The organism is Streptomyces sp. NPDC005533 (genome assembly GCF_042871845.1).
Classification (GTDB): Bacteria; Actinomycetota; Actinomycetes; order Streptomycetales; family Streptomycetaceae; genus Streptomyces.
This window is the reverse complement of the sequence record NZ_JBIAJH010000021.1, coordinates 56,031-111,429: the sequence shown is the minus strand read 5'-3', so window position 1 is coordinate 111,429 and position 55,399 is coordinate 56,031. Positions and strand designations below refer to the sequence as shown.

At 71.9% G+C, this 55,399-nt stretch carries 55 protein-coding genes and 2 riboswitches (2 of these 57 only partly in view); of the genes, 18 read left to right on the top strand and 37 right to left on the bottom strand.

Features of this window, described 5'->3' with window-relative positions:
- Positions 1–731: the 5' portion of an ATP-binding cassette domain-containing protein gene (locus ACFYP3_RS22080; protein ID WP_388835059.1), read on the bottom strand. It extends 232 nt beyond the left edge of the window; only the first 731 of its 963 coding nucleotides appear in the window; it begins with the start codon at positions 729–731; its stop codon lies off the left edge, out of view.
- A gap of 172 nt (positions 732–903) precedes the next feature.
- On the opposite strand from ACFYP3_RS22080, the gene ACFYP3_RS22075 reads away from it, so the two are divergent.
- The 5 genes from ACFYP3_RS22075 (at position 904) to ACFYP3_RS22055 (ending at position 5,162) form a co-directional block, all read left to right on the top strand.
- Positions 904–1,398, top strand: a complete 495-nt coding sequence (locus ACFYP3_RS22075; protein WP_388835056.1) for an SAV_6107 family HEPN domain-containing protein — start codon at positions 904–906, stop codon at positions 1,396–1,398.
- 88 nt (positions 1,399–1,486) lie between these two features.
- Positions 1,487–2,245, top strand: a complete 759-nt coding sequence (locus tag ACFYP3_RS22070) for a methyltransferase (protein WP_388835053.1) — start codon at positions 1,487–1,489, stop codon at positions 2,243–2,245.
- A gap of 297 nt (positions 2,246–2,542) precedes the next feature.
- Positions 2,543–2,944, top strand: a complete 402-nt coding sequence (locus ACFYP3_RS22065) for a DUF3040 domain-containing protein (RefSeq protein WP_365478665.1) — start codon at positions 2,543–2,545, stop codon at positions 2,942–2,944.
- 127 nt (positions 2,945–3,071) lie between these two features.
- Positions 3,072–3,698: a DUF4126 domain-containing protein gene (locus ACFYP3_RS22060; RefSeq protein ID WP_388835050.1), complete on the top strand. Its 627-nt coding sequence runs from the start codon at positions 3,072–3,074 to the stop codon at positions 3,696–3,698.
- A 48-nt stretch (positions 3,699–3,746) separates the two neighbouring features.
- Complete coding sequence (locus ACFYP3_RS22055) at positions 3,747–5,162, top strand: phytoene desaturase family protein (protein ID WP_388835047.1); 1,416 nt, start codon at positions 3,747–3,749, stop codon at positions 5,160–5,162.
- A gap of 52 nt (positions 5,163–5,214) precedes the next feature.
- Here the strand turns inward: ACFYP3_RS22055 and ACFYP3_RS22050 are convergent, their stop codons facing one another.
- From ACFYP3_RS22050 to ACFYP3_RS22030, 5 genes are all read right to left on the bottom strand, one after another.
- Complete coding sequence (locus tag ACFYP3_RS22050) at positions 5,215–6,084, bottom strand: hypothetical protein (protein WP_388835044.1); 870 nt, start codon at positions 6,082–6,084, stop codon at positions 5,215–5,217.
- A 50-nt stretch (positions 6,085–6,134) separates the two neighbouring features.
- Positions 6,135–7,049, bottom strand: a complete 915-nt coding sequence (gene metF, locus ACFYP3_RS22045) for a methylenetetrahydrofolate reductase [NAD(P)H] (RefSeq protein ID WP_365478653.1) — start codon at positions 7,047–7,049, stop codon at positions 6,135–6,137.
- Positions 7,050–7,197: 148 nt separating this feature from the next.
- On the bottom strand, positions 7,198–7,833 hold the full coding sequence (gene thiE / locus ACFYP3_RS22040) for a thiamine phosphate synthase (protein ID WP_388835039.1): 636 nt from the start codon (positions 7,831–7,833) through the stop codon (positions 7,198–7,200).
- Positions 7,834–7,909: 76 nt separating this feature from the next.
- A complete protein-coding gene (locus ACFYP3_RS22035; RefSeq protein WP_030707382.1) occupies positions 7,910–8,275 on the bottom strand; it encodes an Rv2175c family DNA-binding protein in 366 nt (121 codons plus the stop codon).
- A 77-nt stretch (positions 8,276–8,352) separates the two neighbouring features.
- Positions 8,353–9,609: an NAD(P)/FAD-dependent oxidoreductase gene (locus ACFYP3_RS22030; protein WP_388835035.1), complete on the bottom strand. Its 1,257-nt coding sequence runs from the start codon at positions 9,607–9,609 to the stop codon at positions 8,353–8,355.
- 81 nt (positions 9,610–9,690) lie between these two features.
- A riboswitch (TPP riboswitch) is annotated at positions 9,691–9,802 on the top strand.
- On the opposite strand from ACFYP3_RS22030, the gene thiO reads away from it, so the two are divergent.
- The 5 genes from thiO (at position 9,800) to ACFYP3_RS22005 (ending at position 14,926) form a co-directional block, all read left to right on the top strand.
- Positions 9,800–10,969, top strand: a complete 1,170-nt coding sequence (thiO, locus tag ACFYP3_RS22025) for a glycine oxidase ThiO (protein WP_388472627.1) — start codon at positions 9,800–9,802, stop codon at positions 10,967–10,969. It overlaps the preceding riboswitch by 3 nt.
- A complete protein-coding gene (thiS, locus tag ACFYP3_RS22020) occupies positions 10,966–11,178 on the top strand; it encodes a sulfur carrier protein ThiS (protein ID WP_351303621.1) in 213 nt (70 codons plus the stop codon). The genes thiO and thiS overlap by 4 nt, the downstream gene beginning before the upstream one ends.
- Positions 11,179–11,183: 5 nt before the next feature.
- A complete protein-coding gene (locus ACFYP3_RS22015; RefSeq protein WP_388835032.1) occupies positions 11,184–11,978 on the top strand; it encodes a thiazole synthase in 795 nt (264 codons plus the stop codon).
- 167 nt (positions 11,979–12,145) lie between these two features.
- Positions 12,146–14,059 (top strand): Stk1 family PASTA domain-containing Ser/Thr kinase, encoded by a 1,914-nt coding sequence (pknB, locus tag ACFYP3_RS22010; protein WP_388835029.1) that lies wholly within the window; start codon positions 12,146–12,148, stop codon positions 14,057–14,059.
- Between the two features lie 9 nt (positions 14,060–14,068).
- A complete protein-coding gene (locus ACFYP3_RS22005; protein ID WP_388835140.1) occupies positions 14,069–14,926 on the top strand; it encodes a deoxyribonuclease IV in 858 nt (285 codons plus the stop codon).
- Positions 14,927–14,994: 68 nt separating this feature from the next.
- Here ACFYP3_RS22005 and ACFYP3_RS22000 read toward each other — a convergent pair whose 3' ends face one another.
- Entirely contained in the window at positions 14,995–15,627 is a 633-nt protein-coding gene (locus ACFYP3_RS22000; RefSeq protein ID WP_388835027.1) for a sulfite oxidase-like oxidoreductase, read from the bottom strand.
- 202 nt (positions 15,628–15,829) lie between these two features.
- Here ACFYP3_RS22000 and bfr point away from each other — a divergent pair, with 202 nt between their 5' ends.
- Positions 15,830–16,306: a bacterioferritin gene (gene bfr / locus ACFYP3_RS21995; protein WP_030707395.1), complete on the top strand. Its 477-nt coding sequence runs from the start codon at positions 15,830–15,832 to the stop codon at positions 16,304–16,306.
- A 40-nt stretch (positions 16,307–16,346) separates the two neighbouring features.
- Here bfr and ACFYP3_RS21990 read toward each other — a convergent pair whose 3' ends face one another.
- A complete protein-coding gene (locus ACFYP3_RS21990; RefSeq protein WP_388835024.1) occupies positions 16,347–16,598 on the bottom strand; it encodes a bacterioferritin-associated ferredoxin in 252 nt (83 codons plus the stop codon).
- 166 nt (positions 16,599–16,764) lie between these two features.
- A complete protein-coding gene (locus ACFYP3_RS21985) occupies positions 16,765–18,120 on the bottom strand; it encodes a class II 3-deoxy-7-phosphoheptulonate synthase (RefSeq protein ID WP_388835021.1) in 1,356 nt (451 codons plus the stop codon).
- A 330-nt stretch (positions 18,121–18,450) separates the two neighbouring features.
- Here ACFYP3_RS21985 and ACFYP3_RS21980 point away from each other — a divergent pair, with 330 nt between their 5' ends.
- A complete protein-coding gene (locus ACFYP3_RS21980; protein WP_388835018.1) occupies positions 18,451–20,430 on the top strand; it encodes an anthranilate synthase family protein in 1,980 nt (659 codons plus the stop codon).
- Here ACFYP3_RS21980 and ACFYP3_RS21975 read toward each other — a convergent pair.
- The 5 genes from ACFYP3_RS21975 to ACFYP3_RS21955 all read right to left on the bottom strand — a co-directional run bounded on the left by ACFYP3_RS21975 (position 20,385) and on the right by ACFYP3_RS21955 (position 25,301).
- The gene (locus ACFYP3_RS21975; RefSeq protein ID WP_388835015.1) at positions 20,385–21,377 is read right to left on the bottom strand and encodes a 2-hydroxyacid dehydrogenase; all 993 of its coding nucleotides are present in this window, start codon (positions 21,375–21,377) and stop codon (positions 20,385–20,387) included. The two genes, ACFYP3_RS21980 and ACFYP3_RS21975, sit on opposite strands and share 46 nt — an antisense overlap.
- A 71-nt stretch (positions 21,378–21,448) precedes the next feature.
- Positions 21,449–22,477 (bottom strand): 6-phosphofructokinase, encoded by a 1,029-nt coding sequence (locus tag ACFYP3_RS21970; RefSeq protein WP_388835012.1) that lies wholly within the window; start codon positions 22,475–22,477, stop codon positions 21,449–21,451.
- 155 nt (positions 22,478–22,632) lie between these two features.
- Complete coding sequence (locus tag ACFYP3_RS21965; RefSeq protein WP_388835010.1) at positions 22,633–23,310, bottom strand: response regulator; 678 nt, start codon at positions 23,308–23,310, stop codon at positions 22,633–22,635.
- A complete protein-coding gene (macS, locus tag ACFYP3_RS21960; protein WP_388835007.1) occupies positions 23,307–24,518 on the bottom strand; it encodes a MacS family sensor histidine kinase in 1,212 nt (403 codons plus the stop codon). The genes ACFYP3_RS21965 and macS overlap by 4 nt, the downstream gene beginning before the upstream one ends.
- Positions 24,519–24,551: 33 nt before the next feature.
- A complete protein-coding gene (locus tag ACFYP3_RS21955; RefSeq protein ID WP_388835138.1) occupies positions 24,552–25,301 on the bottom strand; it encodes a lysophospholipid acyltransferase family protein in 750 nt (249 codons plus the stop codon).
- Positions 25,302–25,471: 170 nt separating this feature from the next.
- Here ACFYP3_RS21955 and ACFYP3_RS21950 point away from each other — a divergent pair, with 170 nt between their 5' ends.
- A complete protein-coding gene (locus ACFYP3_RS21950; RefSeq protein ID WP_388835136.1) occupies positions 25,472–26,251 on the top strand; it encodes an alpha/beta hydrolase in 780 nt (259 codons plus the stop codon).
- Positions 26,244–26,828: a hypothetical protein gene (locus ACFYP3_RS21945; protein ID WP_388835004.1), complete on the top strand. Its 585-nt coding sequence runs from the start codon at positions 26,244–26,246 to the stop codon at positions 26,826–26,828. The genes ACFYP3_RS21950 and ACFYP3_RS21945 overlap by 8 nt, the downstream gene beginning before the upstream one ends.
- A 52-nt stretch (positions 26,829–26,880) precedes the next feature.
- Here ACFYP3_RS21945 and ACFYP3_RS21940 read toward each other — a convergent pair whose 3' ends face one another.
- The 6 genes from ACFYP3_RS21940 to ACFYP3_RS21915 form a co-directional block, all read right to left on the bottom strand.
- A complete protein-coding gene (locus ACFYP3_RS21940; RefSeq protein ID WP_388835001.1) occupies positions 26,881–27,642 on the bottom strand; it encodes an endonuclease/exonuclease/phosphatase family protein in 762 nt (253 codons plus the stop codon).
- A 97-nt stretch (positions 27,643–27,739) separates the two neighbouring features.
- Positions 27,740–28,681 carry an ROK family glucokinase gene (locus tag ACFYP3_RS21935; RefSeq protein WP_388834998.1) on the bottom strand — a complete coding sequence of 314 codons (942 nt, stop codon included), beginning with the start codon at positions 28,679–28,681 and terminating at the stop codon, positions 27,740–27,742.
- A 61-nt stretch (positions 28,682–28,742) separates the two neighbouring features.
- Positions 28,743–29,198 carry a DUF5304 domain-containing protein gene (locus ACFYP3_RS21930; protein ID WP_388834995.1) on the bottom strand — a complete coding sequence of 152 codons (456 nt, stop codon included), beginning with the start codon at positions 29,196–29,198 and terminating at the stop codon, positions 28,743–28,745.
- 76 nt (positions 29,199–29,274) lie between these two features.
- The gene (locus ACFYP3_RS21925) at positions 29,275–30,432 is read right to left on the bottom strand and encodes an ArsA family ATPase (RefSeq protein WP_388834993.1); all 1,158 of its coding nucleotides are present in this window, start codon (positions 30,430–30,432) and stop codon (positions 29,275–29,277) included.
- 34 nt (positions 30,433–30,466) lie between these two features.
- Positions 30,467–30,907, bottom strand: a complete 441-nt coding sequence (locus ACFYP3_RS21920) for an SRPBCC family protein (protein ID WP_388834990.1) — start codon at positions 30,905–30,907, stop codon at positions 30,467–30,469.
- A gap of 136 nt (positions 30,908–31,043) precedes the next feature.
- Complete coding sequence (locus ACFYP3_RS21915; RefSeq protein ID WP_388835134.1) at positions 31,044–31,865, bottom strand: metallophosphoesterase; 822 nt, start codon at positions 31,863–31,865, stop codon at positions 31,044–31,046.
- 255 nt (positions 31,866–32,120) lie between these two features.
- Here ACFYP3_RS21915 and ACFYP3_RS21910 point away from each other — a divergent pair, with 255 nt between their 5' ends.
- Positions 32,121–33,920, top strand: coding sequence for an AMP-dependent synthetase/ligase (locus ACFYP3_RS21910; RefSeq protein ID WP_388834987.1), 1,800 nt, complete (start codon positions 32,121–32,123; stop codon positions 33,918–33,920).
- 16 nt (positions 33,921–33,936) lie between these two features.
- On the opposite strand, the gene ACFYP3_RS21905 is transcribed toward ACFYP3_RS21910, so the two are convergent.
- From ACFYP3_RS21905 to ACFYP3_RS21875, 7 genes are all read right to left on the bottom strand, one after another.
- Positions 33,937–35,553: a GMC oxidoreductase gene (locus ACFYP3_RS21905; RefSeq protein WP_388834984.1), complete on the bottom strand. Its 1,617-nt coding sequence runs from the start codon at positions 35,551–35,553 to the stop codon at positions 33,937–33,939.
- 155 nt (positions 35,554–35,708) lie between these two features.
- Entirely contained in the window at positions 35,709–36,851 is a 1,143-nt protein-coding gene (locus ACFYP3_RS21900) for a glycosyltransferase family 4 protein (protein ID WP_388834982.1), read from the bottom strand.
- Between the two features lie 23 nt (positions 36,852–36,874).
- Positions 36,875–38,005, bottom strand: a complete 1,131-nt coding sequence (locus tag ACFYP3_RS21895) for a hypothetical protein (RefSeq protein WP_388834979.1) — start codon at positions 38,003–38,005, stop codon at positions 36,875–36,877.
- An 85-nt stretch (positions 38,006–38,090) separates the two neighbouring features.
- Positions 38,091–39,146: an NlpC/P60 family protein gene (locus ACFYP3_RS21890; protein WP_388834976.1), complete on the bottom strand. Its 1,056-nt coding sequence runs from the start codon at positions 39,144–39,146 to the stop codon at positions 38,091–38,093.
- A 220-nt stretch (positions 39,147–39,366) separates the two neighbouring features.
- Complete coding sequence (locus ACFYP3_RS21885; RefSeq protein WP_388834973.1) at positions 39,367–40,395, bottom strand: NlpC/P60 family protein; 1,029 nt, start codon at positions 40,393–40,395, stop codon at positions 39,367–39,369.
- 252 nt (positions 40,396–40,647) lie between these two features.
- Complete coding sequence (locus ACFYP3_RS21880) at positions 40,648–42,012, bottom strand: NYN domain-containing protein (RefSeq protein ID WP_388835132.1); 1,365 nt, start codon at positions 42,010–42,012, stop codon at positions 40,648–40,650.
- Positions 42,013–42,052: 40 nt separating this feature from the next.
- The gene (locus ACFYP3_RS21875) at positions 42,053–42,292 is read right to left on the bottom strand and encodes a hypothetical protein (protein WP_008738811.1); all 240 of its coding nucleotides are present in this window, start codon (positions 42,290–42,292) and stop codon (positions 42,053–42,055) included.
- A 146-nt stretch (positions 42,293–42,438) separates the two neighbouring features.
- On the opposite strand from ACFYP3_RS21875, the gene ACFYP3_RS21870 reads away from it, so the two are divergent.
- Together ACFYP3_RS21870 and ACFYP3_RS21865 are read left to right on the top strand one after the other, a co-directional pair.
- Positions 42,439–43,161, top strand: a complete 723-nt coding sequence (locus ACFYP3_RS21870; protein ID WP_388834969.1) for a rhomboid family intramembrane serine protease — start codon at positions 42,439–42,441, stop codon at positions 43,159–43,161.
- A complete protein-coding gene (locus ACFYP3_RS21865) occupies positions 43,158–43,439 on the top strand; it encodes an Lrp/AsnC family transcriptional regulator (protein WP_008738815.1) in 282 nt (93 codons plus the stop codon). The genes ACFYP3_RS21870 and ACFYP3_RS21865 overlap by 4 nt, the downstream gene beginning before the upstream one ends.
- Before the next feature lie 373 nt (positions 43,440–43,812).
- Here the strand turns inward: ACFYP3_RS21865 and ACFYP3_RS21860 are convergent, their stop codons facing one another.
- The 6 genes from ACFYP3_RS21860 to ACFYP3_RS21835 form a co-directional block, all read right to left on the bottom strand.
- On the bottom strand, positions 43,813–45,207 hold the full coding sequence (locus ACFYP3_RS21860) for an aminotransferase class V-fold PLP-dependent enzyme (RefSeq protein ID WP_388834966.1): 1,395 nt from the start codon (positions 45,205–45,207) through the stop codon (positions 43,813–43,815).
- Between the two features lie 232 nt (positions 45,208–45,439).
- A riboswitch (SAM riboswitch) is annotated at positions 45,440–45,556 on the bottom strand.
- 90 nt (positions 45,557–45,646) lie between these two features.
- Positions 45,647–46,711, bottom strand: a complete 1,065-nt coding sequence (trpD, locus tag ACFYP3_RS21855) for an anthranilate phosphoribosyltransferase (protein ID WP_388834963.1) — start codon at positions 46,709–46,711, stop codon at positions 45,647–45,649.
- A 165-nt stretch (positions 46,712–46,876) separates the two neighbouring features.
- The gene (locus ACFYP3_RS21850) at positions 46,877–48,502 is read right to left on the bottom strand and encodes a cytochrome bc complex cytochrome b subunit (RefSeq protein WP_388834960.1); all 1,626 of its coding nucleotides are present in this window, start codon (positions 48,500–48,502) and stop codon (positions 46,877–46,879) included.
- On the bottom strand, positions 48,499–49,557 hold the full coding sequence (locus ACFYP3_RS21845; RefSeq protein WP_388834957.1) for a Rieske 2Fe-2S domain-containing protein: 1,059 nt from the start codon (positions 49,555–49,557) through the stop codon (positions 48,499–48,501). Before ACFYP3_RS21845 ends, ACFYP3_RS21850 begins: the two co-directional genes overlap by 4 nt.
- Entirely contained in the window at positions 49,554–50,363 is an 810-nt protein-coding gene (locus tag ACFYP3_RS21840) for a c-type cytochrome (RefSeq protein WP_388834954.1), read from the bottom strand. Before ACFYP3_RS21840 ends, ACFYP3_RS21845 begins: the two co-directional genes overlap by 4 nt.
- A 76-nt stretch (positions 50,364–50,439) precedes the next feature.
- Complete coding sequence (locus tag ACFYP3_RS21835; RefSeq protein ID WP_179172919.1) at positions 50,440–51,060, bottom strand: heme-copper oxidase subunit III; 621 nt, start codon at positions 51,058–51,060, stop codon at positions 50,440–50,442.
- Between the two features lie 199 nt (positions 51,061–51,259).
- Between ACFYP3_RS21835 and ACFYP3_RS21830 the strand changes: the two genes are divergently transcribed.
- Positions 51,260–51,664 (top strand): hypothetical protein, encoded by a 405-nt coding sequence (locus tag ACFYP3_RS21830; RefSeq protein WP_365478563.1) that lies wholly within the window; start codon positions 51,260–51,262, stop codon positions 51,662–51,664.
- A 51-nt stretch (positions 51,665–51,715) separates the two neighbouring features.
- Here ACFYP3_RS21830 and ACFYP3_RS21825 read toward each other — a convergent pair whose 3' ends face one another.
- From ACFYP3_RS21825 to coxB, 4 genes are all read right to left on the bottom strand, one after another.
- On the bottom strand, positions 51,716–52,963 hold the full coding sequence (locus tag ACFYP3_RS21825) for an Ig-like domain-containing protein (protein ID WP_388834949.1): 1,248 nt from the start codon (positions 52,961–52,963) through the stop codon (positions 51,716–51,718).
- A 127-nt stretch (positions 52,964–53,090) separates the two neighbouring features.
- On the bottom strand, positions 53,091–53,489 hold the full coding sequence (locus ACFYP3_RS21820) for a cytochrome c oxidase subunit 4 (RefSeq protein WP_388834946.1): 399 nt from the start codon (positions 53,487–53,489) through the stop codon (positions 53,091–53,093).
- Positions 53,486–55,222 carry a cytochrome c oxidase subunit I gene (gene ctaD, locus ACFYP3_RS21815; protein ID WP_388834943.1) on the bottom strand — a complete coding sequence of 579 codons (1,737 nt, stop codon included), beginning with the start codon at positions 55,220–55,222 and terminating at the stop codon, positions 53,486–53,488. Before ctaD ends, ACFYP3_RS21820 begins: the two co-directional genes overlap by 4 nt.
- Positions 55,219–55,399, bottom strand: the 3' portion of a protein-coding gene (gene coxB, locus ACFYP3_RS21810) for a cytochrome c oxidase subunit II (RefSeq protein WP_388834940.1). The gene runs 791 nt beyond the window's last position; the window shows 181 of its 972 coding nt (coding positions 792–972); the start codon falls outside the window, past its right edge — the gene reads right to left on this strand; the stop codon is at positions 55,219–55,221. The genes ctaD and coxB overlap by 4 nt, the downstream gene beginning before the upstream one ends.

The window sequence follows — 55,399 nt, the reverse complement described above, 5'->3', positions numbered from 1 at the left end:
TCCGGAGCCCCGGGTGCCTGCGCCGCGTCCGGCTCCTTCGGGGAGGTCCGCAGGACCACCGCGTCGGCCGGGGCCTCGCTGCACACCGCGAGGACCGTGGTCCCGGCGGCCGCGATCGAGCGGAGCAGGGCCCAGGCCTCGGTGCGTTCGGTGTCCGAGAGTTTCAGGTCGAGGTCGTCGAGGGCCAGCAGCCGCGGGGACCCCAGCAGGGCGATGGCGACGGACAGCCGTACGGCCTCCAGGCGTTCCAGGTCCCGTACGGAGGTGCGCTCGCCCTTGGGCAGGGTGGCGAGGTCCAGTCCGGCGGCGGCGAGGGCCTCGTCGATCCGGGCCGCGGCGCGGGCGCGGCGCTCGGCGCGGGGCCGCAGCAGGGCGCGCACCGGGGCGTCGTAGCGGCGCTGGAGCAGGGCTCCCTCGCGCAGTTGTTCCGCGACGGTGAGGGCCTGGTCGAGGTCGTTGACCCCGGGGACGTGGGCGAGGGCCGCGATCCGGCGGACGGCGGCCATCTTCTTCGGCAGCCGGTGCGCGTCGATCTCGGCGTGGCCCCGAGTGGGCTTCATCCGTCCGGTGAGGGCCAGGAGCAGGCAGGTCCGGCCGCTGCCGGAGGGGCCTTCGACCGCGATGAGCGAGCCGGGCGCCGCATCGATGCCGATGCCCCGGAACGCCCAGCCGCGCGGGCCCTTGAGTCCGAAGTCCTCGGCTTTGACGGCCGCGCCGTGCGGGCTGTCCACGCCGTCCCCCTTCTTTTTGAACTGACCGGTCAGTTCAAAAACTAGCACCCTCTTCCGCATCAGGTGTGCAGGAGGGGGCAGTTGCAGCGGATACGGCCACAAAAGTGCAGGTCAGGGCGATTGTCAGTGGGGCAGGTCACGATGGGGGCAACGCATCGACAGGAGGTTCGTCATGGCCACACCGTCCCCGTCCCCTGTCCACCCCGTCCTGCGCAAGTCGACGGCCGATCCGGCGGCGCTCGACCTGCTCGCCAAGGCCCGCAGCGGCCTGACCGAGGCCGCCCTGCTGACCCGGCCCAACGAGCGGTACGCCACCGCGCACCTGGCCGCCCTGCGCACCGCCGCGGCCGTGCTCGCCGCGCGCGGCCGGCCCGAGCCGGTGAACCCGCGGCGGCGGCCCCGGATCCGCAGCGCGTGGGAGCTGCTGCCCGAACTGGCGCCGGAGCTCGCCGAGTGGAGCGCGCTCTTCGCCTCGGGTGCGGCCCGCCGGGCCCGGGCCGAGGCGGGCATAGCGGACGCGGCGAGCGGCCGGGACGCGGACGATCTGGTGCGCGCCGCCTCGATGTTCCTGCGCCTGGTGGAGCGGATGCTCGCCGCCGGGGCACCCGCTCCGACCCTGCAGCAGGCCCTGCCGCAACCGCGCCCGGAGCGTCCGGACGCGCGATGAGCTGCCCGGCTGCGGAAGGCCATAAGGTAGACGGGGGTGGGGCACGGACCGCTCACCCCTTCCCTACCGCGCCGAGGAGCCATCAGCCGTGTCGGACACTTCCCGCCCCCGTGCCTCCCTTCGCACCGCCGTGGTGTGGGAGGTCCTCAAGGAGGCGCTCGACCGCCGGGTGAAGGCGACCGGGCAGGACGTGCTGGACGTGCTCGACACCGGTGGCGGCACCGGCAAGTTCGCCGTGCCGGTGGCCCGTCTGGGCCACCGGGTCACCGTGGTCGACCCCAGCCCGAACGCGCTCTTCGGACTGGAGCGCCGGGTGTCCGAGGCCGGCGTCGCCGACCTGGTCCGCGGCGTCCAGGGCGACGCCCAGGGCCTGTTGGACGTGGTCGAGCGGGACGCGTACGACGTGGTGCTCTGCCACGGCGTGCTGGAGTACGTGGACGACCCGGCCGAGGGCGTGGCCAACGCCGTCGCGGCCCTGCGGCCCGGCGGCACGCTCAGCCTGCTGGCCGCCGGCCTCGGCGGAGCGGTGCTCGCCCGCGCGCTGGCCGGGCACTTCACGGAGGCCCGCACCGCCCTGACCGACCCGGCCGGCCGCTGGGGCTCCGGCGACCCGGTGCCGCGGCGCTTCACCGCCGAACAGCTCTCCGAGCTCGTCGGCGGCGCCGGCCTGGCGGTCGGCGCCGTCCACGGCGTGCGGATCTTCGCCGACCTCGTCCCCGGGGTCCTGGTGGACACCGAGCCGGGCGCGGTGGAGGCGCTGCTGCGTCTGGAGGAGGCCGCGGCGGAGCTGCCCGCCTTCCACGCGGTCGCCACCCAGCTCCACGTGCTCGGACAGAAGCGGGCCTGAACTGCGATCTTCCGCGCACGGAGTCGGCCGCAGACCCTACGTTCCGGCGGCCGGCCCCGTATGATCGAGTGCAGTGACCGGCATGGTGGACGGACCATTGGGGAATAAGGGCCTCAGTGACCGCCCCCGCGGCGGTACGGTTTTCGAGCAGTGGTTTTACCGGCTGTGTCATTTCTGGGCTGTGTGTCTTTTTGGAACGTGGCGTAGAGGGCGGGTGTCACGGGGGCGATTCCCCGCCTATCCTGAAGGGGACCCCTGGTCGCTACCCCCCGCGACCGACGGATGAGGAGGACTCCCGTGCCGCTCTCGGAGCACGAGCAGCGAATGCTCGAGCAGATGGAGCGAGCGCTGTACGCCGAAGATCCCAAGTTCGCGACAGCGCTTGAGGGAAGCGGACTGCGTACGTACACCCGGCGACGGGTCTACCAGGCAGTCGCAGGCATTGTGGTGGGTATCGCGCTCCTCATGACCGGTGTGATCATTCCGAACGTGCTCTGGATCAGCGTGGTGGGATTCCTCGTCATGCTGGGATGTACGGTCCTGGTGGTCACCGGTTGGCGCAAGGCACCCAAGCCTGGCGAGCAGCCCGTCTCCGGAAGTGCAGACGGTTCGGCCCACGGCCGCAGCCGGCAGCGTCGGTCGATGATGACCCGCATCGAGGAACGGTGGCAGCGCCGCCGTGACGAGCAGGGGCAGTAGTCCCCGAACAGCGTGAGCGAGGGGACGGCCGCCGCCGGGCGACCGTCCCCTCGCCGTTCTGTCCCCGTTCTGTCACCATGCCCGCGTACGCGCCGCCGGAGCGGTGTCCGTACGACATGATGATCCAATGAGTGTGCTCCCCCTGGTCTTCACCAGCGGCTGGGCCAGTGGGATCAACGCCTATGCCGTGGTCCTCCTGCTCGGCGTCTTCGGCCGGACCGGTCTGACCGACGAGGTCCCGGCGTCCTTGCAGCGCACGGACGTGCTGATCGTCGCCGCCGTGCTGTTCCTCTGCGAGGCGGTCGCCGACAAGTTCCCGTACGTCGACTCGATATGGGACGCCGTCCACACCGTGGTCCGCCCGCTCTCCGGAGCCGTGATCGGCGCGTTGCTCGCCGGGCAGAGCGGCTCGCTGTCCGACATCGCCGCCGGTGCGATCGGCGGCTCCACCGCGCTGGCCAGCCATTTCGTCAAGGCCGGCACCCGGATGGCGATCAACACCTCACCCGAGCCGTTCACCAACGTGGCCGTGAGCATCGCCGAGGACCTCGGCGTGGCCGGCCTCGTCACCTTCGCGATGTTCAACCCGCAGGCCGCCGCCATCATCGCGGCCGTCCTGCTGGCCGCCGGACTGGCCATACTCGTCTTCCTCTGGAGCCGGATCCGCCGCTTCCTGCGCCGCCGTGCCCAGCGCCGCGAGGAGAAGCGGCTGGCCGCCGAGGCCCGCGAGGTCACCGGGGCCCCGCCGCTGTGACGACGGCCGGTCCCGGGGGTGTTCCGGGGGGTCGATAGGCTCGGCCGCATGGCACGAATTGCGGTGATCGGCGCCGGGATGGGCGCGATGGCGACGGCGGCCCGGCTGGCCGTGGCGGGGCATCAGGTGGCGGTGTACGAGCGCGCGGCGACCTACGGCGGAGCCGTCGGCCGGTACGAGCGCGAGGGTTTCGCCTTCGACACCGGCCCCGGGCTGCTGCACCTGCCCGCCGTCTACCGCGACCTGTTCGTGAAGACCGGCAAGCGGTCCCTGGAGGACTGCGTCGACCTGGTGCAACCGGACCCGGCCGTCCGGCACGTCCTCCCCCACCACGGCATCGACGTCGCCCTGCCGGCCGCCTCGCACGGCGGGGTCGCCGCCGCCCTCGACACCGCCTTCGGCGGGGGTGCGGGCGAGCGCTGGAACGCCCTGCTGGGCCGCGCCCGGGACGCCTGGGACGCCACCCGCCGCCCGCTGCTGGAGGAACCGCTGCGGGAGGGGGCCCGGCAGGCGCTGCGCGAGGACCCGTACCCGGCCCTGCGGCGCGCCGGGCTGTTCCGGCGCCGGCCGCCGACCCTCGCCGAGGTGGCCGACCGCGAGCTGGGCGGCGCGCTCGGCGAGCTGCTGACCGGCGTCGTGCGCACGTACGGGATCGACCCCGCCACCGCGCCCGGTTCGGCCACGGTGCTCCCGTACATGGAGCAGACCTTCGGCAGCTGGTACGTGCGCGGCGGCATGCGCGCCCTGGCCACCGCCGTGTACGAGCGCTGCCTGGAGCGGAAGGTCGCCTTCACGTTCGGCGCGGAGGTGCGCGAGGTCCTGGTCCGCGACGGCCGCGCGGCCGGACTGCTGCTGGCCGACGGCGGCGAGGTGGCCGCCGATCACGTGGTCTGCGCGGTCGACCCCCGGCAGCTGTCCGCCGGCCCGTGGCGGCCGTCGGACACGGCCCCGGCCCGCGGTTCGGAGGCACCCGGCCGGATCACCCTGCTGCTCGCGCTGCGCGGCGCCCGCCCCGCCACGGCCGTCCACCGCACCCTGGTGCACGCGCCGGGAACGCAGGTCACCGTGGTGCGCCCGGACGATCCCGCCACCCGGCCCGACGCGGGACACGAGGCGGTCACCGTGAGCGCCGTGTACGGGCCCGGGACCTCGGAGCCCGAGGAGCTGCTGAACCTCGCGGAGAAGGCCGTCCAGGGGCTGCGGGAGCGGCTGTTGTGGCACGAGGTGCGCACGCCGGCCGATGTCGAGGCGGCGACCGGTGCGCCGGGCGGCGCGGTGCCGCCGCCCGCGCTCGCGGGGGCCGGCGGCCGGCTGCTGCGCCCGGCCAACACCACGGACGTGCCCGGGCTGTACCTGGCGGGCGGCTGGGCGCATCCCGGCGGCGGGCTGCCGCACGCCGGGATGACCGGGGCGCTGGTGGCCGGGCTGATCGTGGAGGGCGCCGGGTTCCGCGGCTCGCAGTGACCGCGCGCGGGGGCGGGCGGACCGGTCCGCGGACCGGTCCGTGCCGCGGGGGTCAGTAGCGGTACTGCTCGTACTCGCCGGGCTGGGAGTAGGGGTACTGCTGCGGCGGCTCGGCCTGCTCCTCCGCCGGGTAGGGCTGGCCGGACCCGTCGGTGGACCGCTGCTGGGGGACCCAGACCCCGCCGGGCGGGGTGTCCGTGGAGTACTGCTGCTGCCCGTAGTCGGCGTACGCGGTGTAGTCGTACGGCTGCGGCGGGGCGACACCGCCGCCGGTGCCGATGTACGGGTCCGAGTAGGCGGCGTAGACCTGCTGCTGCCCACCCGTCGGGTAGCCGCCGGAGTAGTCGTACCCGCCGCCCTGGTTCTGCGGGTCGTAGTACGCCGCGTACTGGTGGGCGTCCTGCTCCGCCGTGGTGAACGGCGAGGCGAAGGCCGCCGTCTGGGCGGCCTCGGGGGCCTGCGCGAAGCTCTGTATCCCGTAGGACCCGGTCTCCTCGGGCACCGGCTCCGGGCTGTAGACCTCTTCTTCGGCCGCGGCCCGGTAGGGGCGCTCGTCCGCCGCCCCGTCCGTGTCCTCGTACGCGAGCGCGCTGACCTGGAGCGCCGGCTCGTGCCGCGTCGGGGCGCTTCCGGACCGGCGGCGTCTGGACTGCCGGACGGGTTCCCCGCCACGGCGCAGGGCCCAGCCGGCGACGAAGCCCTTGCGGAAGGAGAGCGTCACCAGGGTCTGGCCCACGGCGAACGCCGCCGCGCCGACCCCGATGACCAGCACCGACGGCAACACCACCCCGGCGACCACGCCGAGGAAGCCCGCGAAGGCGAGCAGGCGCCAGCGGAGCCGGGCCTTGTACTGCATCAGGACCTCGGCAAGCAGCCACAGCGCGACGAAACCGAACGCGATGTAGAGGACCGTCATTCCCATGCATGGCCCCTCTCGGTACGGCCGCCGGCGCGGGAACGGGGGGCGGCCGCTCAGGCCCGCTGGTGCAGGCCCAGGTTCTCGTAGATTTCGAGAGTCGCCGTGGAATTGTTCAGCGTGATGAAGTGCAGCCCCGGGACACCCTCGGACAGCAGCCGCGCGCAGAACTCCGTGGCGAACTCGATGCCAATGGAGCGTACAGCGGCCGGATCGTCCTTGACGGCGAGCATGCGCTCTTTCACGTGCGCGGGGAAGACCGCGTTGCTGAGTTGGGGCAGCCGGTCGAGCTGCTTGATCGCCACAACAGGCATGACCTCGGGGATGATCGGGGTCTCGCAGCCCGCCTTCTCGACGCTGTCGCGCAGCCGCAGATAATTCTCCGGATCGAAGAACATCTGGGTGATGGCGTAGTCGGCGCCCGCGCGGCACTTGTCCACGAAGTGCCGGATGTCCGTGTCCCAGTCCGTCGAACGCGGGTGCATCTCGGGGAAGGCCGCGACGCCGACGCAGAAGTCGCCGGACTCCTTGACGAGGCGCACCAGGTCGGCGGCGTAGTGCACGCCCTCGGGGTGCGCCACCCACTCGCCCATCGGGTCGCCCGGCGGGTCTCCGCGCACGACGAGCATGTTGCGGATCCCGGCGTCGGCGAACTGCCCGATGACGTTGCGCAGCTCGGCGACCGAGTGGTCCACGGCGGTGAGGTGCGCGACGGGGGTCAGCGTGGTGTCCGCGGCGATCTCCTGGGTGGCCTTCACGGTGCCGCCGCGGGTGGAGCCGCCGGCTCCGTAGGTCACGGAGACGAAGCTGGGGGATACCGCCTCGACCCGGCGCAGGGCGTTCCAGAGGTTGCGTTCGCCCTTCTCGGTCTTCGGGGCCCAGAACTCGAAGGAGTACGAGCGCCCGGACGCGAGGAGGTCGCGGACCGTGTGTGCACGATCCGACCAGGTGGAAGCGGTACCAGAGGCCATGTGGGCAGGTTAGACGCGGCCGGCCGGTCACCGAAGCGCTGTCCGCCTTTTGGACACGTTTTTGGACACCCGGAGGGCGGCTCTGGTCAGGCGGGGGGCCGAGGCGCTAGGGGGGTTCTCCCCCGCTCCCTGTCCGGGCGGACAGGACTCAGCCGAGCCGGGCCCGGACGCGCTTGGCGAGCTCGGCGGCGGCCGCACCGGGGTCGGTGGCCTCGGTGAGGGCGCGGACGACCACGACGCGGGTGGCTCCGGCGTCCAGCACCTCGTCCAGGTTGCTGCCGTCGATGCCGCCGATGGCGAACCAGGGGCGGTCCTGCTCCAGCGAGGCCGCGTACCGGACCAGCCCCAGGCCGGGGGCGTGGCGTCCGGGCTTGGTGGGCGTGGGCCAGCAGGGGCCGGTGCAGAAGTAGTCCACGCCGGGCTCGGCGACGGCCGCGTCGACCTCGTCCTCGGCATGGCAGGAACGGCCGATCAGCACGCCCTCGCCGAGGATGGCGCGGGCCGCGGGGACGGGGAGGTCGCCCTGGCCGAGGTGCAGGACGTCGGAGCCGATGGCGTGGGCGACGTCGGCGCGGTCGTTCACGGCGAGGAGCTTGCCGTGGCGGCGCGCGGCCTCGGCGAACACCCGGAGGTGTTCGAGTTCCTCGCCCGCCTCCATGCCCTTGTCCCGGAGCTGGACGACGTCCACGCCTCCGGCCAGGACGGCGTCGAGGAACTCGGGGAGGTCACCCTGCCGCTTGCGGGCGTCCGTGCAGAGGTAGAGCCGGGCGTCGGACAGCTGCATGGGTGGACCCCCCGTGGTGGAGGCGGTGTACGGGCGCGGGGCCCGTACACCGCGGTGGAGCGAACTGCGGATCAGGTCAGAGGGCGAGCGCCTGAGCGCGGCGCTTCACCTCCGTGCCGCGATTCTCGCTCAGTGCCTGCACGGGCGTGCCGGGCAGGGTCGGATCCTCGGTGAAGAGCCACTCCAGGATCTCCTCGTCGGTGAAGCGGTCGTCGCGCAGCACGGTCAGCAGTCCGACCAGGCCCTTGACGACCTTGTCACCGTCGATGAAGGGGGCCGGCACCTGCAGGGCGCGGTTCTCGCCCCGGCGTACGGCGATGAGCTGCCCTTCCTTGACCATCTGGCGGACCCGGGTCACCTCGATGTCCAGCTTCTCCGCGATGTCGGGGAGGTACAGCCACGAGGGGACAAGGGCATCGATCTTTGCGTCAATCTCGGTCACGGACACAAGCCTGCCATCTCGGCTCCGCCGTCGGTACCTGGGCGGCCCGTACGGGTCGCCGCCCGGGCCCGGAGCCGTCAGGCGGCGGCCGACTTCAGCGGGGTGGCCGGGTCCGCCACCTTGGACGGGTCCAGGGGCACCGCCGTCTCGATGAGCTTGCGGCCCTGCGCCACATCGCGGGGGCGGCCCACCGCCAGGACCGCGACCAGCGCGCCGGCCCGCAGCCAGCACACCGACCAGGCCGGCCCGGCGGGGTCGCCGCGCCAGAGCAGGGTGTCGGCAGCGCCGTGGTGTCCGGCGTACTGCACGAACCGTCCGAACTGCTCCGACCAGAAGTACGGCACCGGGTCGTAGACCTCGCCCGCCTCCCCGGCCCCGCCCCGGGCCCCGGCTCCGGCCCCGATCTCGGCCAGGACGTTCGCCGCGACCGTCCGCGGCCCCTGGAGCGCGTTGTCCCAGTGGTGGACGAGCAACCGCTTCCCGTAGCGCCCGGAGGGGAAGGAGGCGCAGTCGCCGACGGCGTACACCCCGGGCAGGGAGGTGCGCAGGTACGCGTCGGCGGTGACCGAGCCGTCGGGGCCCCGTTCCACCCCGCTCCCGGCCAGCCATCCGGTGGCGGGCCGGGCGCCGATGCCCACGACGACCGCGCCGGCCGGCAGGGCCCGGCCGTCCGCGAGCAGGACGCGGCCCTCCTCGATCCCGGCCACCTTCGCTCCGGTGATCAGCTCGGCGCCGGCCTCCTCGTACCAGCGCGCCATCGGCTCGGCAACCTCGGCGGGCAGCGCCCCCGCCAGCACCCGGTCCGCCGCCTCGACCACGGTCACCGCGCAGCCGGCCTCGCGGGCCGCGGTGGCGAACTCGGCGCCGATCCAGCCCGCCCCGACGACCACCGTCCGGGGCGCGGTCGCGAGGACCGGCCGCAGCCGCGCCGCGTCGTCCAGGGTGCGCAGCAGGTGGACGCCCGGGACGCCTCCGGTGCCGGGCAGGGTCAGCGGCTCGGCGCCGGTCGCCAGCACGAGGACCCCGTACGGGACCGGGCCGGCCTCGGTGTCCAGCTCGCGGTCGGCGGCCCGCAGTCCGGTGACCTCGATGCCGAGCCGCAGCTCGATGCCGAGCCCCTCGAAGTCCACGTCGAAGGCGGAGTCCTCGGCCTTGCCGAGCAGGACCGCCTTGGACAGCGGGGGGCGGTCGTAGGGCTGGTGGGGTTCGGCTCCCAGCAGGGTCAGGGGGCCTTCGAAGCCCTGCTCGCGCAGGGCGACCGCGGTCTGCACCCCGGCCATTCCGGCGCCGACGATCACGACGCCGCGCTGATGGTGTTCCGTCTGCTCGCTCACCCGGCCACCCTAATCATCTGACGCTCCGTCAGGAACAGGTGCCGCCTTACCGGCCGTCCGCGGCCGGGTTAGTCTGGCCACCGTACCTATCGCGGGAGTCCGGCGCACCGGGCTGAGAGGGAGGCTGGCCGGCCTCCGACCGTACGAACCTGATCCGGGTCATGCCGGCGAAGGGAGGGGCTGGACGCCCATGCACTCATCTCTGAAGGGATCCGACGTCCTCGTCATCGGGGGCGGGATCATCGGCCTGGTCACCGCCTGGCGCGCCGCGGCGCGCGGGCTGCGCACCGTGCTCGCCGACCCGGCGCCAGGCGGCGGCGCCGCCCAGGTCGCGGCCGGCATGCTCGCCCCCGTCACCGAGCTGCACTACGGCGAGGAAGCCCTGCTGGGCCTCGGCCTCGCCTCCGCCGCGCGCTATCCCGAGTTCGCCGCCGAGCTCGCCGACGCGAGCGGCGGCATCGACATCGGCTTCCGCACCTGCGGCACCCTCGCCGTCGCCCTCGACGCCGACGACCGCCTCCACCTGCGGGAACTGCACGCGCTGCAGCGGCGCTGCGGCCTGGAGTCCGAGTGGCTCACCGGCCGCGAGTGCCGCCGTCTGGAGCCCATGCTCGCCCCGGGCGTACGCGGCGGCCTGCGCGTGGACGGCGACCACCAGGTCGACCCGCGCCGGCTCGCGGCCGCCCTGCTGGCCGCCTGCGAGCGGGCCGGCGTGATCATCCACCGGGCGGCGGTGGAACGGCTGCTGGTCACCGCGGACCGGGCGGCCGGGGCCGCGCTCGACGACGGTACGGAGCTGCGCGCCGGCCAGGTGGTGCTGGCGGCGGGCTCGCTCAGCGGCCGGCTGGCGGGCGTACCGCCGGAGGTGGTGCCTCCCGTACGGCCGGTCAAGGGACAGGTCCTGCGGCTGGCGGTGCCACCGGCCTACGCGCCCTTCCTCTCCCGGACCGTCCGGGCGGTCGTCCGCGGCAGCCACGTCTACCTGGTGCCGCGCGAGAACGGCGAACTCGTCGTCGGCGCCACCAGCGAGGAACTCGGCTGGGACACCACGGTCACCGCGGGCGGAGTCTACGAACTCCTGCGCGACGCCCACGAACTGGTCCCCGGCATCACCGAACTCCCCCTCACCGAGACCCGGGCGGGGCTGCGCCCCGGCTCGCCCGACAACGCCCCGCTGCTCGGCCCGACCGACCTGCCGGGCCTGCACCTGGCCACCGGGCACTACCGCAACGGGGTGCTGCTGACCCCGCTCACCGGTGAGGTGCTCGTCGAGCTGCTGGCCACCGGCGAACTGCCCGAGATCGCGCGCCCCTTCAGCCCCCGCCGGTTCTCCGCCGCACGTCAGGAGTCGTACGCATGAGCCTGCCCGTATCCGTCTCCGTCAACGGCGAGCCGCGCGAGCTCGCGGCCGGCACCACGCTCGACACGGTGGTCGCCACGCTGACCGCGGCCCCCTCCGGGGTCGCCGCGGCCCTCAACGAGACCGTGGTCCCGCGCGGGCAGTGGCCGGCCACCCCGGTGGGCGACGGCGACCGCGTCGAGATCCTCACCGCGGTCCAGGGGGGCTGAACGGCATGGCTGACGACCTCTTCACCCTGGGCGGCCGGACCTTCTCCTCCCGCCTGATCATGGGCACGGGCGGGGCCCCGAGCCTGGACGTGCTGGAACGCTCCCTGGTCGCGTCCGGTACCGAACTCACCACGGTCGCGATGCGGCGCCTCGACCCCACGGTCCAGGGCTCCGTCCTCTCCGTCCTGACCAGGCTGGGCATCGCCGTGCTGCCCAACACGGCGGGCTGCTTCACGGCGGGCGAGGCCGTGCTCACGGCCCGGCTGGCCCGGGAGGCCCTGGGCACGGACTGGATCAAGCTGGAGGTGGTCGCGGACGAGCGGACCCTCCTGCCGGACGGGATCGAGCTGCTGGACGCCGCCGAGATCCTGGTGGACGAGGGCTTCACGGTCCTCCCGTACACGAACGACGACCCGGTGCTCGCGCGGAAGCTGGAGGACGTGGGCTGCGCGGCGATCATGCCCCTCGGGTCCCCCATCGGCTCGGGGATGGGCATCCGCAACCCGCACAACTTCGAGCTGATCACGGAGCGGGCGTCGGTCCCGGTCATCCTGGACGCGGGCGCGGGCACGGCGTCGGACGCCGCCCTCGCGATGGAGCTGGGCTGCGCGGCGGTGATGCTGGCCTCCGCGGTGACGCGGGCGCAGGAGCCGGTCCTGATGGCGTCCGCCATGCGGGACGCCGTCTCGGCGGGGCGGCTCGCGTTTCGCGCGGGGCGCATTCCGCAGCGCCGCTTCGCCGAAGCCTCCTCTCCCGCGCAGGGCCGCGCCGTCCTGGACCCCGAACGCCCGGCGTTCTGACCCGCGGGCCCGCTCCGGGGGGCTCCGCCCCGGACCCCGGACGGCGCTCCGCGCCCGCGCCTCGAACGCGCCCCGCGACGGCGTCGCGCCCGGCGGTCACGTCACAGCTGCGCTGCAAGGCGGACCACCCGGGCGGGGCGGGCGCGACGCCCCAATAGAATCGCGGCGTGGATACGACCCTGGATGACCCCCTCGTCGGGCGCGTGCTCGACGGCCGCTACCGCATCGACGCCCGCATCGCGGCCGGCGGCATGGCCACGGTCTACCGGGCCGTCGACACGCGCCTCGACCGCGTGCTCGCCCTGAAGGTGATGCACCCGGCCCTCGCCGCCGACGCCGCCTTCGTCGACCGGTTCATCCGCGAGGCGAAGTCCGTGGCCCGGCTCGCGCACCCCAACGTGGTCGCCGTCTTCGACCAGGGCACGGACGGGCCGTACGTCTACCTCGCCATGGAGTACGTCTCCGGCTGCACCCTGCGCGACGTGCTCCGCGAGCGCGGCGCGCTCCAGCCGCGGGCCGCGCTCGACATCCTCGAACCGGTGCTCGCCGCCCTCGGGACCGCCCACCGGGCCGGCTTCGTCCACCGCGACATGAAGCCCGAGAACGTCCTGATCGGCGACGACGGCCGGGTCAAGGTCGCCGACTTCGGGCTGGTCCGGTCCGTGGACTCGGTCACGAACACCACCGGGTCCGTCCTCGGCACCGTCTCCTACCTGGCCCCCGAACAGATCGAGAGCGGCGTCGCCGACACCCGCGTGGACGTCTACGCCTGCGGTGTCGTCCTCTACGAGATGCTCACCGGCGCCAAGCCCCACCTCGGCGACAGCCCCGCTCAGGTCCTCTACCAGCACCTCAACGAGGACGTCCCGCCGCCCTCCGCCGCGGTCCCGGGGCTCCCCGTCGGGCTCGACGAGCTCGTCGCGGAGGCCACGGCCCGCAATCCCGAGCTGCGCCCCTACGACGCCGCCGCGCTGCTCGGCCTCACCCGCGAGGCCCGCGGCCGGCTCGGCGACGCCGAGCTGGACGCCGTACCGCCGCAGGCGCGGGCCGAGGTGCGGTCCTCCGCCGAGGACCGCACGGGTGTGATCCCGCGCCCGGTGGCCGCGCAGCCCGTGAACCTCACCTCCCGGCTGGAGACCCTGCCCCCGCCGCCCTCCTCGCCCGCTGCGCACCGGCAGGCGCCCGCCGGGCGGCCCCGCCGGGGCGTGTTCCTGGTCATCGCCGGGGTGCTGCTGGCCCTGGGGGTGGGCACCGGCGTCTGGTACATCAACTCCGGCCAGTTCACGAAGGTCCCGAACCTGCTCGGCAAGACCGAGGCGCAGGCCCGCTCCCAGCTGTCCGCGGCGGGGCTCGGCGTGAAGCGGGTCGACCGGAAGTTCAGCGACGCCTTCGACCGCGGGACGGTGATGAACACCGATCCCCCGGGCGGCCGCCGGATCCGCGGCAACGGCGCGGTGACCCTCACCATCTCCCGCGGCCCCGAGGTCGTGGCCGTGCCCAACCTCAAGGGCAGGCCGCTGGAGGAGGCCAAGGCCGAGCTGACGAAGTCCGGGCTGGCGCCCGGCATCGTCACGCAGGCCTTCAGCCAGGACGTCGCGCAGGGCACGGTGATCAGCTCCGACCCGGCGGTCGGCGACAAGCGGGCGCCGGACACGGCGGTCTCGCTCGTCGTCAGCAAGGGCCGCCCGGTGCAGGTCCCGACCGTGACGGGGCTGCCCGTCGACCAGGCGACGGCCGGCCTGGAGGCGCTGGGGCTCAAGGTGGCGACCGCCCCCGAGCAGGTCAACTCCCCCGCGGCGGCCGGTACGGTCGCGAACCAGTCGATCGGCGCCGGGAGCCAGGCCGCGGCCGGTGACACGATCACCCTGACCGTGTCCAAGGGCCCGCGCCCGACGCCGGTCCCGAACGTGACCGGCCAGGACGTGGACGCGGCCCGCAAGGCGCTGGAGGCCGCGGGCTTCAAGGTGAAGGTGGAGCGGCCGTTCCTCTCCTTCAGCAACACCGTGGACTCCCAGTCGGTGCTGGGCGGACTGAACGCCCCCGAGGGCTCCACGATCACCATCCGGACCAAGGGGCTGTAGAGCGCAGTGATACGCAATCCGGTCGGCGGGCACGTCCCCGTGGCGGGCGGCCTCGCCAAGGTCGGGCTGGCCTACGCCCGCGAGATGGGCGCCGAGGCCGTCCAGGTCTTCGTCGCCAATCCCCGTGGCTGGGCCACCCCGGTCGGCAACCCGGCCCAGGACGAGCAGTTCCGCGCGGAGTGCGCGGCCGAGTCGATCCCGGCGTACGTGCACGCGCCGTACCTGATCAACTTCGGCTCGCACACCGGGGCCACCGTGGAGAGGTCGGTGGAGTCGCTGCGCCACTCACTGCGCCGGGGCCGGGAGATCGGCGCGCTCGGCGTGGTCGTGCACACCGGGTCGGCGACCGGGGGCCGCCCGCGCGAGGCGGCGTACGCGCAGGTCAGGGAGCACATGCTGCCGCTGCTGGACGAGCTGACGCACGAGGACGACCCGTTCCTGCTGCTGGAGTCCACGGCGGGGCAGGGTTCCTCGCTGTGCTCGCGGACCTGGGACTTCGGACCGTACTTCGAGGCGCTCGATCACCACCCCAAGCTGGGAATCTGCCTGGACACCTGCCACGTCTTCGCGGCCGGTCACGACCTGGCGGAGCCGGGCGGGACGAAGGCGACGCTCGACCTGCTGGTGGAGACGGTGGGCGAGGGCCGGCTGAAGCTGGTCCACGCGAACGACTCCAAGGAGGGCGTGGGCGCCCACAAGGACCGGCACGCCAACATCGGGCAGGGCCACATCGGCCGGGAGGCCTTCGCCGAGCTGTTCACGCACCCCGCGATGGAGGGCGTCCCGCTGATCACCGAGACCCCGGGCGGCAAGGAGGGGCATGCGGCGGACGTGGCGCTGCTGAAGGAGCTGCGCGGCCCGCAGTGACCCGGTGATCGCTCGCCGGCGCCGACTTCCTACGGCCGTCCGGGTGACCCCGGCCGCCGGCCCCGGGCCTACAGCTCGGGACCGTCCCCCGGCTCCTCCTGGTACGAGTAGCGCTGCTCGCGCCAGGGGTCGCCCGTGTTGTGGTAGCCGCGCTCCTCCCAGAAGCCGCGGCGGTCGGCCGTCATGTACTCGACGCCGCGGACCCACTTGGGGCCCTTCCAGGCGTACAGGTGCGGAACCACGAGCCGCACGGGGAAACCGTGCTCGGCGGTGAGCAGTTCACCGCCTTGGTGGGTGGCGAAGACGGTCCGCTCGGAAGCGAAGTCGGCGAGCCGCATGTTGGAGCTGAAGCCGTACTCGGCCCACACCATCACGTGCGTGACCTGCGGCGCGGGCGGCGCCAGGGCCAGGATCTCGCGGGCGAGCACACCGCCCCATTCGGCGCCCTGCATGCTGAACTTGGTGACGCAGTGCAGGTCCGCCACGACGGAGTCGAACGGCAGGGCCGTGAACTCCTCGTGGTTCCAGCAGTGCTTGTCCCCGTCGGCCGTCGCGCCGAAGACCCGGAACTCCCAGCGGTCCGGCTTGAACTTGGGCACGGGCCCGTAATGGGTGACCGGCCAGCCGCGCTGCAACCGCTGCCCCGGTGGAAGCTCCGGCGACTCTGCTCCCGGAGATTCCCGGCTTTCCGGCTGACCCATGACTCCATGGTGACAGACCCGGCAGGGTGGTCACGACCAGGTCTGGACCGATCCGGGCAAGTCACGGCAACTCCCACTAAGGAGGCACTTACTGGACGGCCCCGGACGGCAGTGCAAGGATGCGCGCAGATCCCCCAGTGAGCACTGGGAGGTACCACCGGCCCCGTCACGTGACTGACATTGCCTGGAAGGAGCCTCTGCGATGCAGGGCGACCCCGAGGTCCTCGAGTTTCTGAACGAGCAGCTGACCGGCGAGCTGACGGCCATCAATCAGTACTGGCTGCACTACCGCATCCAGGACAACAAGGGCTGGACCAAGCTCGCCAAGTACACGCGTGAAGAATCCATCGACGAGATGAAGCACGCGGACAAGATCACCGAGCGCATCCTGATGCTCGACGGTCTGCCGAACTACCAGCGGCTCTTCCACGTGCGCGTCGGGCAGACGATCACGGAGATGTTCCAGGCCGACCGCCAGGTCGAGGTCGAGGCCATCGACCGGCTCAAGCGCGGCATCGAGGTCATGCGCGGCAAGGGCGACATCACCTCGGCCCGCCTCTTCGAGGAGATCCTGGAGGACGAGGAGCACCACATCGACTACCTCGACACCCAGCTGGAGCTCATCGAGTCCCTGGGCGAGCCGCTCTACATCGCCCAGCTGATCGAGCAGCCGAGCTGACAGCCGGCCGTCGGTCGTTCGGGGGGCCGGGCCCGGCCGGTCAGGCCGCTTCCGCCAGTACGGGCGGACGCTCCGTCTCGGCGGCGAGCACGGCCGCCGCGTCACCCTTCTCCAGCAGCTCCCGGCGCGGGCAGGCGCCGCGGCCGAGGATGCCCTGGATGGTGCGGACGCAGGAGCCGCAGTCGGTTCCGGCCTTGGTGGCCGAGGCGATCTGGCGCGGGGTGCAGGCCCCGGCTGCCGCGTGGTCCTTGACCTGCTTGTCGGTGATCCCGAAGCAAGAGCAGACGTACACGCGGTTCACCTCCCTGGGCGGAATGGTTCGACGAGCCATCCCCTATTCGGTGAGGCTTACCTAACCGTACCTAAAGTCAGGGTGGCCTAAAACCCCTGGAGACGACGGTGGGGCGCGGATCACATCGATCCGCGCCCCACCGTCGTACGAAGCTACTGGCTGATCCCTACTGGTCCCGGTACATCTCGGCGACGAGGAACGCCAGGTCCAGGGACTGGCTGCGGTTGAGCCGCGGGTCGCAGGCCGTCTCGTAGCGCTGGTGCAGGTCGTCGACGAAGATCTCGTCGCCGCCGCCCACGCACTCGGTGACGTCGTCACCGGTGAGCTCGACGTGGATGCCGCCCGGGTGGGTGCCCAGGGCCTTGTGCACCTCGAAGAAGCCCTTGACCTCGTCGAGCACGTCGTCGAAACGGCGCGTCTTGTGCCCGGAGGCCGCCTCGAAGGTGTTGCCGTGCATGGGGTCGGTGACCCAGCCGACGACCGCGCCGGAGGCGGTGACCTTCTCGACCAGCTCGGGCAGCTTGTCGCGGACCTTGTCGGCGCCCATGCGGACCACGAAGGTCAGCCGGCCCGGCTCGCGCTCGGGGTCCAGACGGTCGACGTACGTCAGGGCCTCGTCCACCGTGGTGGTGGGGCCGAGCTTGATGCCGATCGGGTTGGCGATCTGCGAGCAGAACTCGATGTGCGCGTGGTCCAGCTGGCGGGTGCGCTCACCGATCCAGACCATGTGGCCGGAGGTGTCGTACAGCTTGCCGGTGCGCGAGTCGGTACGGGTCAGCGCGCCCTCGTAGTCGAGCAGCAGCGCCTCGTGGGAGGCGTAGAACTCGACGGCCTTGAACTCGGCCGGGTCGGTGCCGCACGCCTTCATGAAGTTCAGCGCGTTGTCGATCTCCCGCGCCAGCTGCTCGTACCGCTGACCGGACGGGGAGGACTTCACGAAGTCCTGGTTCCAGGCGTGCACCTGGCGCAGGTCGGCGTAACCACCGGTGGTGAAGGCACGCACCAGGTTGAGCGTGGAGGCGGAGGCGTTGTACATGCGCTTCAGCCGCTCGGGGTCCGGGATCCGGGCCTCTTCGGTGAAGGCGAAGCCGTTGACGGAGTCGCCGCGGTAGGTCGGCAGGGTGACGCCGTCACGGGTCTCGGTGTCCTTGGAGCGCGGCTTGGAGTACTGCCCCGCGATGCGGCCGACCTTGACGACCGGCACGGAGGCCGCGTACGTCAGGACGGCGCTCATCTGGAGCAGCGTCTTCAGCTTGGCGCGGATGTGTTCGGCGGACACGCCGTCGAAGGCCTCGGCGCAGTCGCCGCCCTGGAGGAGGAACGCCTCGCCCTTGGCGACGGCTCCCAGACGGGCACGCAGCTGGTCGCACTCACCCGCGAAAACGAGCGGAGGATACGACTCGAGGTCCGCGACGACAGCGCGCAGAGCCTCGGCATCGGGGTACGAAGGCTGCTGCGCCGCGGGAAGGTCTCGCCAGGTCGCCTTGGCGGCGGGGGCTTGGGTTTCAGCGTTCACGGTCACCTCGTACACATTACGGCGTCATACGTCTCATCCCGCCCTCCGACCACAACGTGAGACGGTGCGGCTCGAAGGCAGGGGGACCCCAACGGAACGGAATCCATGGTTCAGCCCACGCCGTGAGACGGATCCGGCGCCGGGCGGCCGCTCTGGGCTAGGGTGCCTCCCGTGTACGCGCACTCGAACCAGAACTGGTGGTGGCCCGCTCCCGGCGGCCCACTCCTCGCGCGTACCTGAAAACGACACGCGACGACACGAAGGCCGCCCCGAGGGGCGGCCTTCCGTGTTCTGCGACGCGGGCGCCGCTCCTCCCACCGGAAGGACGCCCCGCCCATGGACCCCAGGCCCCTGAACCGACCCCGCCAACCCGGCCGACCGAGCCGCCCCGGCCTGCTGAGCCGCCTGCTCGACGACTCCTGCCCGCCGTTCGCCCTGCTGCGCCGGCGGACCCCCGGCCGCGACCACGACACCGTCGAGGTGCTGATCGGCGCGGTCCACGAGGCCGAACACCTCGCCGACCTGCCCGTCAGGGAGCTGCCCACCCTCGCCCTCGTCCCCTTCCGGCAGATCCGGGAGCGCGGATTCGACGTACGCGACGACGGCACGCCGCTGAGCGTGCTGGTCGCCGAGGAGGCCTGGGAGATCCCGCTCGCGGAGGCGCTGGCCGCGCTGCCCGCGCACGACGTACGGGTCGAGGACGGCGGCTTCGACGTCCCCGACGCGCAGTACGCGGCCACGGTCGAGCGGGTCATCGAGGACGAGATCGGCCGCGGGGAGGGCGCGAACTTCGTCATCCGGCGCACCTACCAGGGCCGCATCGACGGATTCGGGCGGGCCGACGCCCTCGCCCTCTTCCGGCGACTGCTGCTGGGCGAGCGCGGCGCGTACTGGACCTACGTCGTCCACACCGGCGAGCGGACGCTGGTCGGCGCGAGCCCCGAGGTGCACGTGCGGATGTCCGGCGGCACGGTCGTGATGAACCCGATCAGCGGGACCTACCGGTATCCGGCCGGGGGACCCACCGTGGACTCCCTCCTCGCCTTCCTCGGCGACCGCAAGGAGACCGAGGAACTGTCGATGGTCGTCGACGAGGAACTCAAGATGATGTGCACCGTCGGCGACCGCGGCGGGGTCGTCGTCGGACCGCGGCTGAAGGAGATGTCCCACCTCGCGCACACCGAGTACGAGCTGCGCGGGCGCTCCTCGCTGGACGTGCGGGAGGTGCTGCGCGAGACGATGTTCGCGGCGACGGTCACCGGCTCGCCGGTGCAGAACGCCTGCCGTGTGATCGAGCGCTACGAGAGCGGGGGCCGCGGCTACTACGCGGGAGCCCTGGCCCTGCTCGGGCAGGACGCGGCCGGGGCGCAGACCCTGGACTCCCCCATCCTGATCCGCACCGCCGACATCGCCCCGGACGGCGTGCTGCGGGTGCCGGTGGGCGCCACGCTCGTACGGCACTCCGACCCGGCGGGCGAGGTCGCGGAGACGCACGCGAAGGCGGCGGGGGTGCTCGCGGCGCTCGGGGTGCGGCCGGCCGCGCCCCGGCCGTCGTTCGAGGGCGCGCGGCTGGCGGACGAGCCGCGGGTGCGGGCGGCCCTGGCGGCCCGCAGGTCGGACCTGGCCCCCTTCTGGCTGCGCATGCAGGAGCGGCCGGCCCCGCTGACCGGCCACGCGCTGGTGGTGGACGGCGAGGACACCTTCACGGCGATGCTGGCGCACGTCCTGCGGGTGGCCGGGCTGGAGGTGACCGTACGCCGCTACGACGATCCGGGGCTGCGGGCGGCGGCCCGGTCCTGGGAGGGCCCGATCGTCCTGGGCCCCGGTCCGGGCAACCCGGGGGACGCCTCTGACCCCAAGATGCGGATGCTGCGCGCGCTGGCCGCTGAACTGCTGGCCGGGCACCGGCACGGGCTGGTCGGGGTCTGTCTGGGGCACGAGCTGCTGGCGGCCGAGCTGGGGCTGCCGCTGATCCGCAAGGCGGAGCCGGCGCAGGGGGCGCAGACCCGGATCGACCTGTTCGGGGCGCGGGAGGTGGTCGGCTTCTACAACACGTACACCGCGCACTGTGACGAGCCGCTGGCCGCGCGGCTGGCCGTGGACGGGGTGGAGGTGGCCCGCGATCCCCTGACGGGTGAAGTCCACGCGCTGCGTTCCGCGGCGGGCTTCGCCGGGGTGCAGTTCCACCCGGAGTCCGTCCTCACCCTGCGCGGCGCGGACCTGCTGCGCGAGCTCCTGGCCGGCGTGATGACCCCGGCTCCGGCCGCGCGTCAGTCGGGAACCAGGGTGTTCTCGGAGCGGCGGCCCGCCCGGTAGTCCGTGACGTTGGCGACGGTGGCGGCGATGATCTGGCCCACCGCGTCGCTCGTGTAGTACGCCTGGTGCGAGGTGACCACCACGTTCGGGAAGGTGACCAGCCGCGCCAGGGTGTCGTCCTCGACGGCCTCCAGGGACTTGTCCAGGAAGAAGACGCCGGCCTCGGCCTCGTACACGTCGAGGCCGACGCCCGTGAAGCGGCCGGCGCGGAGCTCCGCGACCAGCGCGTCGGTGTCGATCAGCCCGCCGCGGCTGGAGTTGATCAGGATCGCGTCGTCCCGCATCAGCTCCAGCGCCGCCGCGTCGACGAGGTGGCGGGTGGCCGCCAGCAGCGGCACGTGCAGGCTGATCAGGTCCGAGGACGCGAACAGCTCCTCCTTGTCCACGTACTTCATGCCGAGCTCCACGCACGCCGGGTTCCGCGCCACGTCCCAGCCCAGCAGGTTCATGCCGAAGCCGTGCGCGATCCGGGTGAACGCCTCCCCGATCTTGCCGGTGCCGAGCACGCCCACCGTGCGGCCGCGCATGTCGCGGCCGATCAGCCCGTCCAGGCGGAAGTCGAAGTCCCTGGTCCGGGTCGCGGCCCGGACGATCCGCCGGTTCACCGCCATCGCCAGGGTCCAGGCGAACTCGGCCACTGAGTAGGGGGAGCAGTACGACACCCTGCTCACCGTCAGGCCGAGCTGCCGTGCGGCGTCCAGATCGATGTTGTTGAAGCCGGTGGAGCGCTGGGCGATCATCCGGGTGCCGCCGGCGGCCAGGACCCGCAGCACGCGCCCGCTCAGGTCGGCGTTGACGCTCGACGAGACGATCTCGTACCCGGCCGCGATGGGGGCGGTGTCCTCGTTGAGGAAGACGCCCAGGCAGCGCACCTCGTGCGGGCCGCCGAACGCCGCCTCCAGCAGGGGCGTTTCATCCGCCTGCACGCCGAATGCGAGGATCTCCACGTCGACTCCCGTACGCCGGACCATGGGCCGTTCGTCACGATACGACCCATGGTGCGCGGACGCCCGGCGGCTCAGCCGAAGAAGACGCCGACCTCCTTGTACAGCGCGGGGTCCACCGTCTTCAGGCGTGCCGTCGCCTCCGCGATCGGCACCCGGACGATGTCCGTCCCCTTGAGCGCGACCATCTTGCCGAAGTCCCCGTCGTGCACCGCGTCGATCGCGTGCAGCCCGAACCGGGTCGCCAGCCACCGGTCGAAGGCGCTGGGCGTACCGCCCCGCTGGATGTGCCCGAGCACGGTCGTCCGGGCCTCCTTGCCGGTCCGCGCCTCGATCTCCTTGGCCAGCCACTCGCCCACGCCCGACAGCCGGACGTGTCCGAAGGAGTCCTTGGTGGCGTCCTTCAGCACCAGGTCGCCGTCCTTGGGCATCGCTCCCTCGGCGACCACGACGATCGGGGCGTAGCTCGCCTTGAAGCGGGAGGTCACCCAGGCGCACACCTCGTCCATGTCGAAGCGCTGCTCCGGGATGAGGATGACGTTGGCGCCGCCCGCGAGCCCCGAGTGCAGGGCGATCCAGCCGGCGTGCCGGCCCATGACCTCGACGACCAGCACCCGCATGTGCGACTCGGCCGTGGTGTGCAGCCGGTCGATCGCCTCGGTCGCGATGCCGACGGCGGTGTCGAAGCCGAAAGTGTAGTCCGTGGCGGACAGGTCGTTGTCGATGGTCTTGGGCACGCCGACGCAGGGGATGCCGTAGTCCTCGTACAGCTTGGCGGCGACGCCGAGGGTGTCCTCGCCGCCGATCGCGACGAGCGCGTCGACCTCGTACTTGGCGAGGTTGTCCTTGATGTCGCGCACCCCGTTCTCCGTCTTGAACGGGTTGGTGCGCGAGGAGCCGAGGATGGTGCCGCCGCGGGGCAGGATGCCGCGGACGGCGGGGATGTCGAGCGGGACGGTCCTCCCCTCGACCGCGCCCCGCCAGCCGTCCTTGAACCCCACGAACCCGCAGCCGTACTCCTGGGTGCCCTTGCGGACGACGGCCCTGATCACCGCGTTGAGCCCGGGGCAGTCTCCGCCACCGGTCAGCACTCCGACCTTCATTGCATCTCCCTTCGCCATGACGGTCACGCTAGTGGTGACGCAGGTCACAGCAAGGGTCCTGAAGGGGTCGATTCCGGTGGAATCGCGGGGCGTTGCGTACGCCCGTTCACTCGTACGAGGGCGAAAGTACGATCGACGCCGGGTGACCCGGGTGCCTACGCGTCGTCGAGGCCCCGCTCTATGGCGTACCGGACCAGCTCCACGCGGTTGTGCAACTGCAGCTTGCCCAGGGTGTTCTGGACGTGGTTCTGCACGGTGCGGTGGGAGATGACCAGCCGCTCCGCGATCTGCTTGTACGAGAGCCCCTTGGCGACCAGGCGCAGCACCTCGGTCTCGCGGTCGGTGAGTTGCGGCGCCTTCGGCTCGTCGGCGGCGGTCGGCACCGGGTCGGTGGCGAGGCGCCGGTACTCGCCGAGCACGAGACCGGCCAGGCCCGGGGTGAAGACCGGGTCGCCGACCGCGGTGCGGCGGACCGCGTCGATCAGCTCCTGGGCGCCGGCGGACTTCAGCAGGTAGCCGGTCGCGCCGGACTTCACCGCCTCCAGGACGTCCGCGTGCTCACCGCTGGCGGACAGCACCAGGACGCGCAGCGCCGGGTGGGCGCCGACCAGTTCCTTGCAGACCTGCACGCCCGGCATGCCGGGCAGGTTGAGGTCGAGGACCAGGACGTCGGGGGTGACGGCGCGGGCCCGGCGTACCGCCTCGGGGCCGTCGCCGGCGGTCGCCACGACGTCGAAGCCGGCGGCGGCCAGGTCGCGGGCGACCGCGTCCCGCCACATCGGGTGGTCGTCGACGACCATCACCCTGATCTCGTGCGTTTCCTTCGTGCTCATTGGGTCCTCCCCCTCGGTACCTTCAGTTCCACTTCGGTGCCCTGTCCGGGGACGGACACCAGATCGGCGCTGCCGCCGAGGTCGCGCAGGCGCCCGCGGATGGACAGCGCCACTCCCATCCGGCCCTCGCCCTCCGCCTGGTCGAGCCGGCCCGCGGGGATGCCGGGGCCGTCGTCGCGGACGGTCACGATCACCTCGTCGCCCCAGTCCTCGACCAGGATCCAGGCCCTGGCCCCCTCGCCCGCGTGCCTGCGCACGTTGTCGAGGGCGGCGCCGACCGCCGCGGCCAGCTCCTTCGCGGCGGGCACGGGCAACGGCACCGGGGTGCCCGGCTCGGCGAAGCTCACCCGGGACCCGGCGTGCGGGGCGAGGAGCGTGCGCAGGTCCAGCTCGCCGTCGTCGGCCCCCGGCTCGTCCACCTCGTACGTGTCGACCAGCGCGCCGCGCGACTCGTCGGAGGAGACCCGGGAGGGGTGCGCCAGGCCGGTGGTGACCAGCGTGCGCAGCGCCACCTCCTGCTCCCCCGCCATCCGGCCCAGCTCGGCGGCCTCCCCGCCCACCTCGGCGCCGCGCCGCTGGACCATGGCGAGGACCTGGAGGACCCCGTCGTGGATGTCGCGGGCGAGGCGTTCGCGCTCGCGGGTGGCGGCCTCGATCTCCAGGGCGCGGGCGAGGGTGTTCTCACTGGCCCGGGCGACCTCGACGACGTAGCCGATGGCCACGGAGGAGACCCAGACGAGCAGCACGTTGTGCAGGGCGTCCCGGGTGGGCTGGCCGCCGTGGATGAGGATGGTGGCCGCGGCCACGAAGGTGGAGGCGAAGCAGGCCCAGCGCCAGCCGCCCTTGATGGCGAATCCGAGGACCGCGCCCCCGGTCCAGATCGTGGGGAGGGTGGGACCGCCCCCGGTGATCCGCTCGTGGGTGTCCGCGAGCGGGGTCAGTCCGATCCCGACGAGGGCGACGGTGAGGTCGGCGACGAGGAAGCCCTTGGTGCAGCTGGCGGCGTTGGCCACCTTCGAGGTGGTGGCCAGGGTCCAGACGGCGAGGAAGGCGAGGTAGCCGGCCGCGATCCAGGGGTGCGGGTACCGCTTGTAGGCGGAGGCGAACAGCAGCACCGCGTAGACCATCGTGAGCAGCCGGTACGCCGTCAGGGCACGCCAAAGCGGCTGCTCGACCGACATGCGTACGACGCGTTCGCGTTTCGCCATCTCCCCCACCCCCTGCGGGCGGTACCGCCCGACCTACTCCGGCTTGCCGTCGGCCTTCTCGGCCTTGCCGGCCTTCTCCGCCCGCTCGGCCTTCTCGGCCTTCTCCGCCTTCTCCGCATCGGCGATCTGCCGCTTCGCCGCCGTCGCGTAGATGTCGACGTACTCCTGGCCGGAGAGCTTCATGATCTCGTACATGACCTCGTCGGTCACCGAGCGCAGGATGAAGCGGTCGCCGTCCATGCCCTGGTAGCGGCTGAAGTCCAGCGGCTTGCCGATCCGGATGCCCGGGCGCATCAGCTTGGGCACCACCTTGCCGGGCGGCTGGATCTTCTCGGTGTCGATCATCGCCACGGGGATCACGGGTGCGCCGGTGGCCAGCGCCACCCGCGCGAGCCCGCCGGGCTTGCCGCGGTACAGGCGTCCGTCGGGTGAACGCGTGCCCTCGGGGTAGATACCGAACAGCTCCCCCCGCTCGATGACCTCGATGCCGCTCTTGATCGCGGCCTCGCCGGCCCCGCGCGCTCCGGAGCGGTCCACCGGGAGCTGGCCGACGCCCTTGAAGAAGGCGGCCGTCAGCTTGCCCTTGAGGCCCGGGGAGGTGAAGTACTCCGCCTTCGCGATGAAGGTGACCTTCCGGTCCAGCACGGCCGGAAGGAAGAAGGAGTCCGAGAAGGACAGGTGGTTGCTCGCGAGGATCGCCGGCCCCTCCGCGGGAATGTTCTCGAGGCCCTCCACCCACGGCCTGAAAGCGAGCTTCAGTGAACCGCCGATGGAGAACTTCATTGCGCCGTAGATCAACTCGAAAGCCTTCCTGTGTCTGTCGAACAGACCATATCCCCTGGCTCCCGCGGCAGCGGCCCGACGACCCTGGCCGGTGCCACCCCGGTCGCGTACGGTGAAGTCACACAGAGCAACGCACCCACCCGACGTACATCATGACCAAGGAGACCCTGGTGCCCGTCCTCCCTGGAGCCGAGCCGTTCCGCCACGAGGGCGGAGAGGTCGGCGTCCTCCTCTGCCACGGCTTCACCGGTTCCCCGCAGTCGCTGCGCCCCTGGGCCGAGTACCTCGCCGGGCAGGGACTCACGGTGTCGCTGCCGCTGCTGCCCGGGCACGGGACGCGCTGGCAGGACATGCAGCTCACGGGCTGGCAGGACTGGTACGCCGAGGTCGACCGCGCCCTGCGGGAACTGCTGGACCGGTGCGAGCAGGTCTTCGTCTTCGGCCTGTCGATGGGCGGCGCGCTGACCCTGCGGCTGGCCGCCAAGCACGGGGACGCCATCAGCGGCATCGTGCTCGTCAACCCGGCCAACAAGGTGCACGACCCGCTGGCCGTGACCCTTCCGGTGACCAAGCACTTCATCCGGTCCACGCCGGGCATCGCCAGCGACATCGCGAAGCCGGGCTCGGAGGAGGTCGGCTACGACCGGGTCCCGACCCGGGCCGCGCACTCGCTGCGGAAGTTCCTGCAGCTCGTGGACGCCGATCTGCCGCAGGTCACGCAGCCGCTGCTGCTGCTGCACAGCCCGCAGGACCACGTCGTACCGCCCGTCGACTCCGCGCGGATCCTGGCCCGGGTCTCCTCCACGGACGTCACCGAGACCCTCCTGGAACAGAGCTACCACGTCGCGACGTTGGACCATGACGCGGAGCGGATCTTCGCGGACAGCTATGCGTTCGTCGGCCGACTGGCGGAGAGCGTGGGCAGGGAGGGGGCGGAGGCCGGTGGCTGAGCACGAGGAGCAGTCGGGCGGAGTCCCGCCGCTGGACGAGGAAGCGGCATGGGCGGCGATCGTCGCCGGGTACGGGCAGGAGCCGCCGGACCCGCCGGGGGCCCGGCCGTTCAAGCCGATCGAGAACCTCCTCCTGCCGGAGGAGGACGTCAAGCCGCTGCCGGCCGACCCGGAGGCGGGACCGGAGGCGAAGCCCGGGCCGAAGCCCGAGCCCGAGCCGCCGGCCTCGGGGCTGGGCAGCTCGGTGGTCTTCGCCCCGGGCGTGGGCATGGCGGGCCCCCGGGACCACTCGCCGGCGGAACCGCACGAGGACGACCTGACCCCGGCGGACGAGGGCCACTTCGTCCAGCCGGAGCCGGAGCTGCCGCCGGCGGACACGACGTCGAAGTTCGCGTGGCTCGCGGTGGTCGGCGGCCCGGTGCTGCTGCTGCTCGCGGTGCTGCTGCAGTGGGAGATGACGTGGTGGCTGACGACGCTGGGCATCGGCGGCTTCCTGGGCGGGTTCGCGACGCTGGTGGCCCGCATGCAGCACGGCGACGACGAGGATGACGACCCCGGCCGCGGGGCCGTGGTCTAGGAGTCGAAACCCACGCCGGAGGGGCTGGATCTGCCGGCCCCTCCGGCGTTCGCTACGGCGCGGCCGGCAGGCGCAGGGCCGCCAGCACCGGGAGGTGGTCCGTGGCCGCCGTCAGGTCCCCGGGGGTCACCCCGGGCAGTCCCGCCGGCACGCCACAGCCCAGCACCTCCACCCCCTTCGTCACGAACACCGCGTCGATGCGCCGGTCCGGCGCGGACGCCGGGAAGGTCGCTTCCGCGCCCCAGGGGGCCGCCGACCAGCAGTCCCGCAGGGTGCCCGCGAGGTGGCCGAAGGCCGGACCGCGCGGGTCCTCGTTCACGTCGCCCGCGGCGATCACGTGGGGGACGTCCATCGCCGCGGCCCGCTCCAGCAGCATCGCCGCCTGCGCGACCCGCTCCGCCCGGTCCAGGGACAGGTGCGCGCTGACCAGCCCCACGCGGGCGGCGCCGACGCGGACCACCGCCGTGGCGAAGCCCCTGCGGTGCAGGCCGGGCGTGCGCGGCAGCAGGACGTCCTCCGTGCGCTCCACGAAGACCCGTAGCGAGCACAGCAGCAGCGGGCCGGCCGCCGTCCCGCCCCCGCTCAGCACCACGAGGTCGCATTTCGCGGCGAGTCGCGCCGCGTGTTTGCGCCACCGGAAGAACCGCGGCGCCTCCTGGACGAAGACGAGGTCGGGCTCGCACGCCCGGATGACCCGGGCCAGCGCCTCCTCGTCGTCGCGCAGCGAGCGGATGTTGTAGCTGAGTACCCGGATCACGGCGGAACCGTCGGGCTCCGTAAGGGACTTCGGCAGCGAGGGCAGCAACTGGTCCATGCACCGCAAGATACGCAGCCGCCCGCCGCTCCCCCAAGGGGCGCGGCGGGCGGGACGGGTGGAAGCCGGGTCGGCCCCGGCGGGTCGGCCCGGCGGGTCAGCCCTGGCGGGCCAGGTCCGCCGCGCCGACGAGGCCGGCCTTGCCGCCGAGCTGTGCGGCGAGCACCTGCGCGTGCGGTCGCCAGGCGCCGCCGACCAGCCAGCGCTTGAAGGACTTGCGGATCGGGTCGAGGACGAGGTCGCCCTCGTCGGAGACCCCGCCGCCGACGATGAACGCCGACGGGTCGAAGAGCGAGGCCAGGTCGGCGAGGCCGGCGCCGGCCCAGCGGGCCAGCTCGCGGAAGGCGTCGACGGCCACCAGGTCGCCCTGCCGGGCGGCCTCGCTGATGTGCTTGCCCTCGATGCCCTCGGGGGTGCCGTCGCCGAGCGCGAGGAGGACCTTCGCGTTCTCGGGGGTGGCGTTGGCGCGCTGCTTCGCGTACCGGACGAGGGCGCGCCCGGAGGCGTACTGCTCCCAGCAGCCCTGGCTGCCGCAGCCGCACAGCAGGCCGTCGGGGACGACCCGGATGTGCCCGAACTCGGCGGCGACGCCGAAGCGTCCGCGGCGCAGCTTGTTGCCGATGATGATGCCTCCGCCCAGGCCGGTGCCGAGCGTGATGCAGATGACGTCGTCGTGACCCTGGCCGGCGCCGAAGCGGTACTCGCCCCAGGCCGCGCAGTTCGCGTCGTTCTCGACGACGACGGGCAGGCCGATGCGCTGCTCGACCTTGTCCTTCAGCGGCTCGTGGCGCCAGTTGATGTTCGGCGCGAACAGTACGGTCGCGCGCTTGTCGTCCACGTATCCGGCGGCGCCGATGCCGACGGCGTCGATGGTGTGGCTGCTGCTGACCTCGGAGACGGCGGCGCAGATCGCCTCCGTCACTCCGTCCGCGGTCGGCGGGGTGGGCACCTTGTACGTCTCAAGGATCGTGCCCTCTTCGTCGACCACGCCGGCCGCGATCTTCGTGCCGCCGATGTCGACGCCGATGGTGAGTCCCATTAGTCCCTCGGTTTCCGGTCAAACCCCGCCACGGCCAACGGTACCCGAGGGCGGCGGGCCCTCAGTCGAGATCGATCCGCTCGGCCGGGCCCGCGTCGGGGCCGTCGTCGCGCGGGTCGCGCTCCCGGCGGGGCGCGGGAGGGGTGTCCTGGGTCCAGCGGCGCTCGTGGCCCTCGACGGCGGAGCGGTAGGCGGCGAGGAGCTCGGAGCCGGCGGCCGCGAGGTGGTCGAAGACCTCGGGGTTGCGTTCGATGACGGGTTTGGCCGCGGTTTTCGCCTGGTCGACGATCTGGCGCACCGCGCCCTGGGCGGCGGCGCCGAACAGCGGGTTGTTCAGCCCGGAGACCTTGTCGGCGACGGCTCCGAAGAGCTTGAACAGTTCCTCGGCGGCGGTTCCGGTGCCGGCCGAGCCGGCCCGGTCCTCTCCGCGCATGCGCTCCCTCTCGGCGGCGAGGTCCTCGGCACAGGCCTTGGCCCACGCGTCGTCGTCGGTGGGGCGGTCGGTGGCCTCGCTCATGGCGGACTCTCCTGCGGCGGCTGCTGGGCGTGCGGTACGGGCTACCTTCGACGGTACCCGAACGGGGGTACGCCGTTCACTGCGCGCGGGGCCACAGCCCCGGGTCGGGGGTGAAGCGGATGCGGAGCTCGCCGGCGGCCAGGGCGGCGCCTGAGACGGTGCAGCGGCGCAGCGCCGCGGGCAGCGGAACGGTCCTGCGGTACGGGCCGGCCGTGAGCAGCAGCTCGTCGCCGCGGCGTACGAGGTCGAGGTCGCTCTTGTGCGCGCCGGGCAGCGGTACCACCCATACGAGCACCCCGTCGGCGGCGAGCCGGTCCTCCACGGCCCAGGCCCCGCGGGGTGCGGGCGGCGCCGGGAGGAGCCCGTCCGCGGCGGCGAGCCGGTCGAGGTCCTGCGGGCCGCGCGGGTCCCGGCCCAGGTGGGCGAGGGTGACGACGGGGATCTCCCCGGCCCACTCGACGGCGCACTTCTCCTGCTGGGCGGCGAGCCCGGCGAGCCAGGGGTCGGCGGAGCCCGGCGGCAGCGTCCGGTTGGCGACGAGGTCGCGGACGGGCAGCTGGTGGAGGGCGAGGCCGAGCCGGCCGAGGCGCAGCGCGTCGGCGGCGGCCGGTCCCGGTTCGGCGACCAGGCGCAGTTCGGTGGTGTCGGCCTCGACGACGGCCTGGACGGCGGCGAGCTCCTCGTCCCAGCGGGCGGCGGCCTCGTAGAGCCACTGCGCGGGCATGGGCACGCCGGCGAGCTGGGCCAGTACGGGCCGCAGGGCGCGGGCGGCCTGCTTCTCGGCGGGGAGCAGGCGGGCGAGGTAGCGGCGCAGCTGGGCGGGCAGGGCCAGGGTGGTGAGGGCCTGGTGGAGCGGGGGCATGTCGACGACGACGAGGTCGGTGCCGGGTGCGGCGGCGGCCCGCCGCAGGGCGCGCAGCAGGGCGAACTGCTCGGCGCCGGGCAGCTCGGTGAGCTCCTCGGCCCCGAGCGGGCGGGCCCCGACCATGGCGAGGAGCGCGGATCCGCGCTCCTGCAGGGCGACGAGCTCCTCGCGGAACTCCTCGCCGGAGTCGACCCGGGCCACGCGCAGACCGGGGACGGGCTCCTGCCCGGTCAGGGCGGCGAGCGGGTCGCCGACGTCGCCGGACAGCAGCAGCACCCGCCGCCCGTGGCGGGCCGCGGCGAGGGCGGTGGCCGCGGCCACGGTGGTGCGGCCGGCCCCGCCGGGGCCGGTGATCAGCAAGGTGTGCATGTGCGGGTGCCTACTGCCGGGTCGCGCGAGTGGTTCAGACGGATTCGACGCGCTTCTTCAGGCCCGCCAGCGCCCGGTCGATGATGACCTTCTCCGCCTTGCGCTTGATCATGCCGAGCATGGGGATCTTGACGTCCACGGTCAGCTGGTAGGTGACCTCGGTGCGCTTGCCCCCGTCCACCGGGGCCAGCCGGTACGAGCCGTCCAGCTGGCGCAGCATCTGGGACTTGTCCAGGGTCCAGCTGACCTCGTCCGTGCCCTTCCAGGTGTAGGCGAGGGTGTGGTCGTCCTTGATCGCGCCGGCGTCGAGCAGCAGGCGGACCTTCTGGGCGCGCCCCGCGGCGTCGGTGGCCAGCACCTCGGCCTCCTTCACCTCGCCGGTCCATTCGGGGTAGCGGGCGAAGTCGGCGATCACGGCCATCACGTCGCTGGGCGCAGCCTCGATCGTGATGCTTGAGCTGGTGTGTTCCGCCATCGCGGTGGCTCCTCCGTGGAGTGTTTCGAGGATGTGTGCGGCCGCCGGCCGCCGCGTGAAGGCTACCGCGCGTGCGGACTCCGCCACTCCAGGGCCTCCCCGGGCCCACTGGGGGCCGTCGTGAACCGGCCGCCGGTCACCATTCCAGCACCCACGGCCGGCCTGTCGCGGCGAAGTGGCCGACGTTCACGCACTCCGTGGCCCCGATCCGCATCCGTCGCGCCAGCGGCTGGTGCACGTGCCCGAAGAGGGCGTACCGGGGGCGGGTGCGGCGGATGGCGGCCAGCAGGGCCTCGCTGCCGCGTTCGAAGCGGCGCGCGACCGTGTCGTAGCAGAGCTCGGGCACCTCCGGCGGGATGTGGGAGCACAGGACGTCCACCTCGCCGAGCGCCTCCACCTTGGCGGCGTACTCCTCGACGCTCACCTCGTACGGGGTCCGCATCGGCGAGGGCAGCCCGCCGCCGACGAAACCGAAGACGCGCCCGCCGATCTCCACGCGCTGGCCGTCGAGGACGGTGAGGCCGTCACGGTCGGCGTATTCCGGCCACAGACCCGGGATGTCGACATTGCCGTAGGTGGCGTACGTCGGGCTCGGGAACGCGGCGAACATCTCGGCGTACTGGCGGCGCACCGCGCCCTCGATCAGCCGGTCCCGGTCCAGCCCGGCCCAGAGCCGCCGTCCGAAGGCGTGGGCCTCCTCGAAGCGGCGCGCGGTGCGCAGCTCGACGATCCGGTCGGCGTTCTCGACGCCGAACAGGTCGGGGAAGATCCCGCGCGAGTGATCGGCGTAGTCGAGGAAGAGGACAAGGTCGCCGAGGCAGATCAGGGCGTCGGCCCCTTCTCCCGCACGGGTGAGGGCCTCGGTGTTGCCGTGCACGTCGCTCACGACGTGGACGCGGGTGCGGCCCGCTCCGCCGGTCCGGCTCGATCCGCTCGCGCCGCTCTGCCCGCTCCGCATGCTGCCACCCATGCCGCCCACCCTAGGGGGGCCCGGCAGCGCCTGGTAGAGCGGGTGGGAGAGGCGGCCGGACCTGCGGTTACTTCCGAGTCGCCGAAGGGGTCGACTAGTGTCGGCACGTGAGGGCCAGGCAGTGCAAGGACAGAATGTGACGCACGGAACATCTGGCCGGTTCCCTCTATCGGGAACCCACTACCGGTGGGTAACGTCCGCTCGGTCCACATGGTGGCGATGGCGCCCAGAGGAGCAGCAGTCTTGCGCGAGTTCAGCCTTCCGGCCCTGTACGAGGTCCCGTCGGACGGGAACCTGACGGATCTCATCCGCCGCAACGCCGCTCAGCATCCCGACACCGCCGTCATGAGCCGCAAGGCCGCCGACGGCCGGTGGCAGGACGTGACCGCGACGCAGTTCCTGGCCGAGGTCCGCGCCGCGGCCAAGGGCCTCGTCGCGGCCGGCATCCGGCCGGGCGACCGGGTCGCCCTCATCTCCCGCACCCGCTACGAGTGGGTGCTGTTCGACTTCGCGATCTGGAGCGCGGGCGGCGTCACCGTCCCCGTGTACGAGACCAGCTCCCCCGAGCAGGTCCAGTGGATCCTCGGCGACTCCGGCGCCGTGGCGGTCATCGTGGAGAGCCCGGCGCACAGCGCGACCGTGGCCTCGCTGCGCGACCGCCTCCCCGAGCTGCGCGAGGTCTGGGAGATCGAGCAGGGCGCGCTGGACACGCTGAAGGCCGCCGGCGCGGGGATCACCGACGAAGAGGTCGAGGAGCGCAGCAGCCTCGCGGGCGCCGACGACCCGGCCACCATCGTCTACACCTCGGGCACCACCGGCCGCCCCAAGGGCTGTGTGCTGACCCACCGCAACTTCTTCGCCGAGTGCGGCAACGTGGTGGAGCGCCTCAGCCCGCTCTTCCGCACCGGCGAGTGCTCCGTGCTGCTCTTCCTGCCGGCCGCGCACGTCTTCGGCCGCCTGGTGGAGGTGGCGGCCGTCCTGGCGCCCATCCGCCTGGGCTGCGTACCGGACATCAAGAACCTCACCGACGAGCTCCAGTCGTTCCGCCCCACCCTGATCCTCGGTGTGCCGCGCGTCTTCGAGAAGGTCTACAACTCGGCGCGCGCCAAGGCCCAGGCCGACGGCAAGGGCAGGATCTTCGACGCCGCCGCCGAGACGGCGATCGCCTACAGCCGGGCGCTGGACGCCCCGGGCGGCCCGTCCTTCGGCCTGCGGCTCAAGCACAAGCTCTTCTCCAAGCTGGTCTACAGCAAGCTGCACACGGTGCTCGGCGGGCGCGGCGAGTACGCGATCTCCGGCGGCGCCCCGCTGGGCGAGCGGCTCGGCCACTTCTTCCGCGGCATCGGCTTCACGGTGCTGGAGGGCTACGGCCTGACGGAGTCCTGCGCGGCCACGGCCTTCAACCCGTGGGACAAGACCAAGATCGGTACGGTCGGCCAGCCGCTGCCGGGCTCCGTGGTGCGCATCGCGGACGACGGCGAGGTGCTGCTGCACGGCGAGCACGTCTTCAACGGCTACTGGCAGAACGAGACGGCGACCGCCGAGGCGCTGACCGACGGCTGGTTCCACACCGGCGACGTCGGCACCCTCGACGAGGACGGCTACCTCGCGATCACCGGACGCAAGAAGGAACTCATCGTCACCGCGGGCGGCAAGAACGTCGCTCCCGCCGTGATCGAGGACCGGATCCGGGCGCACGCGCTGGTCGCGGAGTGCATGGTGGTGGGCGACGCGAGGCCGTTCGTGGCCGCGCTGGTCACCATCGACGAGGAGTTCCTCGGCCGCTGGGCCGCGGAGAACGGCAAGCCGGCCGGGGTCACGGCGGCGGAGCTGCGCGAGGACGCGGACCTCATCGCCGCCGTCCAGCAGGCCGTGGACGACGGCAACGCGGCGGTGTCCAAGGCGGAATCGGTGCGGAAATTCCGCATTCTGCCCTCCCAGTTCACGGAGGAGTCGGGCCACATCACGCCGTCGCTGAAGCTGAAGCGCAACGTGGTGGCGAAGGACTTCGCGGACGAGATCGACGCGCTGTACCGGGGCTAGTCGCGGTCGGCCGCGGTCAGCGCGGGTCCTCGGCGAGGATCCTGGCCATGTTCCGCTCCGCGAGGGCGGTGATGGTCACGAAGGGGTTCACGCCGAGCGACCCGGGGATCAGGGAGCCGTCCACGACGTACAGCCCCCGGTACCCCTTGGCCCGGCCGTACGCGTCGGTGGCGTCGCCGAGCACGCAGCCGCCGAGCGGGTGGTAGGTGAAGTTGTCGGCGAAGGCCCTGTTGCCGCCGAAGAGGTCGTACCGGTAGATCGTGAAGTTCCGCCGGTTGACGCGGTCGAAGAGGTTCTTGGCCGCGTTGACCGAGGGCGTGTTCTGGTCCCTGCGCCAGTTGAGGCGGGCCGAGTCGGTGGCGGCGTCGTAGGTGAAGTGCCCGCGCTCCGGGTTCTTCGTGATGGCCAGGTACATCGAGATCCAGTGCTCCAGCCCCATGGGGAGCGGGGCGATCTCGGCGAAGACCGGGTTGGCGGCGTTGTCCCAGTCGTCGATGCCCAGGGCGGGCATGGTGGCCTGGTTGGCGCCGACCGTGTCCCAGAGGTGGTTGGCCCGGGCGGTCATGATGTTGCCGTTGGGGCCCCAGCCGCGCCCGACCTTCGCGTCGAGCGCGGGCAGCGTGCCGGTCTCACGGGCTCGCAGCAGGATCTCGGTGGTGCCGAGACTGCCCGCCCCGAGGAAGAGCTGCCGGCAGCCGAGTTCGCGGACCTGGGTGACCCGTCCGGTCACGTCGGCGGTCTGCACGGTCAGCACGTACCCCCCGGCGGGGTCCTGCCGTACGCCGACCACGCGCTGCATGGTCTCGATGGTGACGTTGCCGGTGCCGAGGGCCGCGGCGAGGTAGGTCTTGTCGACGCTCTTCTTCCCGTGGTTGTTGCCGTAGATGACCTCGCCGGCCAGCGCCGACCTGGGGGCGGTGCCGGCCGCCTCGCGCTTCATGTGGTCGAAGTCGTAGACGTTGGGAACGAAGACGGTCTTCAGGCCGGTGTTCTGGGCGTGCTTGCGGGAGATCCGGGCGAAGCGGTACCACTCCGTGGACTCGAACCAGGCCGGGTCGATGTCGTTGACGCCGAGCATGGCGCGGGCCCGGGGGTAGTACGTGCCGTACATCTCGTCGGCGTCGACCTGCGGCAGCACCTCGGAGAAGTACGAGCGGCGGGGGGTCGGCGCCATGCCGCCGTTGACCAGCGACCCTCCGCCGACGCCCCGGCCCACGTACACGGACATGTCGCCGTAGTTCACCCGGTCCAGCACCCCGGGGTACGGGGTGATGTCGCGGTTGACCACGTCGAGCCAGAGGAACTGGGCGAGCGGGGCCTCGGTGCGGGTGCGGAACCACATGGAGCGGTGGTCGGGCGCGGAGGTGGAGGGGAAGACCTTGCCGTCGGGCCCGGGCCCGTCCCAGAGGCGGCCCATTTCGAGGACGACGGTCCGCACGCCCGCCTGCCCGAGCCGCAGCGCGGCGACGGCGGAGCCGTAACCGGAGCCGACGACGATGGCGGGGGCGTACGCGGCGGCGGCGGGTTCGACGGCGGCGGCGGAGGCCGCCCCGATCCGTGTGAAACCGAGCGCGGAGGCGGTCGAGAGGGCGCCGAGCCCCAGGAGGTGACGGCGCGTCAGATTGGGTGTCATGGCCGCATCATGGGCGGAATCCGGCCGTCCGCCCAGACGCGGTATTGACAGACATCCGAGGAACAGTCAGACGTGGCTGCGCAGTCCGTCGGCCGCGCCGCCGCTTCTGGGGGCTCCGCCACGAACCCCCCGCTCCCCAAAGCGCACACGGCCCGCTACAGCAGCTCGCGCAAGCGGTCCGCCAACAGGTCCCAGCGCCACTTCTCCTCGACCCACGCACGGCCGGCGGCGCCCATGCGCTCACGCAGTTCCGGATCCTTCAGCAGGGTGACGATCCGGTCCGCCGCCTCGTCGGGGGCGCCGCCCCGCACGACCCAGCCCGTCTCGCCGTCCAGCACCGCGTCCGGCGCTCCGCCGGAGTCACCCGCGATCACCGGCAGACCCGTGGCCGAGGCCTCCAGGTAGACGATGCCGAGCCCCTCCACGTCCAGCCCGCCCCGCCGGGTGCGGCACGGCATGGCGAAGACGTCGCCCGCGCCGTAGTGGGCGGGCAGTTCGGACCACGGGACCGCCCCCGTGAAGACCACCGAGTCCGCGACCCCGGTCGAGACCGCGAGCGCCCGCAGGTCGGCCTCGTACGGTCCGCCGCCCACGATCAGCAGCACCGCGTCCGGCACCGCCGCCAGGATCAGCGGCATCGCCTCGATCAGCGTGTCCTGCCCCTTGCGGGGAACGAGGCGCGAGACGCAGACGACCACCGGGCGGTCGGTCAGTCCGAGCCGCGCCCGGACCTCCGCCCCGCCCGATTCCGGGTGGAAGGTCTTCTCGTCCACCCCCGGCGGGAGTTGCGCCATGCGGGCCGCCGCCCGGTCCGTCACCGCCGAGGCGATCCGCGAGCGCGTGTACTCCCCCAGGTAGGTCAGCGTGTCCGTGCCCTCGCCGATCCGCCGCAGCAGCTGCCGCGCCGCCGGCAGCTGGGCCCAGCCCGCCTCGTGCCCGTGGGTGGTCGCCACGATCCGCCGGGCGCCCGCGCGCCGCAGCGCCGGGCCCATCAGGCCGAGCGGGGCCGCCGCCCCGAACCACACGGACTCGCAGCCGTGTTCGCGCAGCAGGCCCACCGCCCGCCGCGTCACGCGCGGGGTCGGCAGCAGCATCGTCGTACGGTCGCGGACCACCTGGAAGGGCTGCTCCGCGTCGAAGGCGGCGGTGGCCTCGCGGCCCTCCGCACTGTGCTTCCACGTGGAGGCGTAGACGACGATCCGGTCGGGATCCAGCCTCAGCGCCATGTTGTGCAGGAAGGCCTGGATGCCGCCGGGTCGGGGCGGGAAGTCGTTGGTCACGATCAGCGTCTTGTGCATCGCTGCCAACGTACCGGACGCCCTCAGCGGAACTCCTTCCGCAGGGCCTCCCGCCACTCCTGCGTCAGCCCGCCCGGGTCGCTCCCGAGCGCCTCCCGCAGCGCCGTCGGCCACGGCCCGCGGCCCGCCTTCTCGTACAGGTCCACGAGCGCCGCCTCGCCCCACCGGTCCGCGATCAGCCGGCAGGCCAGCCAGGCCCCCTCGTACGCCCGGGCCAGCGCCTCCGGGTCGCCGCCGAAGGCGAAGTCCTCCGTCCGGGGCAGGCCGGCCGGCACCTCGCCGCGCCGTACGGCCCGGGCCAGCGCCGGGGCGCCCTGCTCCGGGGTGGTGGGGGTGCCGCGGTACGCCGCCCAGTCCGCGAAGCCCTCGGAGAGCCACAGCGGGGTCGTGGCGGAGGTCGCCGCCCGGGTGGCCACGTGGGTGACCTCGTGGGTCAGGACGACCCGGCGGCCCGCCTCGCCCAGCTGCGCGTACCCCTCCGGGTTGACCACCACCCGGTCGGCGGGGGCGGGCCCGGCGCCCACCCGGCCCGTGGTGACGGCGCCCATGCCCCGGTACGCGTCGGCGGGCCGGCCGAGCAGCCGCGCCATCAGCTCCAGGGACCCGGGGACCAGCACCACCACCCGGCCGGCCCAGGGCCGGGGCCAGGCGGCGCTCGCCGCGGGGACCGCCCCGTCGGCCTCGGCGGCGATCGCGGCCAGCGCCTGCGGGGACTGGCCGGCGCCGCCCAGCACCAGGGAGCGCGTCCCGCGGACCACCGACACCGGGCCCTGGTCCCACAGCTGCGGCAGCGCGCCCGGCGCGGGCCGGTCGGCGCGCACCCGCCAGGGGCCGCCGCCCGCCGCGCGTTCCAGTTCCAGTTCCCGCTCCGAGCCGCCCGGGGCCGGGTCGTAGCCGGTCAGCCGGTAGCGCAGCTCGGCCCGTACGAGGGCCCGCGCACCGTCCCGGCGCACCGAGGCGACCTCGTACGCCCAGCCGTCGAGCGGGATCCCGGAGAGGCTCTCGGGCGGCACCCGCGACCAGTCGGCGACGGCCTCGCGGACGTCGTTCCCGGTCGTGTCGGCCGGCCGCGCCGCGCAGCCGGCGGGCAGCACGCACAGCACCGCGCACAGCAGCAGCGGCAGGACACGGGCGGGGCGGCGGACCGGGAGCATCCGCCGATCGTACGCACGGTCCGGGCGCCGGGCCCCCGGCCGGGGCCGGGGTCAGGGCGCGGGGGTCGGGGCTCGGGGGCAGCCGTCAGGGGCGGGTCACCGAGGACACGGGCATCATCCCGACGGGGTCGTAGCGCACCCGGGCTCCCGGGTAGGGGGCGTGCACCACCTGGCCGTTGCCGACGTACATGCCGACGTGGCTGGCGTCCGAGCGGTACGTCACCAGGTCGCCCGGGCGGGCCTGCGACAGGGGCACCTGCCGGCCGGCGTGCCGCTGGGCCTGCGAGGTGCGCGGCAGCGAGACCCCCGCCTGCCGGTACGACCAGACCATCAGCCCGGAGCAGTCGAAGCCGGAGGGGCCGGTGGAGCCCCACACGTAGGGGCGGCCGACCGCCGAGCGGGCCGCCATCACGGCGGCCGCGGCGCGCCCGGACGACGGGCCGAAGGAGGGCAGGTCGGGCAGGACGTCGGCGCGGCCGGCGGACCGCGAGGAGCGCTCGAAGTCGGCCCGCTCCTCGGACGGCATGGCGTTGAGCAGCCGCCGGGCCGCCGCGAGCTTCGCGGTGACGGAGCGCTTGTGCCGGGCCACGTCGGAGCGCAGGGCGTCCAGTTCGGCGAGCTTGCCGGAGGCCTCGCGGCGTTCCTGGCCCAGCCGGCGCTGCTCCTCGCGGAGTTCGTCGAGCTGCCGGGCCTGACGGCTGGTCAGCCGGTCCAGGGCGGCGGCCTGCGCCAGATAGGCGTCGGGGTCCTCGGCCAGCATCAGGCCCACGGCGGGGTCGATGCCGCCGCTGCGGTACTGGGCCCCGGCGAAGGTGCCGAGGACGCCCCGCATGGTGTTGATGCGCTCCTGCCCACGGGCCACCGCGTCCTGGGCCCGGTTGACCTCGACGCGGAGCCGGTCGGCCTTCTCGCCCGCCTCGTTGAACCGCTCGGTGGCCTGCTCGGCCTCCTCCAGGAGCCGGTCGACCTGGGCGCTGACTCCCGTCCTCGCCGCACCGCCGGGCTCGTACGGGAGGCCGGGGGCGGCGCCTGCGGGTGCGCCCGTCATGGCTACCGCGGCCGTGGCCGCGGCGGCGGTGAGGACGGTGACCTTCGTGTTCCGGTCGAGGCTGCCGAGCCCGCTCCGGCGATGGGACGCCACGTGAAACCGCTCCCTTCCGCTGTGTGCGCCCGGGTCCGCCCCCCGTGGACGGCCTTGTGCCGGGTTCCGCGCTGGCAGACAGTAGCCGGACCGTCACATGCCGACCAACGACCGTCGGCGGGCGCACACGGCGACGCCCCGCCGGAGACGCAGGTCACCGGCGGGGCGTGTGGTCGGAAAGCGGCCGCGGAATTCGCCCGGATGGGCGGTGTGCGGCGCGTCAGCCGATGCGGACGCCGAACTGGAACGGCATGTTGTCCATGGACTCGTACTTGATGCCGCCGCGCGGGTTCGAGGCGTGCAGCGTCATGTTGTTGCCGGCGTACAGGCCGACGTGGTGCAGGTCCCCGTAGAAGAAGACCAGGTCACCGGGCTGGAGCTGGCTGCGGCTGATGCGGGTGCCGTCGTTGGCCTGCGTGTAGGTGACGCGGCTGATGCTGACGTTGGCCTGCTTGTAGGCCCACTGGGTCAGGCCCGAGCAGTCGAAGACGTTGGGGCCGGTGCCGCCGGACTGGTACGTGAACCCGAGCTTGGTCTTGGCGGCTTCGAGGGCGGCTCCGGCCCGGCCGGAGGCCTTCACGTTGCCGAGGTCGACGCGCTGGCCGTCGGCGCGGCTGGCGCGCGACTCGTCGTCCTTGATGGCCGCGCGCTCCTGCGCGGTCAGGGTATTGAGCAGGGCCTGGGCCGCGGCGAGCTTGTCGGTGGAGGCCTTCTTCTTCTCGGCCAGCTCCTTGCGGGTGGCGTCGAGGTCGGCGAGCTTGCCGGCGGCCTCCTGGCGCTGCTGCGCGAGGCTGCGCTGCTTGGCCTGGATCTTCTGGACCGCCTCGACCTGCTTGCCGCTGAGGTGCTCCAGGGAGGAGGCCTTGTCGAGGTAGCTGTCGGGGTCCTCGGAGAGGAGGAGGGCGAGGGAGGGGTCGATGCCGCCGTTGCGGTACTGGGCGCTGGCCATCGAACCGAGGGTGCTGCGCAGCTCGTTGAGGTCTCCCTGGCCGCGGGCGACCTGGTCCTGGAGCTGGGCTATCTCCTTCTCCAGCGTCTCCTGGCGCTCCTTGGCCCCGTTGAACTTCTCGGTGGCCTGCTCCGCCTCTTCGTAGAGGGCGTCGACCTGGGTCTTGACCTCGTCCTTGGTCGGCTTCGCCGGGGCGGCGGAGGCGCTCTGGGAGGTGAGGGCGACCACGGCGGCCGCGGTGGCGCCGAGCACGGTCACACGAGTGCGGTTCGGCTGCTTGGGTCGACGGTGGGACGCCACGGAGGCGAGCTCCTTCTTCCTAGAGCCACCGAAGAACGCAACTCGGCAGCACCTTCGCCGCCACCCCGAATGAGTGATCTACCGCACGAAGGTTTGAACGCACACTAGTGACCTCGCTGTGATCAGTTCAAATCCCGTCGGGAAAAAACGTGCTCTCCGACCAGGTTCTTTACCTACAGAGCACGCTCCGTGCCGGGCACTTGACGGTCCGTTCGCTGCCACGCCGGTCAATTCCGGCATTCAGGAGGGGAGTTACGAAACGCGCGAAAGCCGCTTCAGGAGCAAAGCGGACGTCACCGGCCGCGCACCCGCCTTGGCCACCCCGTCGGCGACCTCCCGGTCGGTGGAGACCACGACCACCGGCCGGCCGGGCGGTTCGGCCCGCACCAGCTGGCGGATCAGCTCGTCCGCCGTCACCCCGGCCTTGGAGAACAGCACCCGCACCCCGCGCGGCGGCGCGAGCAGCACCGGGGCCGCCAGCTCCGCGCCGTCGAAGACACAGGTCATCTCCGCGCCCGTCTGCGCGGCCAGCATCGACAGCCCGCCCAGCAGCCGCAGCCGCTGCTTCTCCAGCGGCATCGTCGGATAGCCGGTCTTGGTCACGTTGTAGCCGTCGACCACCAGATGGGCCTGGGGCAGCGCCAACAGCTGGTCCAGCAAGGCCGGATCGGTCTCGGACAGGGCGCGCGCCGCGATGTCCTTCGGCGTCATCCGGCCCGGCTCCACCGCGTCCACGGTGTCCGCCGGGCGCGTGTTGACGGGCGGCAGCGCCAGCTCGCGGCGCAGCCCCTGGGCCGCGTCCAGCACGGTGTCCAGCAGCAGCCGCAGCCGCATGTCCTCGATGCTGCGCCCCTCGCGGGTGGCCCGGCGCGAGGTCTCCAGCGCCGCCTCCACCTCCGCGAGGCGGGACTTGAGCCGCCGGCTCTCGCTCTCGGCGGCGGCCACCCGGGTGGCCGCGTCCCCGCGGATCCCGTCGACCTCGGCGGTCAGCTTGCGCAGGGCCGCCTCGCCGCGCTTGACGTCGCTGAGGGCGCTGCGCAGCTTGCGCTGAAGCGATTCCGCTTCCTTGCGGGCCGCGTCCAGCTCCACGCGCACGTGCTCACCGCCCGCGCGCTGCAGCTCCCGGGCGTGCGCCAGCTCCTCGCGCAACCGCTCCAGCTCGCGCCGGGTCTCCTCGCCGACCCGCTCGGCGTCGGCGCGCTGCGCCTCCTCGCCCGCGGCGGCCACCAGCTTGACCCAGCCGGCGGGCCGCAGGACGAACGCGGCGGCCGCGACGTCCAGCGGGTCCGCGGCGGCGGGCGGCGCACCCGCCTCCAGGGCCGCGGCCAGTTCCGCCTGCGCCTCGCGCAGCTTCTCGGCGACCCGGCTGCGGAACACGGCGTCGGTCTCGACCGCCGTGGCCATGGCGTTGCCCGCGAACTTGGCGCGCCGGGTCGGGGTGAAACGGGCGTACTGGCGCAGCTGCGCCGGCAGGTCCGCGACCGTCAGCGCGCCGAAGGCGTCCGAGACGAGCGCGACGACCCGCCGCCGCACGCCTTCCGGCAGCGGGCGGTCGAGCGCCTCGGCGGCGTCGCCGGCCGCGTCGGCCGGCTCAGCGCCGCTTGCTGGCTCCACAATCCGTCACCCCTACCGTGATCTACCTGCGGGCACGCCTCCGTCAGGAGTCCGCACCCGGCCTGTCCACGAGCTCGATCTGGTCCACCGCGTTGCACCAGCGGCAGCGGACCGACTCGATGGTCTCATTGACCACCTCGCGCTCCTCGACCTTGGGCTCCCCGGCGAGGTCCAGGTGGACGTACTCGACGACCTTCGACGAACGGGTGACGTCGAAGCGCGTGAGGTTGCCGCACAGGGTGCAGCGCCACCGGGTGGTGTCGGTCGGCAGGGGAACCGTCATCAGGCCGCTCTCTCCTTCGTAGCTGATTCAATTAAAGCCGTCCGGGCCGCCGGCCGCGCGTGTCTCCACCGGCCGTCGGACCGCAGCTCGTAACCCTACGGCCTGCCACCGCCTCAGGTGGGTCCCGTTGCGTCATGCTCTGTCACATGATCGTAAGGTGGCGGGCCCTCCGCGAGGCCGCCCGGGGACCGGTGGTCACCCATGCGCTGATCGCGGGCTGCGGTGTGGTGTTCGTACTCGGTCCCGCCTCGGGGCTCAACCCGGTCTACGGGACCGGGGACGAGCTGCTGGCCGCCGGGACCGCGTACTTCCGGCGCTGGGGCGTGGTCCCGGACGAGCTCTTCACGGGCACCCCGCGCGCCTGGCTGACCCCGCTGACGGCCCTGTTCGTCCACGGCAGCTGGCTGCACCTGCTCGGGAACATGCTCTTCCTCTACGTCTTCGGGGCGATGACGGAGGAACGGATGGGGCGCCCCGCGTTCCTCGTCTTCTACGTCTGTACGGGGTACGTGGCGCTGGCGGCGTACGCGGCGGCCAACGCGGGGTCCGCGCAGACCCTGGTGGGGGCGTCCGGAGCCATCTCGGCGGTGCTCGGCGCCTTCCTCTACCTGCTCCCGCGGGCGCGGGTGACGAGCCTGTTCCCCTTCCTGTTCTTCCTGCCGCTGCGGTTCCCGGCGTGGATCGTGCTGCTGTTCTGGTTCGCCCTTCAAGGGGTGGCCGCGCAGCGGGCGGAAAGCGGCCCCGGGGTGGCCTACCTGGCCCATCTGGTGGGCTTCTCGGTCGGCTTCCTCTACGCGTGGGCCCGCTATCGGGGTGCGACTAGAGTGAGGCGACCAGCGACGGCCACCGAGGGAGACAGCCAGCCGTGATCACCGCGATCGTGCTCATCAAGACCAGCGTGGACCGCATCCCCGAGATCGCCGAGTCGATCGCCGCGCTGGACAGCGTCAGCGAGGTCTACTCCGTCACGGGGACGTACGACCTGATCGCGCTGGTCCGCGTGGCCCGCCACGAGAACCTGGCGGACATCATCCCGGGCCGCATCAGCAAGATCCCCGGCGTCGAGGCGACGGACACCCACGTGGCGTTCCGCACCTACTCGCAGCACGACCTGGAGGCGGCGTTCGCGATCGGCCTCGACGCGTAGCGCTGTGCCGTGCGGGTATCGGGCCGCCGCGTAGCCCCGGCTCCGCGACGCCTCAAACGCCGGCGGTGCTGGGTTCGGTGCCCCCGAGCAGTGGCGTGAGCCGTCGGGCCGACCGCGGGGCCCCTCCGGGACGTCTCCTCGTCGTCGCGCCTGCGGGCCCGTCACGGCCGTGAGGGCGGTTGCGCGCTCCTCCTGCGGGGACCCCCCTGCGCGCCCCCGCTCCCCCGCACCGGCCGTGGGGTGGGGACACGGTGGAGTGTCCCCGCAGGAGGAGCGCGCAACCGCCCTCACCCGTCGCAGCGATGCCCGCAGGCGCGACGACGAGGAGACACTCCGCCGGGGCACCACCCCACCCCGCCGAGCCGACCGCAGGTCACACCGCCGGGACGCAGCGGCCTTCCTCCGTGCGGTACTGCCACTTCGCGCCGTCCGCGACGAGCTCCTTCACCGCGCGGACGAAGCGCTCGACGTGCTCGTCGGGGGTGCCCGCGCCGAAGCTGACGCGGATCGCGTTCAGGGAGCGCTCCCCCGGTGCGGCCTCCGGGGCCCCGCATTCGCCCTGCGCCTGCGGCTCGCTGCCGAGCAGGGTGCGGACCAGCGGGTGGGCGCAGAACAGGCCGTCGCGGACGCCGATCCCGTACTCCGCGGACAGGGCGGCGGCGAAGTGGGAGCTGTTCCAGCCGTCCACCACGAAGGAGATGACGCCCACGCGCGGGGCGTCGTCACCGAAGAGCGACAGGACGCGGACCGCCGGGACCTCCGCCAGGCCTTCGCGGACCGTGGCGATGAGGTGGCGCTCGCGGGCGACGAGGCCGTCGAAGCCCGCCTCGGTCAGGGCCTTGCAGGCGGAGGCGATGGAGTAGACGCCGATGACGTTCGGGGAGCCGGCCTCGTGGCGGGCGGCCGTGGTGTGCCACTCGACGTCCACGCCGCCGTCCTCGCGCCGGGCCACCTTGCGGGAGGCGCCGCCGCCCGCCAGGTACGGCTCGGCCCGCTGGAGCCAGTCCGCGCGGCCGGCGAGCACGCCCGAACCGAAGGGCGCGTAGAGCTTGTGTCCGGAGAAGGCGACCCAGTCCACGTCCAGGTCCTGGACCGAGACGGGGTGGTGCGGGGCCAGCTGGGCGGCGTCCAGGACGATCCGCGCGCCGTGGGCGTGCGCGGCGGCGGCGAGTTCCTTCACCGGCCACAGTTCACCGGTGACGTTGGAGGCGCCGGTGACGCAGACCAGGGCCGGTCCGTACGGCTCCCTGTCGGCGAGGGCCCGCTCCAGGGTGGCGACGGCCTGGCCGGGGGTGCGGGGCGCGTTGAGGTAGGTGACCTGCGCGTTCGTCCAGGGCAGCAGCGAAGCGTGGTGCTCGGTCTCGAAGACGAAGACCTGGCAGTCGGCGGGGAGCACGGCGGCGAGCAGGTTCAGCGAGTCGGTGGTGGACCGGGTGAAGACCACCTGGTCCGAGGGGCGGCAGTCGAGGAACTCGGCGACCGTGACCCGGCTCTGCTCGAAGAGGTCGGTGGAGAGCTGCGAGAGGTACCCGGCGCCGCGGTGCACGCTGCCGTAGTACGGGGCGTAGGCGGCCACGTCGTCCCAGACCCGCTGGAGCGCCGGGGCACTGGCGGCGTAGTCCAGGGCCGCGTAGGTGACCTCGCCGCCGGTGACGAGCGGGACGGTGACGTCCCGGCCGAGCACCGGCAGCGGCTCGGCACAGGCGGGGCCCGCGGCGGTGTCGGCGGTGGCGACGGAGGTGGCGGCGGCGTTCAGGAATGCGGACATGGCGGTATCTCCCGGCAGGCAGGGCTGAATGGCTTCGAAAGTGCCCGTACGCGGGTACGGCCGTGCGGCCGTCCGGGATACGGGAGAGCCCTCGGGCCGGACCGCAACGGTCGGCGGGGGTACACGGAAGTGACCCTGATCCGAGGGGTGAAGTAGGGGCGGAGTCGCCCTATCGCATTCGCTTGCTCACGGAAAACGCTCCTCGAGAAGACCAGGACCCCTGGTGTCGAGGGATCCGCGCTTGCCGTAGGCCTTGCTGCCTACGACCTGGTCATCACCCGGGGCACCCCGCCACGGAAGGAGGGTTGCCGGACAGCAAGCCGGGGCCTAAACGCTGTCACTCGTGACCTGGTCAGCATCCTGCCACAAGATCCCCCGCGCGCAAGACCCCGGTCCGCATCGTGGACCGGGGCCTTGGCGCGATTCGGCCGATGGGGGGTCAGGCGTTGCTCGCCGCCACCCAGCGCTCCAGCGCCGCGCGCGCGGCGCCCGAGTCGATGGACTCCGCCGCGCGCACCAGACCGGCGGCGAGCTGCTCTTCCAGCGTGCCCGTGCCGGGGTCCAGGGCGACCAGGGCCGCCGCCGAGTTCAGCAGTACGGCTTCGCGGACCGGGCCGGTCTCTCCGGCCAGCAGGCGGCGGGCCACGTCCGCGTTGTACGAGGGGTCGCCGCCGGACAGGGCCGAGACCTCGACCAGGTCGATGCCGATGTCGCGGGGGTCGAAGGACTGCTCGGAGACCTCGCCGTCGCGGACCCACCAGACGCGCGAGGTGGCCGTCGTGGTCAGCTCGTCCAGGCCGTCGTCACCGCGGAAGACCAGCGCGGACGAACCCCGCTCGGCGAGGACGCCCGCGATGATCGGGGCCATCCTCGGGTCGGCCACGCCGGTCGCCTGGGAACGCACCCGGGCCGGGTTGGTCAGCGGGCCCAGCGCGTTGAAGAAGGTCCGGATGCCCAGTTCCTTGCGGGCCGCGGCCACATGGCGCAGTGCCGGGTGGAACTTCACCGCGAAGCAGAAGGTGATGCCGGCCTCCTCGGCGACCTCAACGACCCGCTCCCGGCTCAGGTTGAGGTTGACCCCGAGCTTTTCCAGGACGTCCGAGGAGCCGCTCGCGGAGGAGGCGGCCCGGTTGCCGTGCTTGACGACCTTGGCACCGGTTCCGGCCACCACGACCGCCGACATCGTCGAGATGTTCACCGTCTTGGCCCCGTCGCCGCCCGTGCCGACGATGTCCACGGTGCGGCCCGGCACCTCGATCAGGTTGGCGTGCTCGTACATGGCCCGTACGAGACCGTTGATCTCCGCGACCGTCTCCCCCTTCGCCCGCAGCGCGACGGTGAAGCCGGCGATCTGGGCGTCGGTGGCCTCCCCCCGCATGATGCGGTCCATGGCCCAGGCGGTGTCGTCGGCGCGCAGGTCCTGGCCGGTCAGCAGAGCGTCGAGGACGCCCGGCCAGCCACGGGCCGCCACGCTGTCGCCGCCTGCCGGGGTCACAACGTTCATGGTCCGCTCCTGCTGCTTGTCAAGGTTTCCACGTCGAATGGGAAGGGCTCCAGCCTATCCAGCCCGGGAGACGGCAAAGAGCCCCGTCCGGACACTGGACGGGGCTCTCGCCGTGGCGACACCGGAACTGACCTGAATCAGTCCCTCATGCGGTCGTGCAGGGGATCAGTGGTGGCCGTGGCCGGCCTGGATCTCCTTGTACTCCTCCACCGTGGGCTTCGGAATCTGGTTGTTCTCGGCGTAGAAGCCCTTGCTGAGCTTCGCGCGGAGCTTCTCCGTGGCCTTCACCTTGCGCTCGACACCGTTCTCGTCGACCGTCGGGCCGATCTCGATCGGCTTGTACTGCTCGTGCGCGGTGAGCTTGTGCAGCTGACCCGCCGGGAGCGGCTCGTGGACCTCGACGAACTCACCGTGCGGCAGACGCTTGATGATGCCGGTCTCGCGACCGTGCAGCACCTTGTCGTGGTCCCGGCGCTGGAGGCCGAGGCAGAACCGCTTGGTGATGATGAAGGCGAGGACCGGGACGACGAAGAAGCCGATCCGGACGAACCAGGTGATCGAGTTGATCGACAGGTGGAAGTACTGGGCGAACATGTCGTTGCCACCGCCGATGAGGAGCACGATGTACTCCGCGATCCAGGCGACACCGAAGGCCGTACGGGTCGGGACGTTGCGCGGGCGGTCCAGGATGTGGTGCTCGCGCTTGTCGCCGGTGACCCAGGACTCGATGAACGGCCAGACGGCGATCGCACCGAGCACCAGCGGGAAGAGCAGCAGCGGGATGAACACGCCCAGGACGAGCGTGTGGCCCCACAGGTTGATCTCCCAGCCGGGCATGGCACGGATCAGGCCTTCCGGCATGCCCATGTACCAGTCGGGCTGCGCACCGGTGGACACGTGGTCCGGGCGGTACGGGCCGAGCGCCCAGATCGGGTTGATCGAGGCGAGGGCCGCGACGGCCGCGATGACACCGAAGACCAGGAAGAAGAAGCCTCCGGCCTTGGCCATGTAGACCGGCAGCAGCGGCATGCCGACGACGTTGTTGTTCGTCTTGCCGGGACCCGCGAACTGGGTGTGCTTGTGGTAGAAGACCAGGATCAGGTGGGCCACGAGCAGGCCCATCATGATGCCGGGCAGCAGCAGGATGTGCACCGAGTAGAACCGCGCGACGAAGTCGCCGCCCGGGAACTCCCCGCCGAACAGGAACATCGACAGGTACGTGCCGACGACCGGGACGGACAGGATGGCGCCCTGCATGAAGCGGACACCGGTACCCGAGAGCAGGTCGTCCGGCAGCGAGTAACCGGTGAAGCCGGTGAACATGCCGAGGACCAGCAGCAGGAAGCCGAAGATCCAGTTGACCTCACGCGGCTTGCGGAACGCGCCGGTGAAGAAGACGCGCATCATGTGCACGACCATGGCCGCGACGAAGATCAGCGCCGCCCAGTGGTGGATCTGACGGATCAGCAGGCCACCGCGGACGTCGAAGCTGATGTCGAGCGTCGAGGCGAAGGCCTCGGACATCATGACGCCCTGCATCGGCACGTACGAGCCGTGGTACACGACCTCGTTCATGCTCGGGTGGAAGAACAGCGTCAGGTACACACCCGTGAGGATGATGATGATGAAGCTGTAGAGGCAGATCTCACCCAGCATGAAGGACCAGTGGTCCGGGAAGATCTTGCGCATGTTGGCCTTGGCCAGGCCGTAGATGCCCAGGCGGCCGTCCGCCCAGTCGGCTACGCGCTCGCCGGCCGGCGCCTTGCGCTCGGTGTTCTGGCTGGTGCTCATCCGCGCTCCCAGAATGCAGGACCGACGGGCTCTTCGAAGTCGCCGAGCGCTTCGAGGAAGCCTTCGTCATTCACGCCGATCCGCAGCTGCGGAAGCGCGTGACCGGCCGGGCCGAAGATGACACGGGCGCCGTCGGAGAGGTCGAAGGTGGACTGGTGGCACGGGCAGAGCACGTGGTGCGTCTGCTGCTCGTACAGGCTGATCGGGCAGCCGACGTGGGTGCAGATCTTGGAGTAGGCGACGATCCCGTCGTGGGACCACTCCAGCTCCTGCTTGTCCTTGATGTCGTCCGGCTGGATACGGACGATCATCAGGGCGGCCTTGGCGATCTGGACCTGGAAGTCGTGCTGCTCCTCCTCCAGGCCTTCCGGCCTGGCGAAGGTCAGCGACCCGACGAGCACGTCCTCGGGACGCAGCGGCTCGTTCGTGTTGTCGTTGATGAGCAGCTTGCCCTTGGCCCACACGGTCTTGCGCAGCTTCTGCTCGGGCAGCGGGCCCAGGTCGCGCATGATCATGACGGCGGAGAGCGGCAGCATCGCCAGCGCACCGAGCATCGTGTTGCGGATCAGGGGCCGGCGTCCGATGCCGGACTCGTTCGCACCGTCGCGGAAGTCCTGCAGGACCTGCGCCTTGACCTCCGGCGGAGCGGCGATCTCGTGGCGCTCGGCGGCGACCTCCACGTCGGACATCAGGGTGCGGGCCCAGTGGACCGCGCCCGCGCCGATGCAGAAGAGGGCCGTGCCCAGCGTCATGCCCAGGGCGAAGTTCAGCGCGCTGACCTTGCCGATGGGGAAGATGTAGACGATCTTCTCGACCGGGAAGATCACGTAGGACGCGATGAAGCCGATCGTGGCCAGCATCGACAGCGTGAACAGCATCGCGACGGTGCGCTCGGAGCGCTTCGCCGCCCGCTCGTCGATGTCCTGGATGCGGGGCTTGTGGACCGGCAGGCCCGGGTCGGCGAACGGATCGTCCGCGACCGCTACGGCACCGTGGTGCGCGTCGCCCTGCTCGCTCGGCAGGTGCTTCTCTTCGGGAATCTCTTGGCTACTCATGACTTCTTGGCCTTAGCGGTGTGGGCCGCGACCCAGACGGCGACAGCGATCAGCGCACCCAGAGCGAAGATCCAGCCGAACAGACCCTCGGAGACGGGGCCGAGGCCACCGAGCTTGAGACCACCGGGGCTGGTCGACTTCTCACCGTTCACGTTCTGGAGGTACGCGATGATGTCCTTCTTCTGCTGCTCCGGCATGGTCTGGTCCGGGAAGGAGGGCATGTTCTGCGGGCCGGTCAGCATGGCCTCGTAGATGTGCTTCGGGTCGACGCCCTCGAGGTTGGGGGCGTACTTCCCGTTCGTCAGCGCGCCGCCTTCACCGGTGAAGTTGTGGCACTGCGCGCAGTTGTTGCGGAACAGCTCACCACCCTTGGCGATGTCGGCACCTGCCGGGTCGTACTGCTTTGCGGTCGGCGTGATCGGACCGGCGCCGAGGGACGCGACGTACGCCGCCAGCTGGTCGATCTGCGCCTGGGTGTAGATGACGGGCTTCTTCGGCACCTGGGCGCCGGGCTGCTGGGCGGGCATGCGGCCCGTGCTCACCTGGAAGTCGACGGCCGCGGAGCCGACGCCGACCAGGCTCGGGCCGTCAGAGGAACCCTGACCGCCGGTTCCGTGGCAGCTTGCGCAACCCACGGCGTAGAGCTTCTTGCCCTCCTCGATGGCGAGGGACTGGGCGGTTTCATCGGCCTGCGCCTTGCCCGCGGGAGCAAAGGCGGCGTACAGCCCCCCAGTGGCCGCCAGCGCGAGGAGTAGAACGACGACCGCCGCCAGCGGATGGCGTCGTCGTGCGGAGAGCTTTTTCACGGATTACCCCGGTGTCAGGATCTTCTGCGTCGGTGTGTCTGGATGGAGTGCCGGGTCTTGCCCGGTGACGTGTTCGCTACTTGATCAGGTAGATCGTGGCGAAGAGGCCGATCCAGACGACATCGACGAAGTGCCAGTAGTAGGACACGACGATGGCCGACGTGGCCTGTTCGTGGGTGAACCTCTTGGCCGCGTACGTCCGGCCGAGGACCAGCAGGAAGGCGATGAGGCCGCCCGTCACGTGCAGACCGTGGAAGCCGGTGGTCAGGTAGAAGACCGAGCCGTACGGACCGGACGAGAGGCTCATGCCCTCGTGCTTGACCAGCTCGGTGTACTCGAACACCTGGCCGCCAATGAAGATCGCACCCATGACGAACGTGATGATGAACCACGTCCGGAGCTTCTTCACGTCACCGCGCTCGGCGGCGAATACGCCGAGCTGGCAGGTGAGCGAGGAAAGCACCAGGATCGTCGTGTTCGTCGCCGAGAAGGGCAGATTCAAGGCCGAAGCCTGCTCTGTCCAGTACTCGGTTCCCGTCACGGATCGCAGGGTGAAGTACATCGCGAAGAGGGCCGCGAAGAACATCAGCTCGGAACTCAACCAGATGATGGTTCCGACGCTGACGAGGTTCGGCCGGTTGACCGTCGGGTGCGCGTGCCCGGTATCTACTGTCGTTGCTGTCGCCACGACCGACATTATGTCGGTCGCTTATCCCGCCCTCACCCCGGGGGGTGCCGTTCGGAGTGTCAGGGGCGTGTGCAAGGCCCGAACGGCCCATCAGATCGCCCCGGTGGGATGTCCCGTGCACATGTCCGAAGCGATGTTGACAGCGCATCGGGAGGAGTAGCATCCCGCGCAACAGCAACGTGATTCACGGGACACGTGGAGGAACGAAATGCGGGCGACTGCGCGGGTTCTGGTCTACAGCGACGACGCGGGCACCCGGGAGCAGGTGCGGCTGGCGGCCGGACGCCGGCCCGCCGCGGACCTGCCGCCGGTGGAGTTCGTGGAGTGCGCGACGCTGCCGGCGGTGCTGACGCAGCTGGACGCGGGCGGCATCGACGCGTGCGTGCTCGACGGCGAGGCGGTCCCGGCCGGGGGCATGGGCGTGTGCCGGCAGATCAAGGACGAGATCTTCCGGTGTCCGCCGGTGCTGCTGCTGATGGGGCGCCCCCAGGACGCCTGGCTGGCCACGTGGAGCCGCGCGGACGCCGCGGTGACCCTTCCGGTGGACCCGGTGGAGTTCGCGGAGGCCCTGGCGGGCGTGCTGCGCTCCCGTCTGTCCTCCTCGGCCGCCTGACGGTGCGCCTGCGGGCCCACGGGTGACCGTGGGCCCGCACAGGTGCTCGCGTCAGACGGTGGGACGCAGGCGGGCCTGGTCCATGGGGTGGCGGCCTTCCTCGGTGCCCTTGAGCAGCGCGCTGCCCTGGCGCCAGTCCTTCCAGTCCATGTTCCAGTCGCCGAAGCCGTTGCCGAAGACGTCCATGTCGTCGCCGATGCTGTTGATCACCTTGACGATGTCGCCCTCGGTGATGTTCTCGTAGAACCAGGCGGCGTTGCCGGTGCTCATGCCGGTGCATCCGTGACTGACGTTCTCGTAGCCCTGGGAGCCGACGGACCACGGCGCGGCGTGGACGTATTCACCACTCCAGGTGACGCGGGTGGCGTAGTAGACGGGCAGGTTGTAGTACTCGCTGCCGCCGATGCCCACGGTGTCGCCGCGCATCTGGACGAAGTACTGCTTGCCCAGCACCACCTTGACCCCGTTGCGGGTGGAGAACCCGGGCTTTCCGGTGGTCACCGGGATGGTGTTGATCACTTCTCCGTTGCGCCGGAACGTGAGGTAGTGCGAGGAGGCGTCGGTGGTGACCTCGACCCGGTCCCCGATCTCCAGCTTGACGGGCTTGGCCGCGACCCCGTGGAGCTCGTCGGTGATCCTGATGCCCTCCAGGTTGCTCCGTACGGAGACGGTGGAGTGGGCGGGCCAGTAGTCCTTGGGCCGGTAGTGGAGGTTCTTGTCGTCCACCCAGTGCCAGGCGCCCTCGACGCCGGCCGGGGCGTCGACGATCAGGCCCCGTTCCACGATGGCGCGGGCCGCCTTGTCCTTGACCGGCTCGCTGAGCTCGGCCGTGAGGGGCTGTCCGACGCCGTATTTGCCCTCCTCCGGGCCGAATTCGACCTTGAGGACCCCCTTGGACGGGGTGGTGTCGAACGTCAGCGTGCGCTGCCCCGGAGCGCCCCGCTCGTCCTCGGTGCTCACGGTGACCGTGTAGCGGACTCCTGAGGCCATCGGGACGGTGCTGTGCCAGCGGTCGCCCTTGGCGCTCAGCTCGCCCGCCAGGCGGCGGCCGTGGGTGTCCACGGCGAGCACGTCGGTGATCCGGCCGCCCCCGGGCTTGGCGGTGATTTCGAGGGGCTTGTCGGGGTCCACGGGGCGCTTGCCCGGGGTCTGGTTGAAGGCGATCCGATCGCCCGCGTCGTACGGGCGGGCTGACAGCGGGTTCTTGTCGCCGGACCCGCATGCGGTGGCGCCGGCCCCGAGGGACGCGACCAGCAGGGAGCAGCTGAGTACCGTCCAAAGACGCGGTGAGTGCTTCATGGAGCCAACGCTATGAAGATATGACAATTACGGCGCGCGGGGTGACTGCAAACGAGGGGCCCGGACTCCTCCGAAGAGGTGTCCGGGCCCCGGGTGTGCTCACGCGGCGCCGCCGCGCGGGGTGCTGCTACTGGTTCGCGTTCTCACCGCGGTAGTACTCGTACACCCAGCCCCACAGGCCGATCACGATGATCGGGGCCGAGAAGTACATCAGCCACCAGCCGAAGACGACGCCCATGAAGGCGAGCGCGCCACCGATGGCCAGCGAGAGCGGCTGCCAGCTGTGCGGGGAGAAGAACCCCAGCTCGCCGGCCTCGTCGGCGACGTCGGCCTCCAGGTTGTCCTGGGCCATCTCGTCGACGCGCTTGGCCGTGAAGGCCAGGTAGTAGCCGATCATGACGCTCAGGCCGAAGGCGAGGAAGAGCGCGGTGGTGCCGACGGGCTCCTTCGACCACACGCCGTACACGACGGCCATGATCAGGATGAAGAAGGAGAGCCAGAGGAACATCTTGCCCTGGATCTTCACTTGCCGGCCTCCTTGTCACCGGTGAGCGCCGCGGTGCCGCCGGCGATGTGGTCCTCGAGGTGGTCGAGGGCCGCGATCTCCGGGTGGTGCAGGTCGAAGGCCGGGGACTCGGAGCGGATCCGCGGCAGGGTGAGGAAGTTGTGCCGCGGCGGCGGGCAGGAGGTCGCCCACTCGAGCGAACGGCCGTAACCCCACGGGTCGTCGACCTCGACCTTCTTGCCGTACTTGGCGGTCTTCCAGACGTTGTACATGAACGGAAGCATCGACATGCCGAGCAGGAAGGAGCTGATCGTGGAGATCGTGTTCAGCGTGGTGAAGCCGTCGGCCGCGAGGTAGTCCGCGTAACGACGCGGCATGCCCTCGGCGCCCAGCCAGTGCTGCACCAGGAACGTGCCGTGGAAGCCGATGAACAGCGTCCAGAAGGTGATCTTGCCGAGGCGCTCGTCCAGCATCTTGCCCGTGAACTTCGGCCACCAGAAGTGGAAGCCGGCGAACATCGCGAAGACCACGGTGCCGAAGACGACGTAGTGGAAGTGCGCGACGACGAAGTACGAGTCGGAGACGTGGAAGTCCATCGGGGGCGAGGCCAGGATGACGCCGGTCAGACCACCGAAGGTGAAGGTGACCAGGAAGCCGATCGTCCAGAGCATCGGGGTCTCGAAGGACAGCGAGCCCTTCCACATGGTGCCGATCCAGTTGAAGAACTTCACACCGGTCGGTACCGCGATCAGGAAGGTCATGAAGGAGAAGAACGGCAGCAGTACACCGCCGGTGACGTACATGTGGTGGGCCCACACGGTCACCGAGAGGCCGGCGATCGCGATCGTCGCGGCGATCAGACCGATGTAACCGAACATCGGCTTGCGCGAGAAGACCGGAATGATCTCGGAAACGATTCCGAAGAACGGCAACGCGATGATGTACACCTCTGGATGTCCGAAGAACCAGAAGAGGTGTTGCCATAGCAATGCGCCGCCGTTCGCGGCATCGAACACATGCGAACCGAACTTGCGGTCGGCCTCCAGCGCGAACAGCGCGGCGGCCAGCACCGGGAAGGCGAGCAGAACCAGGACACCGGTCAGCAGCACGTTCCAGGTGAAGATCGGCATGCGGAACATCGTCATGCCGGGTGCGCGCATGCAGATGATCGTGGTGATGAAGTTGACCGAGCCGAGGATCGTGCCGAAGCCGGAGAAGGCCAGACCCATGATCCACATGTCGGCGCCGATGCCCGGCGAGCGGACCGCGTCCGACAGCGGGGAGTAGGCGAACCAGCCGAAGTCGGCGGCGCCGTTCGGCGTCACGAAGCCGGCCACCGCGATGGTCGAGCCGAAGAGGTACAGCCAGTACGCGAACATGTTCAGCCGCGGGAACGCCACGTCGGGCGCGCCGATCTGCAGCGGCATGATCCAGTTCGCGAAGCCCGCGAAGAGCGGGGTGGCGAACATCAGCAGCATGATCGTGCCATGCATGGTGAACGCCTGGTTGAACTGCTCGTTCGACATGATCTGCGTACCCGGACGGGCCAGCTCGGCGCGCATGAAGAGCGCCAGCAGACCGCCGATGATGAAGAACACGAACGACGTCAGCAGGTACATCGTGCCGATGGTCTTGTGGTCGGTGGTGGTGAGCCACTTCACGACCACGTTGCCCGGCTGCTTGCGCCGCACCGGCAGCTCGTTCTCGTACGAGTCAGCTGCGGCGGCACCCTGGGATTCGTTGAGGATGCTCACAGTTTGTTCACTTCCGCATTCCGGGCCGGGTCGGTCTGCTGGATGCCGGCGGGCAGGAAGCCGGTCTGGCCCTTCTCGGCCAGCTCCTTCAGGTACGCCTGGTACTTCTCGGGCGAGACCACCTTGACGTTGAAGAGCATCCGGGAGTGGTCGACGCCGCAGAGCTCGGCGCACTTG

Excerpts from the sequence above, each read along its gene's own strand:
- ACFYP3_RS22075 (WP_388835056.1), top strand. The coding sequence starts at position 904 with ATGGCCACACCGTCCCCGTCCCCTGTCCACCCCGTCCTGCGCAAGTCG.
- ACFYP3_RS22060 (WP_388835050.1), top strand. The coding sequence starts at position 3,072 with ATGAGTGTGCTCCCCCTGGTCTTCACCAGCGGCTGGGCCAGTGGGATC.
- ACFYP3_RS22055 (WP_388835047.1), top strand. The coding sequence starts at position 3,747 with ATGGCACGAATTGCGGTGATCGGCGCCGGGATGGGCGCGATGGCGACG.
- ACFYP3_RS22050 (WP_388835044.1), bottom strand. The coding sequence starts at position 6,084 with ATGGGAATGACGGTCCTCTACATCGCGTTCGGTTTCGTCGCGCTGTGG.
- metF (WP_365478653.1), bottom strand. The coding sequence starts at position 7,049 with ATGGCCTCTGGTACCGCTTCCACCTGGTCGGATCGTGCACACACGGTC.
- thiE (WP_388835039.1), bottom strand. The coding sequence starts at position 7,833 with ATGCAGCTGTCCGACGCCCGGCTCTACCTCTGCACGGACGCCCGCAAG.
- thiO (WP_388472627.1), top strand. The coding sequence starts at position 9,800 with ATGCACTCATCTCTGAAGGGATCCGACGTCCTCGTCATCGGGGGCGGG.
- thiS (WP_351303621.1), top strand. The coding sequence starts at position 10,966 with ATGAGCCTGCCCGTATCCGTCTCCGTCAACGGCGAGCCGCGCGAGCTC.
- ACFYP3_RS22015 (WP_388835032.1), top strand. The coding sequence starts at position 11,184 with ATGGCTGACGACCTCTTCACCCTGGGCGGCCGGACCTTCTCCTCCCGC.
- ACFYP3_RS22000 (WP_388835027.1), bottom strand. The coding sequence starts at position 15,627 with ATGGGTCAGCCGGAAAGCCGGGAATCTCCGGGAGCAGAGTCGCCGGAG.
- bfr (WP_030707395.1), top strand. The coding sequence starts at position 15,830 with ATGCAGGGCGACCCCGAGGTCCTCGAGTTTCTGAACGAGCAGCTGACC.
- ACFYP3_RS21980 (WP_388835018.1), top strand. The coding sequence starts at position 18,451 with ATGGACCCCAGGCCCCTGAACCGACCCCGCCAACCCGGCCGACCGAGC.
- ACFYP3_RS21970 (WP_388835012.1), bottom strand. The coding sequence starts at position 22,477 with ATGAAGGTCGGAGTGCTGACCGGTGGCGGAGACTGCCCCGGGCTCAAC.
- ACFYP3_RS21965 (WP_388835010.1), bottom strand. The coding sequence starts at position 23,310 with ATGAGCACGAAGGAAACGCACGAGATCAGGGTGATGGTCGTCGACGAC.
- macS (WP_388835007.1), bottom strand. The coding sequence starts at position 24,518 with ATGGCGAAACGCGAACGCGTCGTACGCATGTCGGTCGAGCAGCCGCTT.
- ACFYP3_RS21955 (WP_388835138.1), bottom strand. The coding sequence starts at position 25,301 with ATGAAGTTCTCCATCGGCGGTTCACTGAAGCTCGCTTTCAGGCCGTGG.
- ACFYP3_RS21940 (WP_388835001.1), bottom strand. The coding sequence starts at position 27,642 with ATGGACCAGTTGCTGCCCTCGCTGCCGAAGTCCCTTACGGAGCCCGAC.
- ACFYP3_RS21935 (WP_388834998.1), bottom strand. The coding sequence starts at position 28,681 with ATGGGACTCACCATCGGCGTCGACATCGGCGGCACGAAGATCGCGGCC.
- ACFYP3_RS21930 (WP_388834995.1), bottom strand. The coding sequence starts at position 29,198 with ATGAGCGAGGCCACCGACCGCCCCACCGACGACGACGCGTGGGCCAAG.
- ACFYP3_RS21925 (WP_388834993.1), bottom strand. The coding sequence starts at position 30,432 with ATGCACACCTTGCTGATCACCGGCCCCGGCGGGGCCGGCCGCACCACC.
- ACFYP3_RS21920 (WP_388834990.1), bottom strand. The coding sequence starts at position 30,907 with ATGGCGGAACACACCAGCTCAAGCATCACGATCGAGGCTGCGCCCAGC.
- ACFYP3_RS21915 (WP_388835134.1), bottom strand. The coding sequence starts at position 31,865 with ATGCGGAGCGGGCAGAGCGGCGCGAGCGGATCGAGCCGGACCGGCGGA.
- ACFYP3_RS21905 (WP_388834984.1), bottom strand. The coding sequence starts at position 35,553 with ATGACACCCAATCTGACGCGCCGTCACCTCCTGGGGCTCGGCGCCCTC.
- ACFYP3_RS21900 (WP_388834982.1), bottom strand. The coding sequence starts at position 36,851 with ATGCACAAGACGCTGATCGTGACCAACGACTTCCCGCCCCGACCCGGC.
- ACFYP3_RS21895 (WP_388834979.1), bottom strand. The coding sequence starts at position 38,005 with ATGCTCCCGGTCCGCCGCCCCGCCCGTGTCCTGCCGCTGCTGCTGTGC.
- ACFYP3_RS21875 (WP_008738811.1), bottom strand. The coding sequence starts at position 42,292 with ATGACGGTTCCCCTGCCGACCGACACCACCCGGTGGCGCTGCACCCTG.
- ACFYP3_RS21870 (WP_388834969.1), top strand. The coding sequence starts at position 42,439 with ATGATCGTAAGGTGGCGGGCCCTCCGCGAGGCCGCCCGGGGACCGGTG.
- ACFYP3_RS21860 (WP_388834966.1), bottom strand. The coding sequence starts at position 45,207 with ATGTCCGCATTCCTGAACGCCGCCGCCACCTCCGTCGCCACCGCCGAC.
- trpD (WP_388834963.1), bottom strand. The coding sequence starts at position 46,711 with ATGAACGTTGTGACCCCGGCAGGCGGCGACAGCGTGGCGGCCCGTGGC.
- ACFYP3_RS21850 (WP_388834960.1), bottom strand. The coding sequence starts at position 48,502 with ATGAGCACCAGCCAGAACACCGAGCGCAAGGCGCCGGCCGGCGAGCGC.
- ACFYP3_RS21845 (WP_388834957.1), bottom strand. The coding sequence starts at position 49,557 with ATGAGTAGCCAAGAGATTCCCGAAGAGAAGCACCTGCCGAGCGAGCAG.
- ACFYP3_RS21835 (WP_179172919.1), bottom strand. The coding sequence starts at position 51,060 with ATGTCGGTCGTGGCGACAGCAACGACAGTAGATACCGGGCACGCGCAC.
- ACFYP3_RS21830 (WP_365478563.1), top strand. The coding sequence starts at position 51,260 with ATGCGGGCGACTGCGCGGGTTCTGGTCTACAGCGACGACGCGGGCACC.
- ACFYP3_RS21825 (WP_388834949.1), bottom strand. The coding sequence starts at position 52,963 with ATGAAGCACTCACCGCGTCTTTGGACGGTACTCAGCTGCTCCCTGCTG.